The organism is Shewanella sp., from assembly GCF_013214165.1.
In the GTDB taxonomy this organism is placed as follows: Bacteria; Pseudomonadota; Gammaproteobacteria; order Enterobacterales; family Shewanellaceae; genus Shewanella.
The window spans coordinates 1-57671 of sequence record NZ_JABSSM010000028.1 but is presented as its reverse complement, the minus strand read 5'-3'; the positions used below and the strand labels follow the sequence as shown (position 1 = coordinate 57671).

46 protein-coding genes, 1 pseudogene and 1 riboswitch are annotated in these 57671 nt (G+C 47.8%); of the genes and pseudogenes, 19 read left to right on the top strand and 28 right to left on the bottom strand.

The features are described 5' to 3' along the window. Positions 1-55 precede the first annotated feature (55 nt). On the bottom strand, positions 56-514 hold the full coding sequence (locus HRU42_RS10270) for a GNAT family N-acetyltransferase (protein ID WP_295030840.1): 459 nt from the start codon (positions 512-514) through the stop codon (positions 56-58). A 1205-nt stretch (positions 515-1719) separates the two neighbouring features. Here HRU42_RS10270 and HRU42_RS10265 point away from each other — a divergent pair. Beyond that, on the top strand, positions 1720-1845 hold the full coding sequence (locus HRU42_RS10265) for a hypothetical protein (RefSeq protein ID WP_295030839.1): 126 nt from the start codon (positions 1720-1722) through the stop codon (positions 1843-1845). 168 nt (positions 1846-2013) lie between these two features. Next, a complete protein-coding gene (locus HRU42_RS10260; RefSeq protein ID WP_295030837.1) occupies positions 2014-3741 on the top strand; it encodes an RluA family pseudouridine synthase in 1728 nt (575 codons plus the stop codon). Positions 3742-3848: 107 nt separating this feature from the next. On the opposite strand, the gene gndA is transcribed toward HRU42_RS10260, so the two are convergent. Further along, a complete protein-coding gene (gndA, locus tag HRU42_RS10255; protein WP_295030836.1) occupies positions 3849-5402 on the bottom strand; it encodes an NADP-dependent phosphogluconate dehydrogenase in 1554 nt (517 codons plus the stop codon). A 778-nt stretch (positions 5403-6180) separates the two neighbouring features. Between gndA and HRU42_RS10250 the strand changes: the two genes are divergently transcribed. From HRU42_RS10250 to HRU42_RS10215, 8 genes are all read left to right on the top strand, one after another. Further along, positions 6181-6582, top strand: coding sequence for a MerR family DNA-binding transcriptional regulator (locus HRU42_RS10250; RefSeq protein ID WP_295030834.1), 402 nt, complete (start codon positions 6181-6183; stop codon positions 6580-6582). 124 nt (positions 6583-6706) lie between these two features. Then, on the top strand, positions 6707-7876 hold the full coding sequence (locus tag HRU42_RS10245; protein WP_295030833.1) for an isovaleryl-CoA dehydrogenase: 1170 nt from the start codon (positions 6707-6709) through the stop codon (positions 7874-7876). A gap of 80 nt (positions 7877-7956) precedes the next feature. Then, entirely contained in the window at positions 7957-9564 is a 1608-nt protein-coding gene (locus tag HRU42_RS10240; protein WP_295030831.1) for a carboxyl transferase domain-containing protein, read from the top strand. A 57-nt stretch (positions 9565-9621) separates the two neighbouring features. Further along, positions 9622-10461, top strand: coding sequence for an enoyl-CoA hydratase-related protein (locus tag HRU42_RS10235; protein WP_295030830.1), 840 nt, complete (start codon positions 9622-9624; stop codon positions 10459-10461). After that, positions 10461-12575, top strand: a complete 2115-nt coding sequence (locus tag HRU42_RS10230; RefSeq protein WP_295030828.1) for an acetyl/propionyl/methylcrotonyl-CoA carboxylase subunit alpha — start codon at positions 10461-10463, stop codon at positions 12573-12575. Before HRU42_RS10235 ends, HRU42_RS10230 begins: the two co-directional genes overlap by 1 nt. A 43-nt stretch (positions 12576-12618) precedes the next feature. Further along, on the top strand, positions 12619-13512 hold the full coding sequence (locus HRU42_RS10225) for a hydroxymethylglutaryl-CoA lyase (protein ID WP_295030826.1): 894 nt from the start codon (positions 12619-12621) through the stop codon (positions 13510-13512). A 268-nt stretch (positions 13513-13780) separates the two neighbouring features. Next, positions 13781-14500, top strand: a complete 720-nt coding sequence (locus HRU42_RS10220; RefSeq protein ID WP_295030824.1) for a CoA transferase subunit A — start codon at positions 13781-13783, stop codon at positions 14498-14500. Between the two features lie 16 nt (positions 14501-14516). After that, positions 14517-15173 carry a 3-oxoacid CoA-transferase subunit B gene (locus tag HRU42_RS10215; protein WP_295030822.1) on the top strand — a complete coding sequence of 219 codons (657 nt, stop codon included), beginning with the start codon at positions 14517-14519 and terminating at the stop codon, positions 15171-15173. Between the two features lie 345 nt (positions 15174-15518). On the opposite strand, the gene HRU42_RS10210 is transcribed toward HRU42_RS10215, so the two are convergent. The 4 genes from HRU42_RS10210 to HRU42_RS10195 form a co-directional block, all read right to left on the bottom strand. Then, complete coding sequence (locus HRU42_RS10210; RefSeq protein WP_295030820.1) at positions 15519-16097, bottom strand: thymidine kinase; 579 nt, start codon at positions 16095-16097, stop codon at positions 15519-15521. A gap of 208 nt (positions 16098-16305) precedes the next feature. After that, the gene (locus HRU42_RS10205) at positions 16306-17874 is read right to left on the bottom strand and encodes a Na+/H+ antiporter NhaC family protein (protein ID WP_295030819.1); all 1569 of its coding nucleotides are present in this window, start codon (positions 17872-17874) and stop codon (positions 16306-16308) included. Positions 17875-17952: 78 nt separating this feature from the next. Beyond that, positions 17953-18171: riboswitch (Lysine riboswitch) on the bottom strand. A 202-nt stretch (positions 18172-18373) separates the two neighbouring features. After that, the gene (locus HRU42_RS10200) at positions 18374-19297 is read right to left on the bottom strand and encodes an FAD-binding protein (RefSeq protein ID WP_295030817.1); all 924 of its coding nucleotides are present in this window, start codon (positions 19295-19297) and stop codon (positions 18374-18376) included. After that, the gene (locus HRU42_RS10195) at positions 19297-20046 is read right to left on the bottom strand and encodes an electron transfer flavoprotein subunit beta/FixA family protein (protein ID WP_295030815.1); all 750 of its coding nucleotides are present in this window, start codon (positions 20044-20046) and stop codon (positions 19297-19299) included. The genes HRU42_RS10200 and HRU42_RS10195 overlap by 1 nt, the downstream gene beginning before the upstream one ends. Before the next feature lie 307 nt (positions 20047-20353). On the opposite strand from HRU42_RS10195, the gene HRU42_RS10190 reads away from it, so the two are divergent. The 6 genes and pseudogenes from HRU42_RS10190 to HRU42_RS10165 all read left to right on the top strand — a co-directional run. Continuing rightward, entirely contained in the window at positions 20354-20746 is a 393-nt protein-coding gene (locus HRU42_RS10190; protein ID WP_295030808.1) for an H-NS family nucleoid-associated regulatory protein, read from the top strand. Positions 20747-20912: 166 nt separating this feature from the next. After that, the gene (locus HRU42_RS10185) at positions 20913-23987 is read left to right on the top strand and encodes an amidohydrolase family protein (protein WP_295030852.1); all 3075 of its coding nucleotides are present in this window, start codon (positions 20913-20915) and stop codon (positions 23985-23987) included. 77 nt (positions 23988-24064) lie between these two features. Then, complete coding sequence (locus tag HRU42_RS10180; RefSeq protein WP_295030850.1) at positions 24065-25348, top strand: amidohydrolase family protein; 1284 nt, start codon at positions 24065-24067, stop codon at positions 25346-25348. Positions 25349-25516: 168 nt separating this feature from the next. After that, positions 25517-25903 (top strand): Rcs stress response system protein RcsF, encoded by a 387-nt coding sequence (gene rcsF, locus HRU42_RS10175; RefSeq protein ID WP_295030806.1) that lies wholly within the window; start codon positions 25517-25519, stop codon positions 25901-25903. Positions 25904-25941: 38 nt separating this feature from the next. Next, a complete protein-coding gene (gene tsaA, locus HRU42_RS10170) occupies positions 25942-26700 on the top strand; it encodes a tRNA (N6-threonylcarbamoyladenosine(37)-N6)-methyltransferase TrmO (RefSeq protein WP_295030804.1) in 759 nt (252 codons plus the stop codon). A gap of 109 nt (positions 26701-26809) precedes the next feature. Continuing rightward, a pseudogene (locus HRU42_RS10165) lies at positions 26810-26937 on the top strand (acyltransferase); the annotation flags it as partial. Positions 26938-26986: 49 nt separating this feature from the next. Here HRU42_RS10165 and HRU42_RS10160 read toward each other — a convergent pair. Beyond that, positions 26987-27916, bottom strand: a complete 930-nt coding sequence (locus tag HRU42_RS10160; protein ID WP_295030802.1) for a DMT family transporter — start codon at positions 27914-27916, stop codon at positions 26987-26989. Between the two features lie 443 nt (positions 27917-28359). Continuing rightward, the gene (locus HRU42_RS10155; protein ID WP_295030801.1) at positions 28360-28662 is read right to left on the bottom strand and encodes an STAS/SEC14 domain-containing protein; all 303 of its coding nucleotides are present in this window, start codon (positions 28660-28662) and stop codon (positions 28360-28362) included. 548 nt (positions 28663-29210) lie between these two features. Between HRU42_RS10155 and HRU42_RS10150 the strand changes: the two genes are divergently transcribed. Further along, positions 29211-30920: a proline--tRNA ligase gene (locus tag HRU42_RS10150; protein ID WP_295030799.1), complete on the top strand. Its 1710-nt coding sequence runs from the start codon at positions 29211-29213 to the stop codon at positions 30918-30920. 191 nt (positions 30921-31111) lie between these two features. Then, on the top strand, positions 31112-32239 hold the full coding sequence (locus HRU42_RS10145; protein WP_295030798.1) for a patatin-like phospholipase family protein: 1128 nt from the start codon (positions 31112-31114) through the stop codon (positions 32237-32239). 122 nt (positions 32240-32361) lie between these two features. Here HRU42_RS10145 and HRU42_RS10140 read toward each other — a convergent pair whose 3' ends face one another. The 3 genes from HRU42_RS10140 to HRU42_RS10130 form a co-directional block, all read right to left on the bottom strand. After that, positions 32362-33279 carry an SGNH/GDSL hydrolase family protein gene (locus HRU42_RS10140; RefSeq protein ID WP_295030796.1) on the bottom strand — a complete coding sequence of 306 codons (918 nt, stop codon included), beginning with the start codon at positions 33277-33279 and terminating at the stop codon, positions 32362-32364. A gap of 98 nt (positions 33280-33377) precedes the next feature. Continuing rightward, a complete protein-coding gene (locus HRU42_RS10135) occupies positions 33378-35198 on the bottom strand; it encodes a DUF885 family protein (RefSeq protein ID WP_295030795.1) in 1821 nt (606 codons plus the stop codon). Between the two features lie 139 nt (positions 35199-35337). Continuing rightward, complete coding sequence (locus HRU42_RS10130) at positions 35338-37287, bottom strand: monovalent cation:proton antiporter-2 (CPA2) family protein (RefSeq protein ID WP_295030793.1); 1950 nt, start codon at positions 37285-37287, stop codon at positions 35338-35340. Positions 37288-37470: 183 nt separating this feature from the next. Here HRU42_RS10130 and HRU42_RS10125 point away from each other — a divergent pair, with 183 nt between their 5' ends. Beyond that, entirely contained in the window at positions 37471-38352 is an 882-nt protein-coding gene (locus HRU42_RS10125) for a GGDEF domain-containing protein (RefSeq protein WP_295030791.1), read from the top strand. A 70-nt stretch (positions 38353-38422) separates the two neighbouring features. Here HRU42_RS10125 and tilS read toward each other — a convergent pair whose 3' ends face one another. The 17 genes from tilS to HRU42_RS10040 all read right to left on the bottom strand — a co-directional run. After that, positions 38423-39832, bottom strand: coding sequence for a tRNA lysidine(34) synthetase TilS (tilS, locus tag HRU42_RS10120; protein WP_295030789.1), 1410 nt, complete (start codon positions 39830-39832; stop codon positions 38423-38425). A gap of 1 nt (position 39833) precedes the next feature. Continuing rightward, positions 39834-43307 carry a DNA polymerase III subunit alpha gene (gene dnaE / locus HRU42_RS10115; protein WP_295030787.1) on the bottom strand — a complete coding sequence of 1158 codons (3474 nt, stop codon included), beginning with the start codon at positions 43305-43307 and terminating at the stop codon, positions 39834-39836. 119 nt (positions 43308-43426) lie between these two features. Continuing rightward, a complete protein-coding gene (gene rnhB, locus HRU42_RS10110; RefSeq protein ID WP_295030786.1) occupies positions 43427-44083 on the bottom strand; it encodes a ribonuclease HII in 657 nt (218 codons plus the stop codon). Between the two features lie 42 nt (positions 44084-44125). Next, complete coding sequence (gene lpxB / locus HRU42_RS10105) at positions 44126-45271, bottom strand: lipid-A-disaccharide synthase (protein WP_295030785.1); 1146 nt, start codon at positions 45269-45271, stop codon at positions 44126-44128. 74 nt (positions 45272-45345) lie between these two features. After that, positions 45346-46113 (bottom strand): acyl-ACP--UDP-N-acetylglucosamine O-acyltransferase, encoded by a 768-nt coding sequence (lpxA, locus tag HRU42_RS10100; RefSeq protein ID WP_295030783.1) that lies wholly within the window; start codon positions 46111-46113, stop codon positions 45346-45348. After that, positions 46110-46568: a 3-hydroxyacyl-ACP dehydratase FabZ gene (gene fabZ, locus HRU42_RS10095; RefSeq protein WP_295030781.1), complete on the bottom strand. Its 459-nt coding sequence runs from the start codon at positions 46566-46568 to the stop codon at positions 46110-46112. The genes lpxA and fabZ overlap by 4 nt, the downstream gene beginning before the upstream one ends. Positions 46569-46596: 28 nt before the next feature. Next, the gene (lpxD, locus tag HRU42_RS10090) at positions 46597-47622 is read right to left on the bottom strand and encodes a UDP-3-O-(3-hydroxymyristoyl)glucosamine N-acyltransferase (RefSeq protein WP_295030779.1); all 1026 of its coding nucleotides are present in this window, start codon (positions 47620-47622) and stop codon (positions 46597-46599) included. Between the two features lie 19 nt (positions 47623-47641). Further along, positions 47642-48136: an OmpH family outer membrane protein gene (locus HRU42_RS10085; protein ID WP_295030849.1), complete on the bottom strand. Its 495-nt coding sequence runs from the start codon at positions 48134-48136 to the stop codon at positions 47642-47644. An 81-nt stretch (positions 48137-48217) separates the two neighbouring features. Beyond that, on the bottom strand, positions 48218-50701 hold the full coding sequence (bamA, locus tag HRU42_RS10080; protein ID WP_295030777.1) for an outer membrane protein assembly factor BamA: 2484 nt from the start codon (positions 50699-50701) through the stop codon (positions 48218-48220). Between the two features lie 31 nt (positions 50702-50732). Next, positions 50733-52100 carry a sigma E protease regulator RseP gene (gene rseP, locus HRU42_RS10075; protein ID WP_295030775.1) on the bottom strand — a complete coding sequence of 456 codons (1368 nt, stop codon included), beginning with the start codon at positions 52098-52100 and terminating at the stop codon, positions 50733-50735. 18 nt (positions 52101-52118) lie between these two features. Further along, positions 52119-53306 (bottom strand): 1-deoxy-D-xylulose-5-phosphate reductoisomerase, encoded by a 1188-nt coding sequence (gene ispC, locus HRU42_RS10070; RefSeq protein WP_295030773.1) that lies wholly within the window; start codon positions 53304-53306, stop codon positions 52119-52121. 4 nt (positions 53307-53310) lie between these two features. Continuing rightward, positions 53311-54168 carry a phosphatidate cytidylyltransferase gene (locus HRU42_RS10065; RefSeq protein ID WP_295030771.1) on the bottom strand — a complete coding sequence of 286 codons (858 nt, stop codon included), beginning with the start codon at positions 54166-54168 and terminating at the stop codon, positions 53311-53313. A gap of 20 nt (positions 54169-54188) precedes the next feature. Then, a complete protein-coding gene (gene uppS, locus HRU42_RS10060) occupies positions 54189-54983 on the bottom strand; it encodes a polyprenyl diphosphate synthase (protein WP_295030770.1) in 795 nt (264 codons plus the stop codon). A 79-nt stretch (positions 54984-55062) separates the two neighbouring features. After that, positions 55063-55620, bottom strand: a complete 558-nt coding sequence (frr, locus tag HRU42_RS10055) for a ribosome recycling factor (protein WP_295030769.1) — start codon at positions 55618-55620, stop codon at positions 55063-55065. 98 nt (positions 55621-55718) lie between these two features. Continuing rightward, entirely contained in the window at positions 55719-56459 is a 741-nt protein-coding gene (pyrH, locus tag HRU42_RS10050; RefSeq protein WP_295030768.1) for a UMP kinase, read from the bottom strand. A gap of 89 nt (positions 56460-56548) precedes the next feature. Continuing rightward, positions 56549-57397: a translation elongation factor Ts gene (gene tsf, locus HRU42_RS10045; protein WP_295030766.1), complete on the bottom strand. Its 849-nt coding sequence runs from the start codon at positions 57395-57397 to the stop codon at positions 56549-56551. Between the two features lie 116 nt (positions 57398-57513). Further along, a partial coding sequence (locus HRU42_RS10040; RefSeq protein WP_295030848.1) for a 30S ribosomal protein S2 occupies positions 57514-57671 on the bottom strand: 158 nt, incomplete at its 5' end.

The window sequence follows — 57671 nt, the reverse complement described above, 5'->3', positions numbered from 1 at the left end:
CGAACAAAAAGCCAACTGTAATTTGTCCGACTTGAAAAACTTTGTTAGGTACACTTTACACAATACTTTTTGTCATAAACATACTATATGGATCTTCTTTATAATTACCAAAAGGTTCGCACTCTTCAAAACCGAATTGTTGATAAAGCCTCTGTGCTGGTAGAAAAGCATCCATAGTACCCGTTTCCAAGCTCAGTTTTTTATACGAACGAATATTCGCTTGATTAATAATATGTTCCAATAGCTTACGAGCAATACCTTTACGTAAGTGGTTAGTTGATGTGCGCATTGATTTTATTTCTCCATGCCCTTTCTCTAGCTCTTTTAAGGCACCAATGCCAGCTAATTCCTGATTTACCCAGAAACTCCAAAAAGTTACATCTGGTGATTCTAGGGCACTTAAATCTAATGCATGAACACTTTCAGGTGGAGAGTGTGAAAGCATATCCTCATGATGCTCTTTTAACAGAGTTATAACTTCTTCATTTCTTAATTCACCAATACGAATTTCCATTTAACACCTAAACTTGATTGTGTACATAACATTATAATATACGGCATGCGGGTTTCGCCAATGCCCTTTGGAAAAACGCGCGCTGAAATCAGACTTAAAAATGCATTAAAAACAACTCAATACCCTATGCAGTCGATAAGTTGTATCCAATACACTTTCAGCCAAAACGCGCATGCACGCTTTGCCTGTCCTATTATCTAATCCATTGAAGCGCGAACACTTGTACGTTACTGAATTTACACGATTATCTTACACACCACAATAGCAAAGTGTGCATCGGTTTAGGCACCCTCACTTGTTTTTTTATCAATACCGAATAATACTGTATATAAACACAGCTTTCTAGGTTGAGGAAAATGACAAATTCGAGCCCTTTTTTAGAGTCTGTCAGGCAAGATATTCGTTTGCGAGGTTATAGCCTGCGAACGGAGAAGGCCTATCTGTATTGAATTTATCGAGCCACCCATCATAAAAATGAAGCCATTGACCACATACCAGTGCTGACATTGTGAGTACTAAATGGCATGTAAGGCGATAATTTATTTTAACTTAAAGTATCAAGGCGATGATTTGGATGCACAATGATAAGGGCAATGATAAGTGGACACCCATAAGATTTTTGATACTTAAATTCCCCCAATTTCAACGTAGAGGATACATGGTGCGAGCCATGATTAAGCCTCTCAAATTAGCAATAACACACACTCTAAAATCGAGAGACCCCATTCTTGTAGAACAGCTAGGTGTAGATGCGGCTGCGAGCTTCGATTTCAGGGCGAGGCTTCACTCAGTGGAGCTCTTCGAGCGAGAGGCTGGGTGAATATGGCATAGCCATGAGCCTATGAACGAGAAGCATGGTGAATATGGTAAAGCCATGAGCCTATGAACGAGAAGCATGGATGCTGAACTGGCCTTTTTATAGGGACATAATTGGCTGAACTGGCCTTTTTATAGGGACATATTTTGCCGAACTGGCAGTTAAACAAGTACGTTATTGGAAATCGCAGAGCGTATAGGGATGACTCTTATAAAATCAAAAGCCGGCGCCTCGTAGAACCGTCTCAAAATAAAGAGTGCACGTAAGGTCGCTCTTAGGCATCTGACCTATAGGGATATAGGAAATGTCATTATGATGTCTGGAACATCTCTGACCATGTGATCACGACATTGGTGCATCTGACCTATAGGGAGACAGGAAATGTCTAATGTATGTCTGGAACATACAAGACCCGGCACCGCTGCAGGCGATAGATAACCATCAAGGGTCGACCTTCAAAATACTGGCCAACACCGAGCCAGCCGAACAAAACACCCAAACCAAGCAAATTTAAAAACAGCAATTTTTACAATTGCAAGATGATCTCTCGCTTATAAAAGGTTAAAATCCCTGCCACTTTTTATCGACATTTATCGTCAGATGAACGCATTGAGTCCTGATGAGACTTGCGATTCAGGCGCTAAACGTTCATGGCTAACCGTTTACTAAAAAAGACCCGCAGATGCATTCCCCAGAACATTGTTTTACCTCATTTAACGCGTCGACATCAGAATATTTTCTTCCAGAGCGGTTCACCTTTCCATTTTATTATGAGCCTCATCCTCTGTGTCTGTTGGCCGTCAGTGAATTACAGCAACATCTCGACACCCAGACTGACTGGCAACATGACTTTGGTTTACCTGCAGCTAAAAGCTCTGCTTTACCTGAAGTTAACGGCGCTAGTCTCAATGTCGATGGGAGTGATGCTTTAGGCAAGATGTTCGGTGTGCTGCTGGTGAAAAACCAGCAAGGTGAGCTAGGGTACCTGTCGGCGTTTTCCGGCAAGATTGCCGATCAAAACCTGCTGCCACACTTCGTTCCTCCCGTATTTGATATGTTGGCGAAAGACGGCTTCTTTATTCCCGAGCAAGACAAGATAAACTTGATAAACGCTGAGATCACAGCACTAAAACACGATCCAGAACTGGCGCGGTTACACGCTAGGCTAGCCGATGAAACTCGACTCGCCCAACAACAGATAGCCGCTCACCGCGTAACCATGATTGAGAATCGTAAACACAGAAAGGCCCAGCGTCTGGCGGGTGAGAGCCTAGATGCAGACGCCCATAAACTGCTCGGTATTCAGATGAGCCGGGAGAGCGTGCAAGATAAGCACCGCTTAAAAGAGCTAACCCTCTATTGGGATGAGCGACTAGCGAGTGCCAAGCAAGCCTATGAACAAGTGAATGGACACCTTTCAAGCTTAAAGCTTCAACGTAAAAACCTGTCCGGCGCCCTGCAACAGCGTCTGTTTGATGAGTATAGATTCTTAAACATTGAGGGTGAGCACAGAAGCTTAGGTGATATATTTACAGACACCATACACAAGGTTCCACCAGCAGGCTCAGGCGAGTGCGCCGCGCCGAAACTGTTGCATTTCGCCTTTAAGCATGGATTGATCCCAATCGCCATGGCCGAGTTTTGGTGGGGGGCAGCGCCAAAGTCTGAAATAAGGCAACATAAGAACTTCTATGGCGCCTGTCAGGGAAAGTGTCAGCCCATCTTGGGCCATATGCTTGAGGGCCTAGCCATCGATGAAAACCCACTACTGACCAATCCTGCCGAGGGTAAACAGCTCGAAATCATCTATCAAGATGACGACATGTTAGTGATCAACAAGCCCGCCGAGTTCTTGTCTGTTCCGGGTCGAAACATAGATGATTCTGTGTATTCACGAATTAAACAGCTTTACCCTGAAGCTACTGGCCCGCTTATCGTCCATAGACTCGACATGTCCACCTCAGGTTTGATGGTAATAGCCCTCAACAAGGCGGCCAATAAGAGCTTGCAGAAGCAATTTATCACTCGCACCGTTAACAAGCGTTATGTCGCTCTGCTAACCGGAGAACTCAGCCAAGATGAGGGCATCATCAGCTTACCGCTTCGCGGCGATTTCGATGATAGACCTAGGCAATTGGTATGTTTCGAACATGGCAAGCCAGCTGAAACTAGATGGCAGGTCATTTCTCGAATAAATGGACGCACTAAAGTGCACCTATATCCCAAAACAGGGCGCACCCATCAACTTAGGGTTCATAGCGCCCACCCCCAAGGCCTTAACATGCCAATAGTCGGTGACGACCTGTATGGCAAAAAGAGCCAACGATTACACTTACATGCCGAGCTATTGGAGCTCAATCACCCTAGGACACGTGAAGCTATGAGCTTTAGCGTCGAGGCAGATTTTTAATCGTATAGTTAGTTGCTTACGCGCACAAAAAAGGCTTCCCATGGAAGCCTTTTTTACGCTTTGCTATAACGAGCAAGCAGATATAATGCCGGTTGGTAAAAGAAGTATTAGACCTTAATCAAGTCTCTGGCAGCCTGACTCCAGTTGAGGTGATACTTCTCCCCCGCGGGCTTATCGGTGCGCTCAAACGTATGGGCACCGAAGAAGTCTCTCTGTCCCTGTAGCAGACTTGCTGGCAAGGTTTCACAGCGATAGCTATCATAATAGGCCAGCGCCGAGCTGATACAAGGCACGGGAATCCCCTTGAGTACCGCCGCCGATACTGCTTTACGCCAATCCAGTTGTTTGTCAGACAAGGCAATGCTGAAATCATCGGCCATCAACAAGTTAACCAACTCAGTGCCATCATTAGCGGCAGCCTGATAGGCTTGAGTGATAGATTGCAGGAACTTGGCGCGGATAATGCAGCCCGCACGCCATATTTTGGCAATCTCGGCGAAATTTAACGTCCAACCTCTGTCTTTCGACGCCATGGCCATCAGCTGGAAGCCTTGGGCATAACAGGCAATCTTGGCGCAATAGAGGGCATTTTCAAGCTGGTCAATAAAAGCATCACGCTCATCAGCTGTTGGTTTTTCAGCCACAGGACCTTTTAGCAGTTGACTCAATACCTGTCGCTGCATTTTTTGGGTACTAACGGCACGGGCATAGACGGCTTCGGCAATCGTTGGGGCCGGGCAACCTATCTGCAGACTGCTGACCGCAGTCCAGAGTCCTGTGCCCTTTTGCCCAGCCTTATCGAGGATCATCGAAACCAGTGGTTTACCCGTGATAGGATCGGCCTGCCTCAGTACTTGGGCACTGATCTCCATCAAATAGCTATTCAGGCTACCTTGGTTCCATTTATCAAATAGATCGGCAATCTCAGTCGTCGTCATGGCAAAGCCATCACTGAGTAACTGATAGGCTTCACAGATAAGCTGCATATCAGCATATTCGATGCCGTTATGTACCATCTTCACATAATGACCAGAACCTGCTGGGCCAATATAGGTCGTACATGGCTCGCCTTCTGTCACCGGATTACCCGGCTCCTGACGCTCTATGGGTAAGCCAGTGTCGGCATCGACCTTAGCCGCAATCGCTTCCCAGATAGGCTTAATTCTATCCCAGGCCTTGATGTCACCGCTCGGCATCAATGATGGGCCGAAACGCGCGCCCATCTCACCGCCGGATACGGCGCAGCTGAAGAAGACAAATTGCTTCGAGTAACGCGCTTCACGCTCGACCGTGTCGGTCCATAAGCTATTGCCCGTATCGATAACGATATCATCGGACTCGATACCCGCGTCGATGAGTGCATTACACACGCCATCGACTGGGGAGCCCGCTGGCACTGATAGCACCAATATACGTGGTTTTTCGAGGCTAGATAACATTTCAGAAAGATTATTACAGCCATTAATACGCAAGGGAACTTGGGTTTTCTGGCTGGCGGCGCGCTCAGATTTCTCTTGTTGCACAACACCTTGCACCTTGTTCGAATCGAGGTCAAACGCGGCGACCCTGTATTGGTTATCGGCAATGTTAAGTGCAAGATTCTTGCCCATAACACCCAGTCCGATCACGCCTATATCATGTAATTTGGTGTGGTTTTGCATTGATTAAATTCCGCAGGTCACAGAGATTATTTACCCTATCTTGTTATTGACTAAGACCATTCCAATCCAGAGGAAAGGCGAGGATATTAGCCGCTCTTTTATAAGAGGTAGCTCATCTAAGGAGCATAGACGATAGGTTATATTTTGGCGGAGATTATACAGACTTTGGTAAGTTAATTACTAGGCTTTACACTTGAATGACAAATTAGTTTCATGTTTATCTCTAATCCTGCAATGCTAGACACGTTAGCATGGCAGGATTTACCTTAAGGTTAGTAGGCTCACGCTCAAGCTGATCACACTAGGGGATCGGCGACCGTTTGACAAGCTATGGCGTCAGCAGCCACAGCGGTCTGCCAATAGCTATCTTGGCCAGCTACCATCTAGGCGCTATATTGGCTGTGGTTTAAAATGGCAGATACACAGATTCCTATTAGACCTAGAATAAGCCGATGTGAAATCAGTCGAGTTGCCGAGTTTATTTTTTAACCGCCCGATAAGAATAACGTACCGTTTGCTCGGTTTTAACGTCCGGGTTTTATAACAAGGAAACTATTCAAATATCAGACACTTAAATGTTTACCGCTTAACACTTCAGCCCTTAATCCTAGATCTTAACTCGCACCTCAAGCCTAGTCTCATAGCCGAGTGGCACATTTGCTTGACGTTCACCCGCACAAATCTGATTAAAAACTCAATGTTCAAAATGGCCATTAGCTTTACCTTTACGTAAACTTCATATATCGTTCTGGAAAAGTTAAATATTATGGTGTTTTTTATGAGTGAAAATCAGAGTCCCCAGACAACTTACTCTATTAGCGATCTCTCGAAAGAGTTTGATATTACCACACGTAGTATCCGTTTCTATGAAGATCAGGGCTTACTTAAGCCTAAGCGTCGTGGGCAAACTCGCATCTATGGGCTAAAAGATAGGGTGCGTCTTAAACTGATCCTCAGAGGGAAACGCCTGGGCTTTTCACTCGCCGAGACTCGCCGTCTATTCGAACTCTACGATGCCGATAAGAACAGCAGCTCACAACTTCAGACCATGTTAGATCTCGTCGAAGACAAGAAATCATCCCTGCAGCAGCAGATGGATGACATCAAGGTTGTCTTGATGGAGCTCAACTCTGCCGAGCAGCAATGCAGGACGGCACTGGCACTGCAAGAAGAAGAATAATCACCGGCAGCAATGACAAACCTAATTTATAAAGTTCAGTAACCAACCAAGGTTACTGAGCGAAATATCAACAATAATAAAAATCTATTCATCAAAGATTTATGAAATTGACAGGACACAAGCAATGACTCAACTCTACTCATCTCTTAATTTCGGCCTAGGCGAAGATGTCGACATGCTGCGTGATGCAGTGCAGAACTTTGCCGCCAATGAAATTGCCCCCATCGCAGCGAAGACAGATACGGACAACGCATTTCCTAATGATCTCTGGCCAGTGCTGGGTGATATGGGTCTGCTGGGTGTGACTGTATCTGAAGAATATGGCGGCGCTGAAATGGGCTATCTGGCTCACGTGGTTGCCATGGAAGAAATTTCCCGCGCCTCTGCCTCGATTGGTCTGAGCTACGGCGCTCACTCTAACCTGTGTGTTAACCAGATTAATCGCAACGGTAATGCCGAGCAAAAAGCCAAGTATTTGCCCAAATTGGTCAGCGGTGAGCACATAGGTGCTCTTGCCATGAGTGAGCCTAATGCGGGTTCGGATGTAGTATCCATGAAGTTACACGCTCGCAAAGAGGGTGACAGATACATCTTAAATGGCAACAAGATGTGGATCACCAACGGTCCCGATGCACAAACCTATGTCATCTATGCTAAGACAGATCTGGACAAGGGTGCCCACGGTATCACGGCGTTTATCGTCGACCGTGACTCTAAGGGCTTTAGCACGGCGCAGAAACTCGACAAACTCGGTATGCGTGGCTCTAACACCTGTGAGCTGGTTTTCCAGGATTGCGAAGTGCCGGCAGAAAATATACTCGGTGGCCTGAACAACGGCATCAAGGTATTGATGAGCGGCCTAGATTACGAACGTGTGGTGCTATCCGGTGGTCCCCTGGGAATAATGAACGCCTGTATGGATATCGTCATTCCTTATGTTCATGAGCGTGAGCAATTCGGTAAGTCCATCGGACAATTCCAGCTGGTACAGGGCAAGCTTGCCGACATGTATACCGGCATGAACGCGGCTAAGTCTTATGTCTACAATGTGGCCAAGTCTTGTGACCGAGGCGAAACCACACGTAAAGATGCCGCCGGTGCCATTCTCTTCTCCGCCGAGCTCGCGACTAAGATGGCACTGGATGCGATCCAGTTGCTCGGCGGTAACGGTTACGTCAACGATTATGCTACGGGTCGGCTCCTGCGTGATGCCAAGCTCTATGAAATTGGCGCCGGAACCTCGGAGATCCGCCGCATGTTAATCGGCCGCGAGCTGTTCAACGAATCTAAGTAGCTCCGCCAGACACAGAGGCGATATCAATATTCATTTGGCATCGTCATTTGACCTCAGTTTTGCTCAAAAGGATTGACACCGTGACGCAACTTAGCAGTCGTATAAATTCCCGTAGCGATGAATTCAAGGCAAAGCATGAAGACATGGCTGCCCTGGTTCAAGATCTTAAGTCCAAGCTGCAACAGATTGAACAAGGTGGCGGGATAGTTGCCCGTCAACGCCATCTATCCCGCGGTAAGATGCTGCCTAGGCAGAGGGTCGAGAAGCTGATCGATCCCGGCTCGCCGTTTCTTGAGCTTTCTCAGTTCGCCGCCTATGAATTATATGAAGATGTCATCCCTGCTGCCGGCGTTATTGCTGGAATAGGCCGTGTTAGCGGTGTCGAGTGTATGATCATCGCCAACGATGCCACGGTTAAGGGCGGCACCTACTATCCTGTCACGGTTAAGAAACACTTGCGGGCGCAGGAGATAGCCAGTCGCTGTCATCTGCCTTGTATCTATCTGGTCGATTCTGGCGGCGCCTACCTACCCCGCCAAGATGAAGTCTTCCCAGACAGAGACCATTTCGGTCGCATCTTCTACAACCAGGCACAAATGTCAGCCAAAGGCATTCCTCAAATTGCCGTGGTCATGGGCTTATGTACCGCAGGTGGCGCCTATGTGCCAGCCATGGCGGATGAATCCATTATCGTCAAAGAGCAAGGCACCATCTTCCTCGCCGGACCACCGCTGGTAAAGGCGGCAACCGGTGAAGAGGTCACGGCTGAGGAGCTTGGCGGCGCCGAGGTACACACTAAGATCTCTGGGGTCGCCGATCATTTGGCGCAAAATGATGACCATGCATTAGAGCTGGCACGGAAAGCGATTACTCGTTTGAACCATCAGAAGACGATTGCAGCCCAGCTCAGTCCGGTAAAACCGCCTAAGTTCGATATCAATGAGCTTTACGGCATAGTCGGCACAGATCTTAAGAAGCCATACGATATCAGGGAAGTGATTGCCCGTGTGGTCGATGACTCAGATTTCGATGAGTTTAAGGCCAACTACGGCAACACCTTAGTCTGTGGTTTCGCCCGTATTCACGGTTACCCAGTCGGCATCGTCGCCAACAACGGCATATTGTTTTCAGAGTCGGCCCAGAAAGGCGCCCACTTTATCGAGCTCTGTTGTCAGCGCAAGATCCCCCTCTTATTCCTGCAAAATATCACCGGCTTCATGGTGGGGAAAAAGTACGAACATGAAGGCATAGCTAAACACGGTGCCAAGATGGTTATGGCAGTGTCTTGTGCCAAGGTGCCTAAATTTACCGTCATCATAGGTGGCAGTTATGGCGCGGGTAACTACGGCATGTGTGGCCGTGCATTCGAGCCTACCATGATGTGGATGTGGCCCAACGCACGTATCTCAGTGATGGGCGGCGAGCAGGCTGCCGGTGTGTTAGCCACGGTGAAACGTGATGGTTTAGCCCGTAAGGGTGTCGAATGGTCAGATGATGAAGAGCAAAAGTTCCGCGCACCTATCGTCGAGCAATACGACAAAGAGGGTCACCCCTACCATGCCAGCGCCCGCTTGTGGGATGACGGCATTATCGACCCGGCACAAACCCGGGATGTGGTGGGTTTAGCTTTATCTGCCGCGCTCAATGCGCCGATAGAAGAGACCAAATTTGGTGTATTTCGTATGTAATGGCCTTGGCCATCCTGACCGATAAAGCGATATTGACTAAGCTGTGAGTGCTGAACCATGACGACACAATTGATAGAAAAATTTAAATACGTTTCATGCCAACTGAGTAATGGCGTGGGACAGATGATCCTCAACCGAGCCGATAAGCATAATGCCTTCGATGAGGTGATGATCACCGAGATGATCCACACCCTCGAGCATCTTGCTAGCAATGATGAATGCCAGGTACTGGTGCTCAAAGCCAATGGCAAAAACTTCAGTGCCGGCGCCGATCTCAATTGGATGCGCAAGCAGGCCAAGATGGATTTCGAGCAAAACTTGGCTGATGCCAATGAGCTTGCCAAGTTGATGTCGACCTTAGATAAATTCCCTAAACCCACGATAGCCTTAGTGCAGGGGGCCGCATTTGGTGGCGCATTAGGGCTTATCTGCTGTTGTGATATCGCCATCGCCAATGAGCGAGCCAGCTTTTGCTTGAGTGAAGTAAAACTCGGGCTCATCCCTGCGGTGATCAGCCCTTATGTGGTGCGCGCCATGGGACAACGAGCCTCGCGTCGCTACATGTTGACAGCCGAACGATTCACTGCCGAGAAGGCGCTGGAACTGCAAGTCATTCACGAGATTAATGACGATCTCGAAGCCGCCGCCGAGCCGATTATCCAAGCCCTGCTCGCTAACAGCCCGCAAGGCATGACCTGGGTGAAAACCTTGCTTTCTCGCCTCGAAGACGGCGTTATCGATGCCCAGACGCTGGATTATACCAGTGAACGTATCGCCAATATTCGGGTATCGAATGAAGGTCAGGAAGGCCTAAATGCCTTCTTCGACAAGCGCAAGCCAAACTGGAGCAGCGCTCAAAATGATGCAAAAAATATCAGCGCGCAAGGAGCCAAATAATGTTTAGCCAGTCCTTAATAAAAAAACTATTAATTGCTAACCGTGGCGAAATTGCCTGTCGTATCATCAAAACAGCCAAGGCCATGGGCGTTCGCACCGTGACTTTATACAGCGACGCCGATGTCAATGCCCGCCACGTGGCATTAGCCGATGAATCCTTCTACTTAGGCGGCAGCGCGCCGGCAGACTCTTATCTTAAAGCCGATCTGATCATCGACATCGCCAAGAAGTCCGGCGCTCAGGCCATACACCCAGGTTATGGTTTCCTGTCTGAAAATGCCGAGTTTGCCCGCAAGTGTGAGCAAGCTGGCATCATCTTCGTCGGCCCGACTGCCGATGCCATCGACTCCATGGGCAGCAAGAGCGCAGCGAAAGATATCATGGGCGCGGCAAATGTGCCCCTAGTGCCTGGTTATCATGGTGATGCCCAAGATGATGCCCTGCTCGTCAAGGAAGCCAACAAGATGGGCTTCCCCTTACTGATCAAGGCAACCTATGGCGGTGGCGGTAAGGGCATGCGTATCGTCGAGAATAGCGCCGAAGTATTGGAAAACATTCACTCTGCCAGACGTGAAGCCACCTCCTCTTTCGGTAACGACAAACTCCTGATGGAGCGTTACCTGCGCCAGCCTCGTCATGTGGAAGTACAAGTTTTCGCCGACAACTATGGCAACTGCATCTATTTGTCCGATCGTGACTGTTCAATTCAGCGTCGCCATCAAAAAGTCGTCGAAGAGGCGCCAGCCCCAGGCCTGAGTGACGCACTCAGAGTCGAGATGGGTGAAGCGGCAGTCGCGGCTGCCAAAGCCATCGACTATCGCGGCGCAGGCACCATAGAATTCCTGCTCGATACCGATAACAGCTTCTATTTCATGGAGATGAATACTCGTCTGCAGGTTGAGCATCCGGTGACTGAGATGGTTACAGGCCAAGACTTGGTAAAATGGCAGTTGATGATAGCCAGCGGTAGTCAGTTACCCCTGAAACAAGACGAAGTGCGTATTCACGGCCATTCATTCGAAGTGCGTATCTACGCCGAAGATCCGCAAAATGACTTCCTGCCCGCCAGCGGTAAGCTTAACTTCCTGCGTGAACCAGAGCAGAGTAAGTATGTACGGATCGACTCGGGCATTCGTGAAAACGATGTGATCAGTAACTTCTACGATCCTATGATCTCTAAGCTTATCGTGTGGGACGAGACTCGCCCACGAGCACTGCAACGCATGGTCCACTCCCTTGAGTCATACCAGATCAGCGGCTTGAAACACAATATCGAGTTTCTGGCTAACATCACCGCGCATAAAGCCTTCAGCGATGCCAATTTCAGCACCGACTTTATCGAGCGCTACGGCGATGAGCTTATCGGCCGTAGCCCTCTCCAGTCACAGGAGTCGGCGTCAAATGATGAGCAAAATGCCTTAGCACTGGCGGCGCTCTATCAGCTGTGCGCCCGAAAAGTGGCCGCGAAAGCATGTGCGGTGAACAGCCATGATCCCTATTCACCTTGGGGAACTGTGAGTGGATTTAGGCTCAATAGCAACAGTATCCACCAGATCTCACTGCTGGACGATAAGCATCAAGTTCAACATCTAGAAGTCAGTGAAATGATGATTGCCGGTCAGTCTGTCTATCAGGTTCAAATCGATGACAAGGCTTATGTGTTAAAGGGTGAGCTCATCGATGAGATGCTTCACGCCGAGATTGCCGTTAAAGACGAGCATGACAAAAATTCTGCCATCAAGGCATCCGGTCATAAAGTGAAAGTGCCTGTCAGCCAGGTCGAACAAGACTTCACCCTCTTTATCAATACCACCAGCTATCATTACCGTGCGATTCAGACTGAGCTAGTTGAAGAGCAAGCGTGTCTCAAAGATAATCTCAAGGCGCCGATGAACGGCACTATCGTGACTCATCTGGTCAACAAAGGTGATGCTGTGACAGCGGGTCAAGGCCTGATGGTGATGGAAGCGATGAAAATGGAATACACCATAGAGTCTCCCTTTGACGGCGTAGTAACCAGTTTCTTCTTCGAGCCAGGCGAGCTCGTCAGCGACGGCACCATATTAGTAGAAGTCGAGCCCCTAGAACCCGCTGCTACAGAAGGAAAAACATGAAGATGGCTCATGTAATAAACGCAACTGATGAGCGGAGAGCCTAATGACGTTCCCTAAACAGGTCAGCATATTTGAAGTTGGCGCCCGCGACGGCCTGCAAAATGAGCAGGCTGTCAGCACGCAAGATAAAATAGTCTTGATACAAGACTTAGCCAAAGCTGGCATTAAACGCATAGAAGCGGCGAGCTTCGTGTCACCCAAATGGGTGCCGCAGATGGCCGACTCGGGTGAAGTGTTACGCAATATTAAGCGTGAAGCCGATGTGATTTATAGCGCCCTGACCCCGAATATGAAGGGCCTGGAACTTGCGCTTGACGCAAGAGCCGATGAAGTTGCCATCTTTGGCGCGGCGTCAGAGAGCTTCTCTCAGCGTAATATTAACTGCTCAATCGAGGAGTCCATTGCACGCTTTAAGCCACTGATGGAGCGGGCTAAGGCCGAAAACATTCGGGTTAGAGGCTATGTTTCCTGCGTCCTAGGTTGCCCCTATGAAGGTGAGATTGACGTGAGTGAAGTGGCTCGCGTGTCTGAAATTTTTTACAAGATGGGCTGCTATGAGATCTCACTCGGTGACACCATAGGCGTTGGCACGCCAAATAATGCCCGTAAGATGGTGCAAGCCGTCAGCCAAGTCGTGCCGGTGGATAAACTCGCACTGCACTTTCATGATACCTATGGTCAGGCGTTGGCGAATATATTGGCCTGCCTTGAAACCGGCGTCAGTGTCGTCGACTCATCGGTAGCTGGACTCGGTGGATGCCCCTATGCCAAAGGCGCATCGGGTAACTTAGCTAGCGAAGATCTGGTTTACATGTTACATGGACTCGGAATAGACACAGGCGTAGATCTCACTCTACTTGCCCAGGCAGGTAAAAATATAAGCCAGGCCCTTGGCAGACAAACAGGCTCTAAAGTTGCCCAAGCCTTGATAAGTTAGAGCCTTCTGCGGATAAAGAGCCTTCAGCGAACAAAAAGCCTTCAGCGGATAAAGAGCTGAGCGCTTCGCTTCTCGTTCCTAGGGCGTGCTACGCACTTCGAGGACGCCAACAAGTTGGCTGCGAGAAACTATAAAATCAACAGCCAAGATGTTAGTGGTATAACCGATACAGCGTCTTAACGATGAGCTTACTAGCCTGAACTTGCTAATAACCCAGGTTCTCGGTAACGAATTAACACTCGACCCTTCTACAAGAGAGATAAGAATAATGGCAGGACTGAATAAAGTCGTACACAGTTATGAAGAAGCCTTAGCGGGCCTTTCCAATGACATGACTGTCATGGTAGGCGGATTTGGCCTTTGCGGTATCCCCGAAGGCTTGATCTCACACATGGTCAAAATCGGCGTAACAGGATTAACGGCCATCTCTAATAACGCCGGAGTCGATGATTTCGGCTTAGGCTTACTGCTCAAGAGCCGCCAAATCGATACCATGATAGCCTCCTATGTCGGTGAAAACGCGACCTTCGAGAAGCAGATGTTATCCGGTGAACTCAATGTGATCTTGACTCCCCAAGGCACACTCGCGGAAAAAATACGTGCCGGCGGTGCAGGCATCCCAGCCTTCTTCACCGCAACGGGTTACGGTACCCCCATTGCCGAAGGCAAAGAAACCCGTGAGATAGAGGGACGACATTACGTACTCGAGCCCTCACTCACCGCAGATTTCGCCCTAGTGCGCGCCTGGAAAGCCGATACCATGGGTAACCTGGTGTTTCGTAAGACCGCCGCTAACTTCAACCCCATGATGGCAACAGCCGGTAAGATTACCGTGGTCGAAGCCGAGTATATCGTTGAGCCCGGCGAACTAGATCCAGATCATATCCACACCCCGGGGATTTACGTTAATCGTGTCATCCAAGGCACATTCGAGAAACGCATCGAGCAACGTACCGTTAAGCCATCTTTAACAGCAGCATCAACATAAGCAGGAGGGAGACAATATGGCATTATCAAGAGATCAACTCGCACAACGTGTAGCGGCAGAGCTAAAAGATGGTTATTACGTCAACCTAGGCATTGGCATTCCCACCTTAGTGGCTAACTATATTCCAGAGGGAATTGATGTGATGCTGCAATCGGAAAATGGCCTGCTCGGCATGGGTGAATTCCCTACTGAAGAGACCATAGATGCCGATCTTATCAACGCCGGCAAGCAGACTGTCACCGCAGTCGATGGCGCCTCATTCTTCTCCTCGGCAGAGAGCTTTGCCATGATCCGTGGCGGTCATGTTGACCTGACCGTACTGGGCGCCTTCGAAGTTGATCAGCAAGGTTCTATCGCCTCCTGGATGATCCCAGGCAAGCTCATCAAGGGCATGGGCGGCGCTATGGACTTGGTCGCAGGCGCCGATAATATCATCGTCACCATGATGCATGCAGACAAGCGCGGTAACTCTAAACTGCTCGCCAAGTGTGAATTGCCGCTAACCGGCTTTGGCTGTATCAAGCGTGTACTGACCGATCTGGCCTTTATGGAGATTAAAGACGGTGCCTTCCACCTATTAGAGCGTGCTCCAGGCGTCTCTGTCGAAGAGATAGTTGAGAAAACAGCAGGAAAGTTAGTTGTTCCTGAGCATGTACCTGAAATGAGCTTGTAAGCTATCTTTGTTTATAAGCTAGACAATGAAATTGAGAAGATGCAGCCAACATTTCCGGAGAATAGAGAGCATATTTTCCACATAACCGCCGTCTTTAGCATGGTATTGGCGCTTGTGGGATTTAGCCACAACGTCTGGCGAATGGAGGTCACTGAATATAACTCAACGACTTAAACAAGAATGGTAGCCAGACTGGGATTCGATAGGCGATGACGAAACCAGTGTCGGCGAGGTGATAGCAAGAATTGATGATACGAGAGAGCAGGTAAGAAAGCTGCTCTCGAGATTAAACTAAAGCAAATAGATAAGGCCCTAGCACCTAGGAACTAAGACCTGATCTCTTTCTTAATCCCACAAAAACTCTCTAAAATGCTTGCGGCAAACTGATTCATAACGCTCGTTGCCACCGATGGCAACCTGCTCACCTTCACGCATAGGCTTGCCTTCATCGTCAAGTCTCACCACCATGTTCGCCTTGCGGCCGCAATGGCAGATGGTTTTGAGCTCGACCAATTTATCTGACCAGGCCAGCAGATATTGGCTACCGGTAAATAACTCTCCCTGAAAGTCTGTTTTCAGGCCATAACAGAGTACAGGTATGTCCAATATGTCGACGATATAGGTCAGCTGTTTGACCTGCTGTTTACTCAAAAATTGAGATTCATCGATAAGAATACAATGCAGTTTCTGCTCTGCATGAGCCGTGGCTATCATCTTGGCAATATCATCATCACTGGCAAAAACCTGCGCCTCGGTTTCTATGCCTAGTCGTGAAGACACCTTACCCACACCATAGCGGTCATCGATTGAGGCCGTCATCACTAAGGTGTGCATGCCACGTTCGCGATAATTATATGAGGACTGCAAGAGCGAAGTAGACTTTCCGGCATTCATCGCCGAATAATAAAAATAGAGCTGTGCCAAACCGATATCCCATATCCATGAATTCGGCTACAGCTTAACAATTTTTATCACGAAAATCATGTAGCGGTGCCATTCAAGCCAATACTCACTAATTCTGATAGACATCGATTGGATCACAGCCTAACTTTAGACAAAAAAATACCGCTCATTTGAGCGGTATTTCACTTGCTAGCTATGCCTTAGATGAGCAAAAACATTGACAGCTCGGCTAGCTGCTAGCCTGAGTAGATTTAAACTTCAAGACTAGGACACTAATTACAAATAAGATGCTACAGGTAGCCAGTCCAGCCATCAAAGACTCGGTGAATCCCAGTACTAGGTACCCACCCAAGCTGATCCCAGCCACAATTAAGGCGTAGGGCAATTGAGTGATCACATGATCGATATGATGACAGTTGGCTCCCGTGGAGGAGAGGATTGTCGTATCTGAGATTGGCGAACAATGGTCACCAAATACCGCACCAGCGAGCACAGCAGCAAGCATAGGCAACATCAGGCTGGTGTTGGTGCCCATTGCCATATCCGCAGCGATAGGTAGCATGATACCGAACGTGCCCCAGCTGGTGCCGGTTGAGAACGCTGTCAGGCCTGCAAGTACAAATAACACGGCGGGTAACATTGCAAACGGAATATTACCCGATGCCAGACTCGCCATGTACTTACCTGTCTCTAATTGACCAATCACACCGGCTATCGTCCATGCAAATAGCAAGATATAGATGGCTGGCAGCATAGAGCGAGCGCCGGCAACCAGACCTTTAATCAGGTACGACTTGTCCAATCCCTGTATCAAGACTAGGGCCAGAGTCGCAATAAAACCGACTAGGGCACCGAAGAACAGAGATGAGGCGACATCGGTATTTTCAAATGCACCGAGAATACTGAAAGGTTTTCCGTCGGCTGCTAATACGTCTCCGCCGCTGCTCACCATGAAATAGAAGGTCGCAAAGACCAGTACGATAATGGGCAGGAATAATCCCAAGATCTTACCGTTGTTGGCCTCTGGCAGATCTGAGTTAGCACCGGGTGGTAAGCCTTTAGCCTCATCATATAAGTTACCCTTCTGCGCATTGAGCTCATGCTGGCGCATTGGGCCTACATTGAGGTCCCAAAAAGCGACACAAAGCAGGAGTAACAGTGCAAAGATGGCATAGAAGTTCATCGGGATCATCTGGATGAAGACACTCAGATGTCCTGAATCGGTGAAACCATGGGCGGTGAGAATACCGCCGATCAAGGCGATGATATACGCCCCCCAACTCGACACGGGAGAGATCACGCAGATAGGCGCAGCTGTCGAGTCCAATATATAGGCGAGCTTGCTGCGGGAAATATAATATCTGTCGGTGAGAGGTCTGGCGACACTGCCAACCACTAGACTATTGAAATAATCGTCGATGAAGATCACACAACCTAAGAACATGGTCAGCAACTTGGCATCACGCTTACACTTGATGTGGTTCCTTGCCCAATCGGCAAAAGCACTCGCCGCGCCGCTCACGGTAATGAGGGCGGTGATCATCCCCAACAGTACCAGGAAGCCTAGCAGATACATATTCCAGGAATTGATGGCACCATCATCCCAGAATAAGCCAGCAACTTGCTCACCTAAATATTGGCCTGATGCTATAACAGAGAAATCGTTTATCAATACTGCGCCGAGTAATATACCCATCCCCAAAGAGAGCAATACACGACGAGTAACAATCGCCATCAGAATCGCGACCACAGGAGGCAGCAATGAAAGCGCCGAATCGGCATAACTTAAAATTGTCATTTAATTATAATCTTAGTGTTAAGTACGAATGGAGGCTGCTGAACTGGTGGGATATTGACGATATCTGAAAACACCTGTCCTATCAGTAGCGCTCCATAGTAATACCGTTAATTAAAAGGTATAAATTTTTCTTATCATCCGGATAAGAAATACTATGGCAGTGCCATATCTATTAGATACAGCCCCAGCAGTAAACCGTGATATGTATTACTGCTTCGGCATCAAAGCCTTTCATGATAGATAAGCGGTATCACCCTGGCTATCACTACTGATCTTTAATGCACCTCTACTTTTCAGGACGTTTACCATGTCATGTGATGATGAGCGCCTCAAAGGTGCCAAAATCAGTCATATATGGAAACGTAACCCTAATAAAAACACAGGCGGCTTCGAGGATTCTACCTCAAAACCGCCTGTTGTGATCAAGATCACGCTTAATGGGTGTAAATTAAAAGTGTTTCACTTTAAAATTACACTTAGGCAGCATCTAGTCGACAATTTATAGCAAATCAGTGAGTTCAGGAACCGCTTCAAACAGATCCGCTTCCAAACCATAATCGGCAATCTGGAAGATCGGCGCTTCGGGATCCTTGTTGATAGCGACGATCACTTTAGAGTCTTTCATCCCCGCAAGGTGCTGAATTGCACCCGAGATACCCACGGCGATATACAAGTCCGGTGCCACTATCTTACCGGTTTGGCCCACTTGCAGATCGTTAGACACAAAACCCGCATCGACCGCAGCACGTGAAGCACCGAGTGCACCACCTAGCTTATCCGCAAGCTTTTCTAAGATGGCGAAGTTCTCACCGCTTCCCAGACCACGACCACCCGATACCACAACAGATGCAGCACTAAGTTCGGGTCGCTCAGATTTTGATAGGCTCTGAGAAACAAATTGAGTCACAGAATCGAAAACCTTATCTAGGGCAACAACATCCGCAGCACCATCATTAGCGACCGCATCGAACGCACTCGCACGTACTGTGAGTACCTTCTTAGCATCATGGCTCTGAACCGTGGCTAATGCATTACCCGCATATATTGGACGCACGAAGGTATCGGCACTCACGACTTCTACCACTTCAGATAACTGAGCGACATCTAAAAGCGCAGATACACGTGGTAATGTGTCTTTACCTTGGCTAGTAGCTGCAGCCAAGATGTGTTCATAATCACCGGCAATATCGACGATAAGTTGCGCCACATTATCCGCAAAACCGTGAGCATATTGCGCCGACTGTGCGACTAAAACACGCCTGACACCCGTAAGTTGCTTGGCGGCATCGACCACGGCGGCGCATTCATGACCGGCAATCAAGACATCGATATCGCCGCCAATGGCTTGACCACAAGCGACAACTTTGGCGGTGTCCAGCTTCAAGCTGGCATTATCATGTTCTGCTAATACTAAAATTGCCATTAGATCACCTTCGCTTCATTCTTTAACTTATCGGCCAGTTCTGCAACACTAGCCACCATAATTCCAGCCTTACGCTCGGCAGGTGGAGTCACTTTCAATACTGTTTGATGCTGCTTCAGACTTACACCTAGATCATCGATAGAAAGGGTCTCTAATGGCTTACGCTTTGCCTTCATGATGTTAGGTAACTTAGCGTATCTAGGTTCATTTAAACGCAAATCAACCGTCACTACCGCTGGCAGCGAAACGGTGACACTCTGTAGGCCGCCATCGACTTCACGTGTCACGGCAAGAGAGTCGCCCTCGACTTTAACTTCAGAAGCAAATGTCGCCTGAGGCATATTAGCCAGTGCCGACAGCATCTGTCCGGTCTGGTTATTATCACCATCGATAGTTTGCTTGCCCAAAATAATCAGTTGTGCCTGCTCTTTTTCCTGAACGGCATTGAGCAGTTTAGCAATAGATAAAGGTACTAACGCCTCTTCAGTCTGGATATGAATACCACGATCGGCACCTAGAGCCATTGCCGTACGTAGCTGCTCCTGTGCGGCTTTAGGGCCCACGGTAACAACCACAATTTCAGAAGCCACACCGGCTTCTTTTAAGCGCACGGCTTCTTCTACGGCAATCTCACAAAAAGGGTTAATCGCCATTTTCAAGTTAGCGGTATCGACATCGGTATTGTCAGCATTCACTCTGACTTTAACATTGGCATCGACGACGCGCTTAACAGGCACCAATACTTTCATAGGGCTTCCTTCTTACGTCATTTTTAGAGGGTTGAGTATAGGTTAACACCTACACAAAGTAGAGCCACTCTACGTGCTGTTAACGTTAACGTCAACAATGGTTCAAACGACTGTTTGTATTTTTTTTGATACATAGCATATTATGGTTACTTTCAACCTACAAAAATAACAATATCTAGTAGATAAGATGCCTATATATATATATTCATCGATTAAATTCAAATAACATTTGAAACTTGTTCTAATAATTCCTATTATTAGTCTGATAATTTATTAACTCACTAAATATAATTGGACCTAAATAATTATGAGCGATTTTCTTGAAATACTAACTCATGGCCGCCGTTTTAAAGCCGCAGTAAAAGATCTATCAATCGAAGACTTAAAAGAATTCGCGGTAAAACTTGATAAAGTTATCTCGGAAAGAGACTCTCAAGCAGAAGCAGAAGCAGAAGCTACGGCAGAAAGAAACGCCAAGATAGATGAAATCCGCAAACAGATGGAAGCCGTCGGCTTATCAATTGATGACCTAGGTGCATCGGTAGTAAAACCAGCGCCTAAGAAACGCGCTCCACGTCCAGCTAAATATTCTATCGACGTGAATGGTGAAGCTGTCACTTGGACTGGTCAAGGACGTATGCCAACAGTATTTAAGACTGAGCTAGATAACGGCCGTTCTATGGACGACTTCCTCATCTAAATCACTTCTATCAAACAGAAGTAGTATATTAGACCGGCTTAGGCCGGTTTTTTTATACTTTTCATTTAACATTATCGATACGAATCATTACAATTACCACTTGGTATTTACAGTGAACTTCAGATAACATCTGCTTACGTTTCACGATTCACAGTTAATGGCTAAAATGCATCACAGAATAAAAACCATAACGATAGTCACGACATTATTTTCAATCAGTGTATTGCAGACACAGGCAAATGACCAACTCACTGATAATACTCCAAAATTAACTGCACTCACCCATGCTACCTTAATGATTGAGCCTGGAAAAAAAATAACTAATGCTAGTTTACTCATTAAAAACAATAAGATTATAAAAGTTATAAAAAATAATAAAGTGCCTGAAGATGCACTCATTATCGATCTGCATGGTTATACGATTTATCCGGGGTTTATCGATCCATTTACCGACTACGCCATCGAATTTGAATACCAAAAAAATGAAGTACTGCCTCCTATCTATGAGATACAACGAATAGGTGGAAATGCTGAAAATGGGGCAATTCACGCTGAAAAATATTGGTTTAATTATGTTCACCCTAATAAAGGTGATGCTGAGCCATGGATCAACAATGGATTTACCAGTGTTCAGAGCAGTAATTTAGATGGCATTTTTCGTGGCCGCGGGGTGACATTATCTTTGGCAGAAAAAAGTGCCAATGAAATTATATATCGAGCTCAATCCAGTCATTTTTTAGCATTCGATAAAGGCAGTTCACCCCAAGATTACCCCAGTTCCTTGATGGGTAGCATAGCGCTTATTAGACAAACGTTCGCCGATGCCAATTGGTATAAAGAAAATAAACACAAGTCGTTTTCAAGTTCTGAAACCCAATTGATTGAGTTTAATAGTGCACTCACGGCCATGGCCAACCTTGAAAATGAACACATTATTTTCGATACTAAAAATCTCAACAATCAACTCAGGGCTGCACGTTTATTAAATAAACATGAATTTAAAGCAAGTTTATTGGGTAATGGTAAAGAATACGCTCGACTAGATGAACTTCAAGCTTATGGTTATGGATTAATTCTGCCATTGAACTTCCCTGCCGCCCCCTTAGTTGGCGATGACGACAGTGAAAGAGAGATAAGCTTGGCCCAGATGCGACACTGGGAGCGAGCACCGGCTAACTTGATGGCCGTTGAAGCGTCTCAGCTGCCCTTCGCGTTAACTCAGCACGGCATCAAGGCCGAAGACTTCTGGCCTAGACTCAAGCAGGCGGTAAAATATGGCCTGAGTGAAGCGGCGGCATTGGCCGCACTCACCACTGAGGCCGCAGAAATTGTCGGCACCAGTGAATTTAGCGGTCGATTAAAGCCTGGGTTTATTGCAGATCTGGTGATCACTAAGGGCAACATCTTCGAAGATGGCGTCATTCACAGCATCTGGTTACAAGGCGATGAACACCAACTTATCGATAGGGACACTTATCTGTTGGATTTAAGCTACCAAATCCAGATAGGACAAGTCTCACTGGACCTGTCTATCTCTAAGGCCAATAAACAAGGTGACAAGATGTCAGGCACCTTGGCCAGCGGTGAGCAAGAGCTGGAACTGTCTCAGGTGACCTACCTCAATAAGCGCCTAACCTTTAATGTCGATATGACTGAGACAGGTTTCGAGGGCATCAACCGTTTCACCCTCTGGTTTGACGAACAAGGCATTCGTGGTCGCATGCTAGATAAGGATGGCGCGCTCACGCCTGTAGCCGGCGTCTTAAGAGACACCATTGAAACGCCAGATGCTGAAGAAGATGAAACACCAGTCGAGCTCATCTCTAAGTTAACTTTACCCAATGTCGCCTATGGCAGAGACAGCTTAGCTAAAACAGAGAAGCTACACATAAGTAACGCCACCATCTGGACCTCTGATGAACAAGGGCTACTTGAAAATAGCGACCTGCTCATATCGCGTGGCAAGATTGAGAAGATAGGCAAAAACTTGCAGACACCTTCGGGTTATCGCCATATCGACGCCACTGGCAAACATTTAACCGCAGGTATCATCGATGAGCATTCACATATCGCCATCAATGGCGGTACCAATGAAGGCACAGATGCCATCACCTCAGAAGTACGCATTGGCGATATCATCAATCCCAATGATATCGCTATTTACCGCGCCTTAGCCGGCGGCGTCACCACGGCGCAACTATTACACGGCAGTGCGAACCCTATCGGTGGTCAGGCCCAGGTGATCCAAATGCGCTGGGGCGAGAATGCCAACCAGCTTAAATATACTCAGGCGCCCCCCAGCATCAAGTTTGCCCTGGGCGAAAACGTAAAACAGAGTAACTGGGGTGATAATTTCGACAAGCGTTTCCCACAAAGCCGCATGGGGGTTAAATCTCTGTTCATCGAGGCGTTCAACGAAGCCAATGCCTACCAGAAATCCATTGATGACTATCGTCGCCTCAGAGGCAGTGAGAAGCGCAAACGTATCGCGCCTAAGCCCAACTATCGCTTAGCCGCTATCGCCGAAGTGCTAGAGCAAAAACGGCATATCCATATTCACTCTTATGTGCAATCTGAGATCTTGATGTTCCTGCGCCTAGCTGAAGCCTATAACTTCAAGGTCAACACCTTCACCCACATTTTGGAAGGCTATAAAGTCGCAGAAGAGCTGGCTCAACACGGCGCCTCGGCCTCAACCTTCTCTGATTGGTGGGCCTATAAATTTGAGGTCTATGATGCCATCCCGCAAAATACCTGCCTGATGCAGCGCAAGGGCGTACTCACCAGCATCAACTCAGATGACTATGAGATGCAGCGAAGATTAAATCAAGAAGCCGCCAAGTCTATGATGTATTGTGATATGTCGGCGGAAGATGCGTGGAAAATGGTCACCATCAATCCGGCGATTCAACTGGGCGTCGATGAATATATAGGCTCGATAACGAAAGGTAAGCAAGCGGATATCGTATTATGGGATCACTCGCCATTATCTGTTTACGCAAAAGTGGATGCCACCTGGATCGAAGGCAAACGCTATTTTGACCGTCAAACAGACAAAAAACTGCAAACTGATGTCGCTAAAGAGAGAGCGACACTCATTCAGAAGATACTGCTCAGTGAGTCCAAGCCCAGTGCACTTCCTCCCGGAGAGACTGTGATAGAGAGCAATGAACCAGAATGGCACTGCGACACTCAATACGATGTTTGGCATCGAGCACACAAGATGGGGGCTGCGTTATGAAGCCGGCAACTCGAGTAGCAAAAGCGCTAAATAACGCGCTGCAACATGTACAAATACAACAAATAGTGAGTAAGAAGATGTCTCTGGCTGCCAAGCGAGTGCTGCTTTATCTAGGCTTAGGCTGCATTGTCACCTTGCCCGTCCATGGCCACGATATGATCCCCGCCGAGGCACAGTCGACTGCAATATTGTTTACCAATGCCAGCTTACATACCGCCATAGATGGGCTGAAACTCAACACAGATCTCTTAATAGAAGATGGCAAGATTGTAGCCATAGGTCAAAACCTTATCGCTCCGCATGCCATACATTTAGATGCGACAGACAAGCACATCTATCCAGGGCTCATCGCCCTAGATACTAGCCTGGGCCTGGTCGAAGTGGAGATGATGCGCCCCAGTAATGACAGCTATGAAGTCGGCAAGTTCAACCCCCAACTCGAAGTCATCACGGCCTTCAATCCGGATTCGGAGATCATACCGACCATACGCGTTAATGGTATTACCCATGCCCAAATCGTGCCTCAGGGCGACAGTTTAGCCGGGCAGTCTTCATTGGTCTCTCTAGATAGCTGGACAGTGGAAGATGCGCTCGTGCCGACTCAAGCCGCTTTTCACCTCTATTGGCCCCGATTAGGTCGCCTTGCTCAAGATAAAGACAAACGCGACAAGCAGATAGATAAATATAATGCGCAAATCACCGATATCTCCCAGGCTATTTCTGACGGATATCGCTACTTTCTGGCAAGTAAGGCCAATAAAATCAACAAGGTTGATCTAAGATGGCAATCCTTGCTTCCCCTCTATGATGGAGAAGCCCAGCTGTTTGTACACGCCAACACCCAGAAACAGATAGAGGAGGCGGCATCTCTGGCCAAGCAATACCATTTCAAACTGGTTATCGTCGGGGGTTATGATGCCTGGCGCTTAGGTGTATTGCTCAACGAAATACAGGCAAAAGTGATCTATACCCGCACCTTAAGCCTGCCGATGAGAAAAGATGAGCCTATCGATCTGAGCTTTAAGATCCCCGCCCTACTCAAGCAAGCCGAGATCCCCTTCGCCTTAGGCTTCTCATCGGATTGGAACAGTCGTAACTTGCCTCTGGCAGCGGGTCAAACCGTGGCTTATGGTCTCACTAAACAAGCAGCACTGAAAAGTGTCAGTCTCGATGCCGCTAGAATACTGGGCCTAGATGATATGGGCGCGATAGCGATAGGCTATAAGGCTAACTTGGTGGTGTCTAAAGGCGACATCTTAGATCCCATGGAAGCCAAGATAGAAAAAGTCTATATCGATGGCCGCGAGATAGATCTCAATAATCGTCAACAACAGCTTTATCAAAAGTACCTAAAGCGCTAGAATTCCTATAGCTAGGGTAATAAAATATACCTTTTATTACCCTAGCTGTTTCAACTGTTTCGATTCTTAACTCTTTTAGCTAGGTGCATAAAGCCTTAGCTTATTTCAGTTAGGCGCCGAAAAGTAAATTCCAGAGTACATCAGTCACTCTACTAACAGGCCTGAATAATGAAGACCCTATTAATCTCTGCCCTAGTTTTACTGCTTAGCGCCTGCGCCGGCGAATATAAATTTAACAGTAACCTCAATGGTGAAGCCATCGACGATTATTTCAAGGCATCGGATATCACCGTCTATGATAATACTACAGCACCGAATCTTCCTTATGAGATCATAGGGTTAGTCGAAGGCGAAACATGCCAGGAGCAAGCCAATGATGCTCCGGCTGCGATCAGTGAAGCACGTACACTTGCCCGCAGAGCCGCGGCAGATAAAGGGGCTAACGGTCTAGTTATCAAGAATTGTCTGGTATTTGAAGAGCAAGATCAGGGCTGTATCAGCCGCGCCATCTGTATTGGCCAGGCAATCAAAACCCCAGTCACAGACAAGCAGTGATCTGCCTCTATTTAATCTCCACTTCAAAGTAGTCATCAATGAGTTTTAGCAGTCAAATTCAAGCCGTGGCGTACTGTCGTACGCCCTATAAACAAAAATTTGGGATCCCCAGACAACCGGGACTCGTCAAGGCCGCCCGCGGTTTTGTCGAACTCCAGGCCCCCTACAATGATATCGATACCGTCAGAGGGCTGGAACAATACTCGCATCTGTGGTTGGTATTTTGCTTCCATCAAAATCTTGCCCAGGGATGGAAAACCACGGTTCGCCCTCCCCGCCTTGGCGGCAACGAGAAGCTGGGTGTGTTCGCGACTCGCTCCACCTTCCGCCCCAACGGCTTAGGTCAGTCGGTGGTGAAACTACATAAAATCCACCAGCGCAAAGGCTACCTGGCTTTAGAGATCTCGGGAATGGATCTCCTCGATGGCACCCCCATCATAGATATCAAACCCTATATCCCCTTCTCGGACTCGGTGCCTGATGCGTTAGGCGGCATCGCCCATGAAGCGCCAAAACTGACCAAGGTAGAATTTAGTCCAGATGCTAAGCAGCAGCTGACACGCTATGAAGGATTGGAGCAATATCAACACCTCGAGGATCTCATCATAGGTGTCCTTGCCCAAGACCCGCGTCCCGCCTATAAGAAAGCTAAGGCTGACCCTAAGGTCTATCAAGTCGCCCTCTATGACTTAGATATTCTCTGGCGTGTGGTCGAAGTCGCTAATGCCAATAATACTGCAACTGATGGTAAAAACACCATCATAGTGCAAGAGATTAAGACCGGGATCAGTGTTTAATACCATTGCATATAAGTATCTGGTCAGTTCAGAGGCTCTCAGTTTTTTCAATTCAAGGCGCATTGATGAGGAAATGGTTATTCCCTTTTAATGGATGACACAAGACGCTATCGTCGATGGCGTCACCATAGGCGACTGCGCCGTGATAGCCATGAATGCCACGTCACCAAAGATGTTCCCGCTTATGTCATTGTTGCCGGAAATCCGGCAACGGTGATTGGCGATAGAACAGATAAGGGGTGGCATACACTCATTAGGTTACTTGTTGGAAAACACGTTGCCAGTATTAACGCTCAGCCTTCACCCATTTCAGCCGATGCCACAATCTCCCATCGATAGCAGACAAGCCCAGGGCAATCAGCAAGATCCCGACAAAATGAATCGCCTCCAAGGATTCATTCAAAAACAGTGAACCCAGCAAAATAGCCGAAACAGGAACCAAGAGGGTGACTAATAACACATTGGTCGCACCTGCCAGCTCCAGTATCTTGAAATAAAGGACATAGGCAATCGCAGTAGAGAGAACGGCGAGCCCTATCATTGCGGTCCAGGAGTTTAAGCTAACGCCAGCAACATCGAGTCCACCATCGACAAACAAAGTGATAGGAATCAATATGAGTGTCGACGCGGTAACTTGCCCTGCGGCAGTAATAATGGGGTTGATCCCCATAGCCTTGAACCGGCGGCCATAAACACCGGCAAAGGCGTAAGACAAGGCGGCAGCGATAATGGCCAGTTGCGCGACTAAATTGCCATTGCCACTTAAAGCGGGCAGTCCAATCATCACTGCCACACCAAGGAAACCGACCGCTACGCCCGCAAGTTTTAACGGCGTAATGCGTTCGTCAGCTAGCAAGATCCCAGCAACCACGACGGTGAAGATGGGGGTTGCTGCATTAAGCATAGATGCCAGCCCTGATGCGATTTGAGTTTGCCCCCATACAATAAGCGCAAACGGGATCACGTTATTGAGCAGCCCCATGCCTAGAAAAGCGAGCCATACCCGTAATGTCTTGGGTGGACGCAGGCCAATCATCAGAGCAATGGCCCATAACGTCATGGCAGCAATTGCCACTCTAAGCGTCACAATCGTCAAAGGAGCAAGCTCTGTCACTACCACACCGACGAAAAAAAACGAGCCTCCCCATAGCATAGAAAGCAGAATAAGCATCGCCCATACTCGTGCGTTCATAGAGGTATTAATAGTTGATGTCATACTGAGTCTCGATATGCCGTATCATGAATTTTGGACATGATATTTTGGACATGAATTTGAATAGTTTGCTAATGTAACATAGCACTATAATTACTCAAAAAAATCCTCTTAAACACGCCATATTTCGCCTATACAACATACAAGCACTCGCCTCGCCCCCAGTATTCACCGCGCAGCCCCTTGTAAAAGTAAGAGTGCACCTATGTGGTCGTGCAGGCGTTTAAATAACAAAAATAGGGTATCAGAGTTAGAGTTAGAAACGCCGTGAGCAGCATTCGGCTGGGGGGCATCTGTCAGTTTCAGCATTAAAAACTGGCGATATTGTAGGCAAATGTTGTTTATCTCATCATTGACCGTAATCGATTGAGGTTAAAGGAAATGAAAACAAAATGATTGCTGAGTAATCTTAAGCAGATAACAAAAACTTTTTTATCCCTATATCATTAGTGCTTTAGACTTCCTTGTTCCAATTTCAACCAATTTAAGGCTTCGTCACGATTAGTAAAAATTTTTAATTTCCATACTACTTTACGGGGAACCAAAGATGTTAAATATTCCGTACTGATTTTTGTAGAGCGAGTATATGACACAACGGCCATCGCATTAATCTCTTTTAATGTCGCTAAATTTACCTGTGCATCAAAATCATATGTGTAGGCATTTACTTTATTTATGAGTAGAGAAAAAGGGCTAACTAAATGTGAAAGTAGAAATTCATGGTATTGATTTACCATTGCTAACGTCATTTCCACATGCTCATTTATTATGACCTCGGCTATCGAGTCACTAAGAATGATTATTTTTGCGAATGGAAGCTCATGTAACTTGATAAGTTTCTCCCTAAACTTGATTAGTATTGCATATGTATATAATACTACTGTATAAAAAGTCAAATTTTTGCTTCTTGAGGTACTGCTAGTGATGCGTACATCTGCGCCCTTTCCCCCTTGGGATCTAAAGGAGTAATTATAGCCACTCATTACTGATCAACAACATATTCCCATGCGCACCTGTGATATTCCAGATATCACTCAGGCATTCCCCACGTCCTTGTGGGTCAGGTAGGAAATGTCTTATGTATGTCTGGAACATACAAGACCCTGCACGGCACCCACAGCAGGCGATAGATAACGATGAAGGTACGACCTTCAAAGCACTAGCCAATACCAACGCAGCCAAAAGCTAAACCACCTAAATGTGATCAGCCTTCATTCGAAGGCCCAATTACTGGGTAGACAGAAGCCGCACAGATGATAAAATGTCGGCCTATTTATTTCTGAACTGGATATCGGTAATGCGCGTAAGCAAGTACCTGCTTTCAACACAAAAAGAGACCCCTGCAGATGCAGAGGTGGTCAGTCATCAATTAATGTTACGTGCTGGCATGGTTCGCCGTAACGCTTCGGGCCTGTACAGCTGGTTACCGACGGGACTTAGAGTTCTGCGCAAGGTAGAGGCCATTGTCCGCGAAGAGATGAACAAGGCAGGTGCGGTAGAGATATTAATGCCTATGGTTCAGCCGGCAGACCTTTGGGTTGAGACCGGGCGCTGGGAGAAGTTCGGCCCCGAACTGCTGCGTTTCCAGGATCGTCATAACCGTGACTTCGTATTGGGTCCGACCCACGAAGAGGTCATCACCGACATCATACGTAAAGAGATAAACTCTTATAAGCAGCTGCCTCTGACCCTGTATCAGATCCAGACCAAGTTCCGCGATGAGGTTCGTCCTCGCTTCGGTGTGATGCGCTCTCGTGAATTCCTGATGAAAGATGCCTATTCTTTCCATCTGGATCAAGAGTCTATGGATGACACCTACGAGGCTATGTTCCAAGCTTATAACAAGATATTCGAGCGTATGGGCCTGTCTTTCCGCCCGGTTTTAGCTGATTCTGGCGCTATTGGTGGCAGCATGTCCCATGAGTTCCATGTCCTGGCCGATAGCGGTGAAGACTTGATAGCCTACTCGACCGAGAGCGATTACGCCGCCAACATAGAGAAGGCCGAAGCGCCTATGCCTACGGATCTCCGCGGGCCGGCGACCCAAGAGATGACCCTGGTCGATACGCCTAATGCCAAGACCATAGCGGAACTCGTCGAGCAACACGATATCGCCATCGAGAAGACAGTGAAGACCTTGATCGTCAAGGGCGCAACTGAAGAAGTGCCTCTAGTGGCTATCGTGGTTCGTGGCGACCATGAGCTCAACGAAGTTAAGGCTGAAAAGATTGCCGCGGTACAGGCTCCGTTTGAGTTTGCCGATGAAGCTGATATCCGCAAGGCAATTGGTGCAGGACCTGGCTCTATCGGCCCTGTCGGCCTGAACATTCCTGTGTATATCGATCACAGCGTGAATGTGATGAGCGATTTTGGCGCCGGGGCTAACCTAGACGACAAGCACTATTTCGGTATCAACTGGGCGCGCGATTTACCTCAGGCAGAAGCTTTCGATCTGCGTAACATCATCGAAGGTGAGCCTAGCCCTTGTGGTCAAGGCACCATCGCCCTGCTTCGCGGCATCGAAGTGGGTCATATTTTCCAGCTTGGAACTAACTATTCTGACGCTATGCATGCCAATGTGTTGGATAAAAACGGTAAGTCTAAGACTCTTCTTATGGGGTGTTATGGTGTGGGCGTGAGCCGCATCGTGGCTGCTGCGATTGAACAAAACCATGACGATCGCGGCATCATCTGGCCAAAAGCCATTGCGCCGTTCACCGTAGGTATCTTGCCGATGAACATGCATAAGTCTCATCGCGTTAAAGATATTGCCGAGCAGCTGTATCAAGATCTCAATGATGCGGGCATCGAAGTCCTGTTTGACGATCGTAAAGAGCGTCCGGGCGTGATGTTTGCTGACATGGAACTTGTGGGTCTGCCACATGTTGTCGTTATCGGCGATCGCAACATAGATAATGGCGTGTTTGAATATAAGAATCGTCGCACCGGTGAGAAGCTAGAGATCCCATTCGATCAATTGCTCGACTTCCTCAAGTCGGCCGAGTAATCGCCAGCGATTAAGCGACTAGCTTAACTTGTGTTGACACCAGACGCGCACTCCATCGGGGGGCGCGTTTTTTTATGGGCTATTTTTATACCAGGCTGGTGAACAATTTAAATCCATTAACTTGCTTGATTTTTTCCCTCATTAGCGGCTTTAATTAAACCAGTGACTTATGATGGATGATGGAGCAGACTTTGGCAGAAAAAACAGCAATTGTGCTCGGCGGCGGCGGTGCAAGGGCGGCATATCAGGTGGGTGTGCTCAAGGCCATCGTGCAGTTTTACCCACGCAATCACGGCATTCCCTTCAAGATAATCTGCGGCACCTCAGCTGGGGCCATCAATGGTACCTCTATCGCCACCCATGCTTCGTGCTTTCATCTGGGGGTGCGTAAACTCGAGTGGGTATGGCGTAATTTCCGCACCGAGAAGATATATAAGTCATCAATCAGGGGCATACTGGGGCACTTAAGCAAGATGTTACTCATGAGTCTGCAAGATGACATACTCAACACCCATGCAGGCAGCTTGTTTAACAGCGATCCCCTACGGGACATGCTCAATCAGCTTATCAACTTCATTCGCATCGACCGAAATATCTCCAGTGGTGCTCTCAACGCCTTGAGCATCGACGTATCTTGCTATAATACATCGAGATCGGTGACCTTCTTCCAAGGCAGCCATGATATTGCTGACTGGCATAGGGACAGGCGCAGCGGCCAACGCACTCAGCTCAACACCGACCATCTGCTCGCGAGCTCCGCAATCCCGCTAATCTTCCCCTCAATTAAACTCAATCAGGGCTATTTTGGCGATGGCTCAGTGCATCAACTCGCCCCCTTGAGCAGCCCAATTCATCTTGGGGCCAAGAAAATCTTGGTGATAAATTTAGAGAGCCCCCACAAGCAGCAGCCCCAAGAACTCACCCATCATCCAAAGACTGCGACCATTACTGGTCATCTGCTCGATACCATCTTCTCCGATACCTTAAATAGCGATCTTGAGCGTCTGGAACGAATCAACGCCACACTAGAATTAATCCCCAAGGAAAAGAGAGAATCACTGCCTCTGACAAAGATAGAAACCTTAGTCATCAAGCCCAGCGAAGACTTGAGTCAGCTGGCATCCTATTACTATAAGGAGATGCCAATAGCGGTAAAAGCCATGCTCAGGCCTATCGGCATAAAACAAGATACCGACTCGAGTATCGTGTCGTATCTACTGTTCGAGCAGGCGTACTGCAGTGCCCTTATTGACTTAGGTTATCAAGATGCCATGTGTCAGATAGATGAGCTTAGAGACTTCTTCGGCATAACTCAATAGAGAGCTAAAAAGCGATAAGCGGGTCACAGGAGCTAGTAGCTAAAGGAACTTTGCTAGGCTGTGGGCTCTTTATCAAGCTGAGGTTCCTATAACCCTGAAAACTTTGATCAGCCTGAGGGCTGTTAACGATTCAGAGGACTTTTAACTCGCTGAAGGCTCTCAATTCTCTTTTCGATGGCTGTAGCCGCCGTACCGCCCCAGAGTCGATAAATTTTTTCACTGGGATGAAAACCATCACTGGCCATATCGGATGCTATCGGCATAAGGGGGATGATGACCAGTTCACACTCACTTTCAAGCTCGATAAGCGACACTAGCTTGCGGTTAAACTCAGACGCTCTCAATCCCAGAAACCATCTCAATGGCTGGGGAAAGGCTGGGAAACAGTGCATAGGCGGCACGGCTGTCATCAAGATGTGTTTGGCGGAAAATTTTGATTTGAGTAATTTAATTAACCGCACTTGCTGGGTTATCCATTGACTCTCCCTTATCGGGCTCAAGAGATCGTTGACCCCAAGTGAGACCAAGACCACATCGATATCAGGTGCGCTGCTATTATCTAGCCAATTATCATCTGAGTTATTGCCAGCTGAACTATTATCATCTGGCTTATTATCATCTGGCTTATTATCATCTGGCTTATTGTCATCTGAACGATTATCACCTGAGTTATTGTCATCCAGCACCTTGGCTTGCAAGCGTTCCATTGATAAGGAGTCGGTTTGAAAAGGGCGCCCCTGTAATGTCTTGATAAGATCTTCCGTCGTATTACCTGATTTCGCCACCAGAGACCAATCCACGCAATATTTCTGTGCCAGCACCCGGGTTAAACAGCCACTGAGAGCATCATCTTGGGTCTCGACACCGACACCAGCCGCAGCAGAGTCACCAACCACCAGCAGAGTCAGGGGCCTGCCTTCGCCTAAGCGGCCACTGCGTCCTCCAGTAGCTTCAGCCAATATGGGGATGTTTTTACGCACTAGCCTGCCCTGGATGATCAACAAGGGTCCAAGTATCAGCAACACGAAATAGTAAAACATGGCTTCTCCTTGCCTGATAGGATTAACCCCACAATATATAACTTGGGGTCCCGTTTATCTTTCGATCTAGAAAGTTAAACGGACCCTATTAGCCTAGTCTAAATTGTTGCGACTATATAGCGATCGACGAGTCTCTCGAGTATGTCTAAGGGGACGGCGCCATTTTTCAACACTAGGTCGTGAAAGTCTCGTAAATCAAACTTATCACCCAAAGCCAGCTTAGCTTTTTCACGCAGAGATAAGATCTTCATCATGCCGATCTTATAAGAAGTTGCCTGACCAGGCATCACAATATAACGCTCAATCTCTGACACCACATCGCTGTCGGCCATGCCGGTATTGAGCTTCATATACGCTATGGCCTCCTCTCTGGTCCAACGCTTATGGTGTATGCCGGTATCCACCACCAGACGAACCCCGCGAAACAGCTCGGCTTGTAGCCTGCCAATATTATCGTAGGGATCGTCCTGAAAACCTAGCTCCCAAGCCACTTGCTCAGAGTAGAGTGCCCAACCTTCTATGTAGGCAGTAAAGGGAGCCATCTTGCGAATAAACGGCATATTTTCCAGCTCCATGGCTAGCGCGACTTGAAAATGATGTCCGGGTATTGCTTCATGATAGGCGAGGGTTCGCATGCTGTATTTAGGCGTCGCCTTAATATCATAGAGGTTGGCGAAGAAGCGGCCGGGACGGCTGCCATCGAGCGACGGCCGTTGATAATAAGCACCGGGAGCCGTTTTCTCTTTAAACTTTGGGATACGTAAGACTTCCATGCCCGCTTGAGGGCGAATTCTAAATGCATCATCCAGCCCCATATTTATCTCATCGAGGATCTGCTGATAATCGACTAAGATTTGCTCCCGACCTGCATCGCTGTCTTCATAGTAAAACTGAGGATCTGCCGCCAAGGTTTCAATCGCAGCAAAGAAGCCATCATCTACCCCATAGCCCTCAGATTGTAAGATGGCTAATATCTCAGTCTGAAGTCGAGCAACCTCTGAGAGACCCATGTTGTGGATCTCATCCGGGGTATAATCTGTGGTGGTAAAAAATTTAAGTGATAAACGATAAGCAGACTCGCCATCGGGGAGGTGCCAGATCCCGTCATCGGTTCCCGCCTTAGCCTCAAGCTTAGAAAAGTAATCGATAAACAGTCCATAAGCCGGATGAACATAATCTCGAATGCGTTGCTGCGCAGCTAGTAAGATACGCTCCTGCTCTTGAATAGGGATATCCTCCACTGCGGCTAACTTGCTCTGCAATGACGTGTAGAGAATATTTTCTTCGATAGGTGTATCGACAAACCCCTTCATCTCAGTCAGCACACGTTCGATAACGAAACGCGGTGGTATGATCCCATTGAGTTCTCTGATCCTTAATCCAAGCAGGTTTTGCTCAAATTTAAGCTTCACCTTCTGCAGGCGAGACAGGTAATGTTCGGCATCCTCAATTGAATTAACCTGATGCTGAGATTCCATGAAGCTTGGGTAGGCATTTTGCACACCGAAAAGCTGATTCACCGGGTAATTATGATAACGGAAGGCGTTCGCATCATCAGCAAAACTCAGCAAATATAGGGCAATTTCCTTAGTCAGTAGCTCATTCTCATCGAGGGAGGAATCATCATATGTCAGCAAGGTCCGCTGAATATCGTCGAGCTGAGCAAAGAGTTCATCGGCCTTCTCAGGCCTATCATCATCGAGCTCTGCATTATGGCCATTGATACCGACAGACTCGAGAAATCCTAAGGAGGTTAAGGTTTCCGGACGCTCGAAAGCTATTTTTATCAAGCTGCGGTCTAAGAAGGCTCGAAACATGACAGGTTTTTTAGCGAACCATTCGTGGGCCGCAAAAGCACCGGCTGATACCAAGATGATGACCAGGACTAGCCCGGTATATTTGAGGATCTTTTTGAACATAACATTCCCTGTTGTCTGATTATTGCCGACACAGGGTATCATTAGAGCGGGCGGGTTAACAAGATGGCAACTATAAGGCCAAACCTTGCAACATGAGTCCCTGGTACTCAGGCACTCATGTTTTCGTATCCTGTTAAATTTAGCCTTGTAATAGAAAAATTTCGGCTTTCTCGATGCGTCTGGGCTTACCCAGAATAATCAAGATATCGCCCGAATGTATGCTCCAATCCAGTGCAGGGCTTTCTACTTCAGCCCCACTGCGCCTCACTGCCCTTAGCTCGACTCTGAGTTTCTCCCAGGGAATATCGGCTAAGGTCAAGCCAACGGCGCTGGCGCCTTTAGGCAAAGCCACAGCATGGAGATGCTCCAGAGTAAAATCAGTCTCTGCGCCGGAGAAGAAGCCATGAAGATACTTGTAATGATTTCGGCGCTCATACTCTAACCGCTTCAATATACGCGTAAGTGGGACTCCGCACTGGTACAAGACCTGGGAGACCAACATTAAGCTGCCTTCTAAGGTTTCTGGGATCACCTGACTGGCCCCGGCTTTTTCGAGCTCTTCCATGCCGGTGTCGTCTCGGGTACGCACTAAAATTTTAGCCTCGGGTGCCAGTTGACGACAAAGCGGTAACACCTCTTCAAGAATACGGCTGTTACTGAAGGTTAATACAATTAACTTAGCCTCGCGGATTTTGGCCTGCTTGAGTATGCTCCGCTTACACACATCGCCGAAATACACAGGCTCACCGGCCTTTCGTGCCTCAGATACTCGGGTGGGGTCAAAATCGAGCACTAAGAAAGGCACAGCTTCTGTCTTCATAAAGCGCGCGATAGTCTGGCCAACCCGGCCATAACCTAATATCAACACCAGATCATTTTGATGCTCTATTTTGGGTTCTATCACTAAGCTTGTCTCTCCCTTAGACTTCACCCCTTGCAGCCTGCGAGCAATATCCGGACTATGACGCACCAGCCAGGGGGCAATGGCCATCGACAATACCGCCACCATCACCAACTTGGTACTGAGCTCGATATCGAGCAGCTCATAATTCACCGCCAGTGCCAGCACCACGAAACTGAACTCACCCACCTGAGCCAGGCTCAAAGCCGTTGATACCGAGATCCTAAAGGACTCTTTCGCCAGCCTGAGTAAGGCAAATACCACTAAGGCTTTGCCGACTATCACGGCGATCAGAATAATTAAAATCTGCCACCAGAACTGCAGTACCAAGGAGAAATCGATCAACATGCCGATAGAAATGAAGAATAACCCCATCAAGAGGTCCCTGAAGGGGCGAATATCCGCCTCTAATTGCCGCTTATATTGGCTTTCTCCTAGCAACATACCCGCCATAAAAGCGCCTAACGCCATAGACAAGCCAAGCCATTGGGTTATGGCGCCTGTCAGTAAGGCCACCACCAGGGTCGATAGCATAAACAGTTCATTAGAGCGGGAACGAGCCACCTCATCGAATAGCCTAGGCAAGCCCCACTTACCAAACGCCATCAGGGCGATAAAGGCGAGCACCCCCTCCACCAGAGCATAGCCTATGCTCTGTAACGATAAAGTCTCACCACCAGAGGCGAGTAAAGGCAGCAAGATGAGCAGAGGCACGACCGCGAGATCTTGAAATAACAGCACGCTGACCGAGAGTTCGCCATGGCGGCGTCTGAGCCAACCTTGCTCATTGAGTAGCTTAAGCACTATGGCGGTCGATGAGAGTGCAATTGCAGAGCCCACCACCAGTGACTCCACCAGGCTGAGGGAACTGAGCAAGGAAATACAGCCTGCCAGCAAGGTGGTCACCACCACTTGCGCACTGCCAAGTCCAAATACCGTTCGCCTCATGGCCCAGAGTCTTGGCAGTGAAAACTCTAAGCCCAGGCTAAACATCAGCAAGACAACGCCCAGCTCAGCCACCGATTGCATCTCATGCTGACTAAACCAATTGAAACCTGAAGGACCACTGATCACCCCAGTGACCAGATAGGCCAAGATTGCAGGTAAGCCTGCCCGCCTGAGTAGAGCTATTGAGATGATTGCGATGACAAGCATCGACAGCACTTGGATGAGAAAACTGTGTTCCATTCTAAATTCGAACTCCGAGTCAAAAAACTGGCATGGGTTTTATATCACTACCACTGAAAGATTAACTGAATGACAAATAAAGACAAATTTAATTAACATTATTTTAGGCACACTTTTTGCTAACAACTGTACAAGCGCGGGGAAATTGACCTCAGCAATAAAGCCATTGATGGAGCACTCGTGATGGACTCAGGACTAGCGACAAACTTTTATTCTGATGAAGCAAGATATCAACCTGAGTTACTTGCCTCTCAGGGCCAAGATCCAGATCTTGTACAGATCATTCAGCAGCTACATGAAAGTTTAGATCCCCGGACAGTTTTTGCCTGTTTCGGCAAGGTAATGGGTCAATACTTGCCTATCCTTGGCATAAAGATGAGATACAGTAAGTACCAGTTCACCTGGGGCTCACACCAAGGGCTTTCCATCGAGCAGCAACTGGTACACCAAGGCAATACGGCGCGTCTCGAATACAGCTTATCCGCTCCCTTGATGCCCTCACAAGCACAACAATTGCAGTTACTGCAAACCTTAGTCATACAGCCGTTATTTAATGCCACTCAATTTCAAGAGATGTCACAACAAGCCATGTATGACTCACTCACTCGACTAGGAAATCGTCATTACTATATCGAGAGTCTTAAGCAGGCCATCGCGACATCGACTCGATACGATAATGCCTTGTCGATTGTGATCTTAGATCTGGATAATTTTAAGACGCTAAATGATGTACATGGACACCAATTTGGCGACACTGTGCTTGCAGACTTTGGTCGCTTGCTCACCAAATCAATCAGAAATACGGATCAGGCATTTCGTGTGGGAGGTGATGAGTTTGTTGTCGTGGTCCGCGGTGATCTGGCTGCTGCCGAGATCTTATGTAGGCGGGTATTACACGCTATGTGCGGATTGCCACGGTTTGATAAGCATCAGGTGCAAACCAGCTTGGGCATCGCACAATGGAAGAGGGATGAAACAGCCTGTTCATTGTATGACAGAGCCGACAAGGCGCTATATCGAGCTAAAGCCGCGGGTCGCAGATGTTATAGAGCCGACTTGAGTTAATTCAATAGGGCTCCTAATATTAAGCCAATAGAGAAACTAGACAGATCTAATGCCCTTGGCACTGGATGTGTTAGATCTTATGTAAGCCGAACACTAGCCCGCGTTCATCCTGTTGACACAAAAAACCGCTTTCTATCCAATAACCCACGGCGCACACCAGTCGCTCGCCGTAGAAAATACAGGGCACTCTTGCTCTTTCCCATGGCGCAATGCCGTACTCCTGCCATAATTTTTTCAGCTCCCTGGCTTTATCTCTATTAGCAGGATGACATCGGGTACTTCCCTTCACCGAAAAGCGAATGCTAACCTGCTGTGAGCCATCGGGTAATCGCACTCTCTCTGAGAAACTGACTTTAGTGATCGACAGCCTGTTACGCTTGGATAGTGAGATACTCACCTGTGCATCTTTATCCAATAAGCTGCTGCTGTCGACCTGGATACACCTCTGCAAGGGTGACTCATTGTTTTCATCTGTTACCGAGCCCAGAAAAGCACGCTGCTGGTAACGTCTGATCAAGAGATCCCCAAGCCTAATCTCGACCTTAGCATCACGCCTTGCCGTCAATAATTGAGATAGAGCTTGAGCTAATTGACTCTGGGATAGTGGCGCAAAACCTGACTCCTCGATAAACCCTCTGAAGAGCAATGACTGCCAGTTAGCGTTCTGCGCCGCGAGCAGACCTAAGTCGAGAGAATATCCCTTTTCTCTGGGTGAGATAAGCGCGGGTAAACGCTCACTCACCTCAGCATCAATAACCGCTTGTTGCTGAGCGCATAACAAGGCGCTACGACTCGCCGTAGTCGCTATGGCCCCCCAACGGGCTTTGAGCCTGGGGATGATGTCTAAGCGTAAAAAGTTTCGGTCATATTTATCATCACTATTACTCTCATCGGTAATGTGAATGAGTCCAAGCGCCTTGGCTTTCGCCTCAATTAACTCACGGCTGATAGATAAAAGCGGTCGAATGAGATGCTTATCGCCATCGAACACTTGCGTGCTGCCCATGGCCGACAACCCCTTGGGACCTAGGCCTCGTTTTAATGCCAACAGCACAGTCTCAAGCTGGTCATCCAGGTGATGTCCTGTCAATAAGAGATCACCGGGCGCCATCAAAGATTTAATCGCATCATAGCGTGCATTTCTCGCCTCGGCCTCTAGGCTCTTACGCGGACCTGTGTCCACCACCACCCGTTCGATACTCATGGGTAAGCCATACACATAGGCCCTAGACTCACAATGGCTGACCCAGGCATCGGCATTATCACTCAGGCCATGATGAACATGAACCAGCAGGTAACGATACTCGTGGTGCTCACGGGCAAACTCAGACAAGCCTAGCGCCAATAACTCGGAATCCACGCCGCCACTGTAAGCGAGGACTAACTTAGCACCAGCAGTGCCTCCAGCTTGGGCGACAAGCTCACCAATCAAATCGCTTGGATTAAATCCACTGACTGCTGAGTCATCCATAAAAGACATATTAAAACAAGATCCTCACCTTGCCGGCTCCGGTCAAGGTTTCCAGCGCCAGCATGAGTTCGTCTGTCGGGTTCACTCGCCAGTCATCACCCAGCTTAAACTGAGCCTTAGTCTGTGGTTGAGCATAATTGACAATTATGGGCACTGCGCCACCTTTCCAGGGTTCAACGGCTTGCTTGAAGCTATCTAGCCAAGTTTCATCGACCGAGTCACTGGTGATATCCACCTCTAAAGCACTGGCAAAATGGTTTCGCGCCTCCCCCATGTCTATGATGCTTCTGGCTGTCATACGGTTGCCACCGGAGAAATCATCGAAACTCACCTCACCTTCGATGATCAAGATGCGATCTTTCTCCAGCAGATGGTTAAACTTCTCGAACGCCTCGGTAAATAGCATCACCTCCAGGCGGCCACTCTTATCATCCAGAGTCACCAGTCCCATCTTGGAGCCTCGCTTGGTCAGCACCACCCGCGTCGCAATGACCAGACCGGCGGCTTTCGCGGTCTTGCCGCGCTCGGTAGGATGCACATCCTTGAGTCGACCCGAGGTGTAATGCTTCAGCTCTTTTAAGTACTGATTGATCGGGTGACCAGTCAGGTAAAGGCCTAAGGTGTCGCGCTCACCTTCGAGCCAGACCTTATCCGGCCAGGGGGTACACTGAACAAAATTCTGCTTATTGTCTTCGGGATCGCTATTGAGCAAACCAAACATATCATGCTGGCCAATCGCTTCGGCCTTGGCATTTTGATCCGCGGCGCGTATGGCCTCGGGTAAGGTAGCCATCATAGCGGCGCGATGAGGCCCAAGGCTATCCAAGGCACCGGCGCAGATGAGTTTTTCCATGATGCGCTTGTTTAACTTTTTAAGATCGACCCGGGCACAGAAATCGAATAGGTCTTTGAATGGACCATCCTTACGCGCTGCCAGTATCGACTCCACGGGTCCATCACCGATCCCCTTGATGGCGCCAATACCATAGACTATGCTGCCCTCGTCATCGACATTGAATTTAAGCAAGCCCTTGTTAACATCTGGTGGCAGCAGAGACTGTTTCATGCGTTCACACTCATCCACCAGGATGACTATCTTGTCGGTATTATCCATATCGGCAGACATTACCGCCGCCATAAACTCGGCCGGATAATGGGTCTTGAGCCAGAGTGTCTGATAAGACACCAGCGCATAGGCGGCAGAGTGAGACTTGTTAAATCCGTAACCGGCAAATTTCTCCACCAGATCGAAAATTTGCATCGACAGATGACCATCGATACCGTTGTTGATGGCACCCTCTTTGAACGTACCACGCTGCTTGGCCATCTCTTCGGGTTTCTTCTTACCCATGGCTCGACGTAGCATATCCGCGCCACCGAGAGAATAACCGGCGAGCACCTGAGCTATCTGCATCACCTGCTCTTGATAGAGAATAATGCCATAGGTAGGTTCGAGTACCCATTTCAGCGAGTCATGTTGATACTCGGCATCTGGGTACGAGACCAGCTCTCGACCGTGCTTACGTTCGATAAAGTTATCGACCATGCCCGATTGCAGCGGACCCGGACGGAACAGGGCCACTAAGGCGATCATATCCTCGAAGCTATCCGGCTGCAGACGCTTGATCAAGTCTTTCATGCCGCGAGATTCCAGCTGGAATACCGCCGTGGTCTCATAACGCTGCAACAGTTTAAAACACTTAGGATCATCGAGGGGGATAGACTCGATTCGCACAGGATCTTTACCCAACTTCTTGCGTTTCGGGTTAATCATCTGCAGTGCCCAGTCGATGATCGTCAAGGTTCTCAGCCCCAGGAAGTCAAACTTGACCAGCCCCGCGGTCTCGACATCATTCTTATCGAATTGGGTAACCGGATTCTTCCCTTCCGAGTCACAGTAGATGGGTGCGAAATCAGTAATTGTGGTCGGGGATATCACCACGCCACCGGCATGCTTACCCGCGTTACGCGTCACACCTTCCAAGATCCGGCACATGTCGATAAGATCTTTGACCTCTTCATCGGCATCGTAAGATTCCTGCAGCGCAGGTTCTACCTCGAATGCCTTTGCCAGCGTCATGCCGGGCTCGGCTGGTACCATCTTAGAGAGACGTTCGACGAAACCATAGGGATGGCCTAATACCCGGCCCACGTCTCGAATAACAGCCTTAGCCGCCATGGTACCGAAGGTGATGATCTGCGAGACCGCATCACGACCATAGAGCTCGGCCACATGATCGATAACCTCATCGCGTCTGTCCATACAGAAATCGATATCGAAATCCGGCATGGAAACACGTTCTGGGTTGAGGAAACGTTCGAACAGTAAGTCATATTCCAGCGGGTCGAGATCGGTAATTTTAAGGGCATAGGCCACTAAGGACCCAGCTCCAGAGCCACGACCCGGACCAATGGGAATATCTTGATCCTTGCCCCACTGAATAAATTCCATCACGATAAGAAAGTAGCCGGGGAAACCCATCTGGTTGATCACCTTGAGTTCAATATCCAGACGTTCATCGTATGCCGGACGCTTCTGAGCCCTGATCTCAGGATCGGCAAATAGAAATTCTAAGCGGTTCTCCAAGCCCTCTTCTGACACCTTAACCAGGAAGTCTTCGATGCTGAGATCACCCGTAGGAAAATTAGGCAGGAAATACTCACCCAGGCGCACAGTGACATTACAGCGCTTGGCTATCTCTACTGTGTTGGCAATGGCCTCGGGGATGTCTTCGAACAGCTCACACATCTCCTCGCTGCTCTTCAAATACTGTTGTTCACTGTATTTTTTCGGTCGACGAGGATCCCCTAAGGTGAAACCGTCTGAGATGGCGACACGGATCTCGTGGGCGTCGAAGAATTCTGGGCTATTAAACACCACCTGGTTGGTGGCCACCACAGGCAAGCCTTTCTCTTGTGCCAGCGCCACAGCCAGATGCAGGTAATTCTCCTCATCGGGTCGGCCGGTACGTAACAGCTCCAGATAATAACGATCGGGGAAATGCGTCTGATAAAACTCAACCAGTGAATCGACTTGAACCTGGTTGCCCTTTATCAGCGCCCTGCCTACATCGCCATGACGTCCACCCGAGAGGAGTAATAACCCCTTGTTATACTTAGCCAACCACTCTTGATCGATAACGGCCCTATCGTTTATGTGTCCTCTCAGATAGGCATCACTGATCAACAAGGTTAAATTCAGATATCCTTCATTATCCATGGCCAGCACAGTCACAGAACACAGCTCTTTATCAAAACCTGGGACTCTGACCCACAGATCGGCACCTATGATGGGCTTGACCCCCGCAGCATGACAGGCACCATAAAATTTAACTAAACCACACAGGTTAGTCTGATCGGTTAACGCGATAGCCGGCATGCCAAGCTCACACACCTTAGCTAAAATAGGCTTCACTTTGGCCAGGCCATCGGACATGGAATAATCGCTGTGGACGCGCAGATGCACAAAACTGGGATCAGACATATTTTTGAGTACTTAAATTAATAAAAATGAGTAAAAAAGGGACGGCGAGAACCTGATGAAGATTAACAGAGTCAGCCAGAGCAAGCCAGAAGGGTCAATTAAAGGAACAAAATGTATGCCTAGCTTCTGGCTTCAAGATCCTTGGCTAATCTTTCTCTTACCGGGCGAAAGCTCTTCCTATGTTCAACCAGCACACCATGTTGCTCTAGGGCATGAAAATGAGCCTTGGTCGGATAGCCTTTATGTTTAGCGAAACCATATTGAGGATGCGCCATATCGAGCAGTTCCATCTCTCGGTCACGGATAACCTTAGCTATGATTGAAGCTGCGCTGATGCCGGCAATCAAGCCATCGCCCTTCACTATGGCATGAGCCTCGAGGGCAAGTTCTGTGTTGTCGCCATGATGAAAAATAGGCGTCCGATTTCCATCGACTAACACTTTCACCGGTTTAATCTCTAACCCGGCAACGGCCCTCTGCATGGCTAACATGGTGGCATGTAAAATATTGAGCTCATCTATCTCTTCAGGCGTGGCATGACCGACGCTGATGGACAGGGCTTTTTCATGGATCTCGGTGAACAGGGCCTCACGTTTCTTCTCGGTCAGCTTCTTAGAATCATTGAGCCCAAGAATTGGATTTTTGGGATCCAAAATTACCGCCGCCGTGACCACGTTGCCAACCAAGGGGCCGCGGCCGACTTCGTCGACGCCGGCGTATAACCCCACACTCAAGCTGTCTACCTGCTGGGGAGTAATGCCTTTAAATATTGCCATGCCTAATACCTGTTAACTGAGGGCTAAAACTGAAAATGTACACTAGTGAGAGATGAGCTTAACTACGGCCTCGGCGGCACGAGCACTGGCGTTACATCTCAACTGACTATGGAGTTCGGCAAACTTACTCTCGAGTGCGGTGAAGTCACCGTCGAGCTGCATAGAGACTGCCGTTGCAATCTTCTCTGGTGTGCAGTCCTCCTGAATGAGTTCGGTCACCAAATTCTCCCCCGCGAGTAGATTGGGCAGAGAATACTTGTCAATCAGCATCAAGGACTTGGCGATGCGATACGTGATTGGGCTAACGCGATAGGCGACGACCATGGGCCGCTTGACTAGCATAGCCTCCAGAGTCGCGGTGCCCGAAGCCAACAAGATGCAATCACTGGCGGCCATCACCTCTCTCGAGTGACCTTCTATGATATTAATTTCAAGATCTGGGGCATACGTTTTGAGGGCGGCTTCTAACTGAGCACGGCGCTGAGCATTCACCACCGGCGTCACGAAACGAATATCTGGATATTGCTGCTTGATTAGCATAGCCGCACGCACGAAAGGCTCGGCTAGCAGCTTAAGTTCACCGCCACGTGAACCGGGTAACACAGCGAGATACTCGGCGTGAAGCGCTAAACCCAAGGCCCTACGTGCCTCCAGCTTATCACTGATAAGCGGAATATCATCCGCCAAGGTATGACCCACAAATGTACATGGCACTTTATGTTCATCGTAAAACGCTTTTTCAAAAGGCAGCAATGACAACACCATATCTGTCGCCTTAGCAATTTTGAAAATGCGTTTCGGTCGCCAAGCCCATACCGAAGGACTGACATAATGCACCGTCTTGATCCCCCGCTGTTTAAGCTTGAGCTCGAGGCCAATATTGAAGTCCGGCGCATCGATACCGATAAAACAATCGGGCTTAATGGCGCTAATCTCCGCGATCAAGGTCTTACGCACCTTCAATAATCGGGGCAGACGAGACAAGACCTCCACTATGCCCATCACGGCAAGCTCTTCATAAGAAAACAGAGATTCAAAACCTAAGGCTTCCATACGGGGGCCGCCAATACCGATAAATCGGGCATTGGGATAGCATTCGTGCAGCGCCTCGATTAAGCCTGCGCCTAAAATATCACCGGAGATCTCTCCGGCAACCATAGCAAATATCATCTGTCTGTTTTCGCTCATAGGATACGAGTCTTAAAATAGTAACCAAGGGAGAATAGAGAGCCTGTCTTAGCACAGGCTCAGGTAAGGATAATCTAGCGGATGATGCCACGATTGGAATTAGAGATAAAATCAATCATAAACGTAACTTGCTCATCATCTGACTCTGCTGATAATTCAGCGATAGCCTCATCGATTGTTAAGCCTTTACGGTAGAGTGTCTTATAGGCCCGTCTAACCGCTATCTGACTCTCTTTGGAGAAACCGCGGCGCTTCATGCCTTCGCTGTTCAATCCACGCGGAATACCAGGTTGCCCCGATGCCATCACGAAAGGTGGCACGTCTTGCAAGATCAATGAATAACCGGCGGTAAACGCATGGGCACCAATATGCACAAACTGATGCACACCTGTGAGTCCACCTAAAATGGCCCAATCTCCTACATGCACATGACCGGCTATAGAAGCATTGTTAGACATGATCACATTATCACCCACCACACAATCATGGGCGATATGTACATAAGCCATAAACAAGTTATTTGACCCTATGCGAGTTTCACCCTGATCTTGAGTGGTTCCCCTATGAATGGTCACAGATTCACGCACGATATTATTATCGCCCATGATGAGTCGCGTCGCTTCACCCGCATACTTCTTGTCTTGGCAATCTTCACCGACGGAGGCGAATTGAAAGATCTTATTGCCTTTGCCGATAACCGTTGGGCCTTTGACAACAACATGAGAGCTTAGCCAACAATCGTCACCAATCTCCACATCGGCGCCAATATAGGTCCAAGGACCTATGGTCACATTGTTACCAATTTTGGCATCGGGATGAATATACGCTAATTTATCGATCACTTTTTAATCTCTCTACGAGCACACATGATTTGTGCCGAGCATACTAGCTCACCATCAACTCGGACTTCACCGGTGAACACTCCAATCCCGCGGCGCTCTTTAATTAACTTAACCACAAAGTGTAGTTGGTCACCAGGCTCAACCACACGCTTAAAACGCGCCTTATCTATGCCGGCGAAGTAATAGAGAGACTCCTCTGCCGCAGCTTGCATAGATTTATAAGCCAACAAGCCAGTTGCTTGGGCCATGGCTTCTAGAATTAGCACACCTGGCATCACAGGTTGAACCGGGAAGTGTCCCTGAAAGAAAGGTTCATTGATTGTGACGTTCTTTATCGCGTGCAGAGACTCACCCGGAGTGTAATCCAAGACCCGATCGATCAATAAAAAAGGATATCTATGGGGAAGAGAATTCATGATCTCTTTGATATCCATCGTATTTAATTCATTTGACACACATTTTCCTTAGGCTGCCGCTCGGCAGTTAATTTCCTGTTTGATTCGATTTTTCAAGCTTTTTAACGCGTTGAAAAAGATCATCTAACTGTCTAAATCTTACCGTGTTCCTGCGCCATAACTTGTTATCCATGGCGACAGTTGTGGATGTATACACCCCAGGTTTACGAATAATACTGGTGACATTGGTGCCACCTGAGATATGCGTGCCATCGGCGATACTGATATGGCCAGCAACGGCACTGTTACCCCCTATGATGCAGTATTTACCAATCTGTGTGCTACCCGCAATCGTCGAGTTACCGGCAATGGCGGTGTTTTCACCTATGATATCGTTATGGGCTATCTGTACCTGATTATCCAGTATCACACCATCATGTATCTGGGTATGCTCGATAGCACCGCGATCCACCGTAGTGCTGGCACCGATCTCGACGCGATTGCCGATACGAACGCCACCGGTTTGAGGGATCTTGACCCATGCCCCACGCTCATTGGCGTAACCGAAGCCGTCCGAGCCAATCACAGCAGCCGAATGTATGATGCAGTCTTGCCCCAGATGTACATCATGATACAGGGTGACATTCGCCCACAGACGAGTACCTGAACCTAAGATGCAATCCTGGCCAATAACACAACCAGGGCCGACTTGAACGTTTTCAGAAAGGATAACGTTTTCACCAATCACCGCATTAGCGCCAATTGCAACACCTTCGGCTAACTTAACCGAAGGATGGATCACCGCAGAATCATGTATGCCAATGGCTGATTTTGGGGTGGTATCCAGCAGTTGAGCAACACGAGCGAAGCCTACATAAGGATCGTTTAATACCAGAGCATTACCGGTAAAACCTTCGACATCTTGAGCCGAAATGAGCACAGCGCTCGCCTGAGTGTTCTGCAGCTGAGCGCGATATTTAGCATTAGCTAAAAAAGAGAGCTGACCTTGAGTCGCATGCTCCAGGGTCGCGACACTGGATATCTCCAATGCCTCATCACCTCGAATCTCTGCGCCTAATATACTAGCCAGCTCTTTTAGGGTGTAGCTTTTCATTGATGGTTAGCCTTTACCATTAACCTTTACTGAGTGCTTCAACAACTTTATTGCTGATATCTGATGTTGGTTTAACATAGATCACCGCACCGCGCTGTAGCACCATGTCATAGCTTTCTTTCTCTGCGATAGCATTGATTGCCTGCTGAACTTTAACCAGTAACTTGTTCTGCTCTTCACCCTGACGACGACGCATATCTTCGTCCAGTGCCTTGCCCTTAAGTTGCAGTTCAGATTTCATCGACTCCATCTTGCGTACCATGTCAGTTTTCTGAGACTCGCTCATCAAAGCGCCATCTCTTTGTTGCTTCTCGAGCATGCCACGCAGCTCTTCTTGCATATTCTGCACGGCGGCGACACGATCACCAAATTCAGCCTTGAGTGTCTTACTCACCTGCTCGCGCTGAGGTAACTGCTCGAAAACGGCCTGCATATCGACCACAGCAATCTTCTCTGCCTGCGCCAGAGTCGGTGCACTAAGAAGAACCAATACCATCATCGCGCGATTAAATATCTTTTTCACAATAAACTCCTTTTTCAGCAAAACTTGCCGATTATTCTGTATGTAAACTATTTCATTTTTCAACGTATTAGTTTAGAAAGTTTTACCAATGTTGAACGAGAAGATTTCAGTTTCATCATCTTCGTATTCTTTAACAGGCCACGCCAAGCTGAACACCATAGGTCCCATTGGAGATAGCCACTGCACACTCATGCCCGCCGAAGCGCGAATTCTACCTGAATCAGAATAATCTGAAAGTTTATCAAATTCATGAACCGGAAGGTATCGATATGAATCATAATCAAACTCGGTATCCCACACGTTACCCGCATCGAAGAAGAAACTGGTACGCACCGAGTTAGAGTAGGCCTCATCCAAGAAGGGGGTCGGCACAATCACTTCAAAACTGGCAGTTGCAATCGCATTACCACCGATAGAGTTACCATCACTCACCTGGATCTTGTTTGGATCACCCGGTAGATAACACCCATCTCCCGAAACATCCGGAGAACAAGCTTCTAGATCACGACTCAAATAGAATGAACGTGGACCAACCGAGTTAGATTTAAAACCACGCAGCGAGGTGCTACCACCTGAATAGTAGTTTTCCCAGAAAGGTAAGATTTGGTCGTTATCGTTGAATTTCCCATAACCATTACCATAGCCGACACGTGCTTTGGCTAATAATACCCACTTATGACTGCGACTGAGTGGGAAATAGAAACTGGTATCGAAATCTGCCTTAAAATACTGCAGATCAGAACCTGGTATTGTCATCTTAGTACTCAAACGCTGAGATGAACCGGCCGACGGGAAGGTACCTCGGTTCAAGTTACTGCGAGACCAACCTAGATTAGCTTCGAAGTTATTGAAAGCCAGATCGGCATTAGGATCTGCGTCATCGCGGTAGATGTTGTAGAACCTGAGCGCCTGCTCATAAGCCGAAATTTCAGAGATGGTGTTATGGCGGTAGCCTATGCCACCATTAATACGGTTATATTCATTGATCGGAAATCCCGAGTTGAGTGCGATACCATAAGAGCTGTTCTTGTATCGCTCAAGGTTAGCCTCGTGGGCATCGAACTCATTCCAATAGATGCTGCCGCCTAAGCTGACACCATCTTTAGTAAAGTAAGGATCGGTGAAAGACAAGTTCACATTCTTAGAGTACTTGTTGGTATTGAGGTTCACACCAGCCTGGTTACCCGTGCCTAAGAAGTTACTCTGCTGCACACCAAACTGTAGGCTCATGCCTGACTCGGTACCATAACCCACACCGGCATTGAATGAACCCGAAGGCTGCTCTTTCACACTGAAATCAATGTCGACCAGATCGTCAGTACCGGGCACCTGTACCGTTTGGGTATCTACAGTCTCAAAATAGCCAAGGCGGTTAAGGTTAGACTTAGACAGCTCAACTTTCGCCGAGTTTAACCAGGCGCCTTCCATCTGACGTAATTGACGTCGTAAGACTTCGTCTTTAGTCACCTGATTACCGGAAAAATTAATGCTACGTACATAGACACGTTTACCCGGATTAATATTGACATTGAGGCTCACCTCTTTTGTCTCATCATTAATTTCAGGGTAGGTCTTAACTTCTGGGTAGGCGTAACCGAAACGACCTAGATACTTGCCGTACATTTCTTCGGCAAAGGTCACGTCGGCACCATTATACGTGTCGCCAACCTTGATAGGCAGAATGGCCTTCATCACCTTCTCGCGTCCCATCAGATCGCCGGTAAGGTTAACTTCGGTCACTGTGTACTGTTCACCCTCATCGACATTGATGGTGATATACAAACCTTTGCGATCTGGGGTCATGGCAACCTGAGTCGAGGTCACATCGAAACGAATATAGCCGCGGTTATGATAGAAGCTCTTGACGGTCTCAAGATCGGCTTGAAGCTTCTGCTTCTGATAACGGCGCTCACCGAACAAGTCCCACCAGGCGACATAATCTTTAAGTTCCAGCATGCCAATCAACTCGGCATCGGTGAAAACTTCGTTACCGACTATATTGATCTGTTTGATTTCGGCGGCCAAACCTTCGGTAAAGTTAAATTGCAATTCGACGCGATTACGCGGCAAATTAACCACTTCGGCTTCCACTTTAGCGCCGTATTTACCGACACCATAATAGAAATCTTGTAGGCTCTTTTCGATACCGGCCAGCATGGTTCTGTCAAGCGACTCACCCACCTTGACGCCTGAACCGTCTAAGCTCTCTTGCAGCTGCTCATCCTTGATGTCCTTGTTACCTTCGAAAGTAACCGAACTTATGGTCGGGCGCTCCTTGACGGTGACAATCAGCACGCCGCCATCTCGACTGACTTCGATATGTTCGAAGTTTGTCGAGGCATATAAGCTTTTAATCGCTTGTTGAAGTTTAAGTTCATCGACAGTATCCCCCACCTTGACTGGAATGGTCAGTAAGGCAGCACCAAGCGCTACGCGTTGTAGTCCTTGAACCTGAATATCTGTGACTTCAAATGGCTGGAATGTTTCTGCCCAACCGTTCCCTGATAAAGACGCACCGACGAATACCATCGAGGCAAAAAGTTTATTCAATCTCATAAAGTACTTCTAATTATATGTGTGTCCTTGCTCAGAGTCGGGAGAAATCGTTGAAAAGCGCGACGCTCATCAACATCAGCAGCATGACTGCCCCAAATCTGAATCCAATTTCCTGTACCTTCTCAGGCACAGGCCTCCCTGTGATCACTTCTATGAAGTAATACATCAAGTGTCCCCCATCTAGCACTGGCAAAGGCAGTAAATTGATAATACCTAAGTTAACGCTAATTAATGCGAGGAAACCTAAAAAGTAAACCAAGCCATAACTCGCACTGCTGCCTGCACCTTGTGCTATGGATATGGGTCCACTTAAATTTTTAACAGACAAATCGCCTGTGATCAGCTTGCCAATCATCTTAAAGCTGACAGAAATAAGTTGCCACGTTTTATCTGCTGCCACGCCAAATGAATCGATGAAACCGTACTCAAGCTGTAACTGCATATTTTCCGGCCAATCGGCCTGTGTCGGCGCAACACCGATAACACCTTCGATTTGACCTTGTGGCCCCTTACGCTCACTAGGGACCACTTTTAGCTTAAATTGCTCACCGGCACGTCTGACTGTAATAAACACAGTTTGATTAGCCGATGCTTTTATCTTACTGACAAAATCGTCCCATTCACCGTAGGGGATACCATCGACGGCAACTAGGGTATCTCCGACCTCAATGCCAGCTGCAGCCGCGGCGCCATCGGGACTCACTAATCCTAAGACAGGGGTTATTTCAGGTCTATAGAAATTGAGTCCTAATGAAGCGATTGGCGACTCTTTATCCGGATCGAACTGCCAAAACTCTGTGTTTAATCTATATTTAGTGCCTAGGCTCTCATCGGTACTGAATTTCAAAGGCGTTAAGGTGATATCGATATGTGGCTCACCAATCTCACTCACCAAGGCATAGGTCACCTCTTCCCAATTGTGAACCCGTTTACCTTCGACCGAAGTTATCAGCATAGGCTCATGAATTTGAATCTGCGCCGCTGGGCTATCCAGACGCGTAGCATCGATGACAGGCTTGAGTGCCGGTACGCCAATGAGATACATAAAATAGAGTGCAACAATGGCAAACATGAAGTTAGCCATGGGTCCTGCAGCCACAATCGCGATACGCTGCCACACTGTTTTTCGGTTAAACGCTTGATCTTTTAGTTCTTCCGGGACGTCATCCACACGCTCATCGAGCATCTTGACATAACCACCAAGGGGGATCATGGCTAAGACATATTCGGTGCCATCCTTACCGACTCTGCGCCATATCGCCTTACCGAAGCCGATAGAAAAACGCTCTACTTTTACCCCACAACGTCTGGCGACCCAAAAGTGACCATATTCATGTACAGTAATTAAGATGCCTAATGCAATAACGAAGGAACCTAGGTTCCATAAAAAATCGATCATTCCCTTCCTTTAAGCGAGTTAAACTTTCGCTACCAACTCTAAAGCATATCTACGTGTTTGGGTATCTAAGGCTACAATATCATCTAAACTTTTTAACAAGCTCGTCGACACCTTACTTAAACACGCCTCGGTAATTTTAGCTATATCAGTAAACGTTAATTTATTTTCCAAAAAAGCAGCAACCGATATTTCATTGGCTGCATTTAACACTGTCGTCGCTTCCTGACCTTGCTTACATGCCTCTATGGCAAGAGAAAGACAGGGGAATCGTTCATAATCCGGTTCAAGAAAGCTTAACTGTCCGACTTTGAAAAAGTCCAAAGGTTCAACTCCGGAGCTAATTCTTTGGGGATAAGACATACAATGAGCTATGGGTGTACGCATATCTGGGTTGCCCAACTGAGCTAAAACCGAGCCATCCCGATACTGAACCATTGAGTGGATCACGCTCTGAGGATGAATCACCACCTTGAGTTGCTCGGCAGTGGCATTAAACAACCAACGCGCCTCAATATATTCGAGACCCTTGTTCATCATGCTGGCCGAATCGACGGATATCTTTCGCCCCATGGACCAATTGGGATGTTTACACGCCTGGGCCGGTGTCATGGCGCTCAGGGAGTCCAGAGGAGAAGTAAGGAAAGGGCCACCAGAGCCGGTCAATAAAATATGCGATATTCCCCCACCTTCTAGATCACAATAACCAATATTGCGCTGAATCGACTCGGGTAAGGCTTGAAAAATCGCATTATGCTCACTGTCTACCGGCAGCACTTGCGCGCCAGAGGCCTGCATCGCTTCGATAAACAGCCTGCCAGACATCACCAGCGACTCTTTGTTAGCCAGTAGCACTCGTTTACCCGCTTTCACGGCGGCTAGAGTCGGCAGCAGGCCCGCGGCGCCAACAATCGCAGCCATGACGGTATCGACACAAGGTGCGCTGACAAGATCATCGAGTTCAGTCGCCCCCGTAGTCACTTCTACACTTGAGTCTGCAGGTAAACGCTGGCGTAAGAGCCTAGCGGCATCGCCATCTACCATATGAGCAATCGATGGCTGGTGCGCTATGCACAGGGCTAACATCTTATCCACATTGGTATTCGCCACCAAGGCATATATGCAATATGCCTCAGGGTTGTTGCCAATGACACTTAAGGTGCTAGCGCCTATCGATCCAGTTGCGCCAAGTATGACCATTTTTTGCATTGAGTTACATCCAAAATGCGATATAAAGAAGAGTAAATATCGGTAACGCAGCCGTCAGACTGTCTATTCGGTCGAGTATGCCACCATGCCCAGGCAAGAGGGTACCCGAATCTTTGATGTCAGCCACCCGCTTAAACATACTCTCAGACAAGTCTCCCACCGCCGAGACTAGGGCGATAAATAAGGTCACTGCAATGACCAAGCCTAGCTCCTGCTCTGGTGAAACCAGCATCACGCCTACCACAATAACCATGCTGGTAATCAAACCGCCAACCAGTCCTTCGATAGTCTTGGCCGGGCTCACGTTAGGCATCAATTTAGTACGCCCAAGGGCTTTGCCCGCAAAATAGGCTCCGCTATCGGTCGCCCACACCACCAGCATAACCAGGAAGACTAAGATCCCACCGTAATAAGGGTCGGCCTCAGAACTTAGCCCCTTGAGCGCAATCAAGGCTGCAAAACAAGGAATAAGGGTCAGCTGTCCAAACATAGACTTAAACATATGGCTCTTTTGCCACAGCGCCGAGCTCTTAGGAAAAGACAGCACCAATAACAGTGAGATAGCCCACCACAAGGCGCCAATCAAGATGATAGCCAGATAGACCGGATGCAGATGACCTTTAAACCAAAGTTCATCGCTAGGAACAAACAGGTTGAGTGCGATTAATAGCGCACCTATGGTGATGGTAAAGCTCCACTGGGTTATTTGACAGCGTTTATCGATGATCTGTCCCCACTCCTTGGCAGCAATCAAAAATACCGGCACTAATACCCAGGCAAAGAATGCTGTCGGGAGGAAAAAAACCGCTCCCAAAACCAAGGGAATTAACCAAGCTGCTGTTATTATTCGTTGTTTTAGCAAAAAAAAACCCTCAAAAAAAATTATAACTCGGACTGCATCGTCTCTATTTGGCAACCCGTCAGACCGAATCTTCGTTGACGAGATGCAAAAGTTGCAACTGCCTGTTTAAACGCATTTTCATCAAAATCAGGCCATAGCGTGTCAGTAAAAACCAACTCGGCATAGGCTGCCTGCCATAATATGAAATTACTGATACGATAGTCCCCACCCGTGCGTATCATTAAATCAACTTCGGCTTGGTTTTGCATGCATAAATGCTGACTTAGGGCCTCTTCGGTGAACTGACTGCTGTTAATTTCACCGGACTCGACTTTTTTAGCCAGTGCCTGTGCCGCCTGCATGATGTCCCAACGACCGCCATAGTTAGCCGCCACATTGAGTATCAGCTCGGTATTGCCAGCAGTTTTTGCTTCTGCAGCGGCAATTTGTTTCTGTAAACGTTCAGAAAAGCGACTGATGTCGCCGATAATATTGAGCCTGACCCCGTTTTTATGCAGCAGCTTTATTTCTCGTTGCAGTACAGTAAAGAAGAGTTCCATCAAGAGGGAAACTTCTTTATCGGGGCGGCGCCAGTTTTCACTGGAAAATGCAAATAAGGTTAACGAGCCGATCCCCATCTCTCTGGCGGTACTGACTGCTCGTCTGACGGTTTTTACACCCGCCTTGTGCCCCATTACCCTGGGTTTCCCCTGCGCCTGTGCCCAACGTCCGTTACCATCCATGATGATGGCGACGTGTTTAGGCTTGGACTGTTTAACAAGTTCTGCTATTTCCTCGGGAGAGAACTCAGAACCCGACTGGGAATCGATTGACATCTATTACAACCCTTAAAAAAGCAAACGCCGTGTAGTATACCGCTACACGGCGTCTGAACTCTAGTTTCTTAGCCCTAGATTAGACTGCCATCAACTCTGTTTCTTTTGCAGACAAAAGATCATCAATCTGCTTAATATGAGCATTAGTGAATTTTTGAATCTCATCTTCGGTGCGGTGTACGTCATCTTCGGTACACTCTTTCTCTTTCTCTAACGCTTTCACATCAGAGTTAGCATCACGACGCACGTTACGTACCGAAATCCGGCTATTTTCGGCTTCGGCGCGAACAACCTTAATAAGGTCTTTACGACGCTCTTCTGTCAATGCAGGCAATGGAATGCGTATAACTGCGCCGGCTGACATAGGGTTCAGACCAAGATCTGAGCTCATGATCGCTTTCTCTACCGCTTTGATCATAGACGCATCGAACACAGAAACTGCCAGAGTACGTGAATCTTCGATGGTAACGTTACCCACTTGCTTAAGGGGGGTCATTGAACCGTAATAAGAGACCTTAATCGAATCTAAAAGGCTAGGATGAGCACGACCCGTACGGACCTTAGCCATCTGAGTCTTAGTGGCTTCTATACATTTAGCCATACGTGTTTGAGCATCTGCTTTAATTTCGTTTATCACGTTAAATATCCTTTAAATGAGTCACTAAATTATTAGTCATAGAACTAGCCAGTCACACTAAGTCGATAACTTTTTGCTGACTGGACATTACAATAATTTTAGTTCTTTGTTGTCATTGATTTGATCATGGTACCTTCGCGCTCACCCATAATGACTCGACGTAGGGCACCAGGCTTATTCATGTTAAATACCAATATAGGCATGTTGTGATCTCTCGCCATGGTAAATGCGGCAAGATCCATCACTTTTAATTCTTTCTCCAGAATTTCATCGTAACCCATTTCATCATACATTACTGCATCAGGGTTCTTCACTGGATCATCTGAGTAGACGCCATCTACCTTAGTGCCCTTGATCACGACTTCGGCTTCGATTTCGATACCGCGCAGGCAAGCTGCTGAGTCGGTGGTGCAGAAAGGGTTGCCCGTACCGGCAGCAAAAATGACCACTCGACCGGACTTTAGCAAACTGATGGCTTCGGCCCAATTATAATCATCACACACACCCTTGAGCGGGATAGCAGACATCAAACGAGCATTGACATAAGCACGATGTAGGGCATCACGCATCGCCAAGCCATTCATGACTGTGGCTAGCATGCCCATATGGTCGCCAACGACGCGGTTCATGCCCGCTTGTGCAAGCCCTTCACCACGGAATAAGTTACCGCCACCAATAACGACGCCTACCTGAAGGCCGAGCTCAACCAGTTCTTTAATCTCTTGAGCCATACGGTCCAAGACTTTAGGGTCTATGCCAAAGCCTTCATCGCCCATTAAAGCTTCACCACTGAGTTTGAGAAGAATACGTCGAAATGCAGGTTTAGGATTCGTGCTCATTTTTATAGTCCCGATTGATGCCGATAGGTAAAATAATACAATAAGACCGCAGCAAGTGCCGCGGTCTTAGGAGTGCTTACAACAGGAGATTAAGCCTTAGTAGCGGCTATGGTAGCAGCAACTTCAGCAGCAAAATCTTCTTCTTTCTTCGCGATACCTTCGCCAACTTCTAAACGAATGAAGCCTGATACAGTAGCGCCTTTCTCTTTAAGAATTGCACCAACAGTTTTCTTAGGTTCCATGATGTAAGCTTGACCAGTAAGAGAGATCTCACCGGTGAACTTCTTCATTCTACCAAAAACCATTTTCTCTGCAATCTCTGCAGGCTTGCCTTCGTTCATCGCGATTTCGATCTGCAGTGCTTTTTCTTTTGCAACTAGATCCGCTGGAACATCTTCAGGGTTAACGAATTCAGGCTTGGAAGCCGCAACGTGCATTGCTACGTGCTTTAGCGTTTCTTCGTCAGCTTCACCGGCTACAACAACACCGATACGCTCACCGTGACGGTAAGTAGCAAGGGTTGCACCATCGATGTACTCAACGCGACGAACGTTGATGTTTTCACCGATTTTAGTCACTAGTGAAACACGAGTGTCTTCGAACTGAGCTTTCAACTCTTCGATAGTGACTTTAGATGCAGCAGCAACGTCTAATACCGAATTAGCGAATGCTAGGAAGCTGGCGTCTTTTGCCACGAAGTCTGTTTGACAGTTAACTTCTAAAAGCGCAGCGAAACCTTCGCCATTCTTAATAAGGATAGTACCTTCAGCAGCTATGTTACCCGCTTTTTTAGCAGCCTTTGCAGCACCGCTCTTACGCATGTTATCAATCGCTAGTTCGATGTCACCATCGGTTTCAACCAACGCTTTCTTACAATCCATCATGCCTGCGCCAGTGCGCTGACGAAGTTCTTTAACTTGGGCAGCAGTAATTGCCATTGTTAAATCCTCTATAGATAAGTCTACAAATTCACTAGATATAAAACAGGGGCCTTAAGGCCCCTGTTCACCAATCATGTATCTTGGTTAATAAGGGATGAAAATCATCGACCCTATTATTCGGCTTCTACGAAACCGTCTTGCTCCGCTTGAACAGCAAGATCTTGACCACGGCCAGCTTTAGCGGCAGAAGCAACAGACTCAGTGTACAAACGAATAGAACGCATAGCGTCATCATTACCAGGAATGATGTAGTTGATGCCGTCTGGTGAAG

Bases quoted from the DNA above. Each gene is read 5' to 3' on its own strand.
- HRU42_RS10200 (WP_295030817.1), bottom strand. From the start codon at position 19,297: ATGGCAATTTTAGTATTAGCAGAACATGATAATGCCAGCTTGAAGCTG.
- tsaA (WP_295030804.1), top strand. From the start codon at position 25,942: ATGAGTTTTAGCAGTCAAATTCAAGCCGTGGCGTACTGTCGTACGCCC.
- HRU42_RS10225 (WP_295030826.1), top strand. From the start codon at position 12,619: ATGACGTTCCCTAAACAGGTCAGCATATTTGAAGTTGGCGCCCGCGAC.
- HRU42_RS10230 (WP_295030828.1), top strand. From the start codon at position 10,461: ATGTTTAGCCAGTCCTTAATAAAAAAACTATTAATTGCTAACCGTGGC.
- tilS (WP_295030789.1), bottom strand. From the start codon at position 39,832: ATGTCTTTTATGGATGACTCAGCAGTCAGTGGATTTAATCCAAGCGAT.
- pyrH (WP_295030768.1), bottom strand. From the start codon at position 56,459: ATGAGCACGAATCCTAAACCTGCATTTCGACGTATTCTTCTCAAACTC.
- HRU42_RS10215 (WP_295030822.1), top strand. From the start codon at position 14,517: ATGGCATTATCAAGAGATCAACTCGCACAACGTGTAGCGGCAGAGCTA.
- gndA (WP_295030836.1), bottom strand. From the start codon at position 5,402: ATGCAAAACCACACCAAATTACATGATATAGGCGTGATCGGACTGGGT.
- HRU42_RS10150 (WP_295030799.1), top strand. From the start codon at position 29,211: ATGCGCGTAAGCAAGTACCTGCTTTCAACACAAAAAGAGACCCCTGCA.
- HRU42_RS10180 (WP_295030850.1), top strand. From the start codon at position 24,065: ATGTCTCTGGCTGCCAAGCGAGTGCTGCTTTATCTAGGCTTAGGCTGC.
- uppS (WP_295030770.1), bottom strand. From the start codon at position 54,983: ATGTCAATCGATTCCCAGTCGGGTTCTGAGTTCTCTCCCGAGGAAATA.
- HRU42_RS10250 (WP_295030834.1), top strand. From the start codon at position 6,181: ATGAGTGAAAATCAGAGTCCCCAGACAACTTACTCTATTAGCGATCTC.
- rseP (WP_295030775.1), bottom strand. From the start codon at position 52,100: ATGATCGATTTTTTATGGAACCTAGGTTCCTTCGTTATTGCATTAGGC.
- HRU42_RS10125 (WP_295030791.1), top strand. From the start codon at position 37,471: ATGGACTCAGGACTAGCGACAAACTTTTATTCTGATGAAGCAAGATAT.
- HRU42_RS10205 (WP_295030819.1), bottom strand. From the start codon at position 17,874: ATGACAATTTTAAGTTATGCCGATTCGGCGCTTTCATTGCTGCCTCCT.
- HRU42_RS10140 (WP_295030796.1), bottom strand. From the start codon at position 33,279: ATGTTTTACTATTTCGTGTTGCTGATACTTGGACCCTTGTTGATCATC.
- lpxD (WP_295030779.1), bottom strand. From the start codon at position 47,622: ATGAAAAGCTACACCCTAAAAGAGCTGGCTAGTATATTAGGCGCAGAG.
- HRU42_RS10245 (WP_295030833.1), top strand. From the start codon at position 6,707: ATGACTCAACTCTACTCATCTCTTAATTTCGGCCTAGGCGAAGATGTC.
- HRU42_RS10265 (WP_295030839.1), top strand. From the start codon at position 1,720: ATGTATGTCTGGAACATACAAGACCCGGCACCGCTGCAGGCGATAGAT.
- dnaE (WP_295030787.1), bottom strand. From the start codon at position 43,307: ATGTCTGATCCCAGTTTTGTGCATCTGCGCGTCCACAGCGATTATTCC.
- HRU42_RS10195 (WP_295030815.1), bottom strand. From the start codon at position 20,046: ATGAAAGTATTGGTGCCTGTTAAGCGCGTCGTCGATGCCAATGTTAAA.
- HRU42_RS10270 (WP_295030840.1), bottom strand. From the start codon at position 514: ATGGAAATTCGTATTGGTGAATTAAGAAATGAAGAAGTTATAACTCTG.
- HRU42_RS10220 (WP_295030824.1), top strand. From the start codon at position 13,781: ATGGCAGGACTGAATAAAGTCGTACACAGTTATGAAGAAGCCTTAGCG.
- HRU42_RS10185 (WP_295030852.1), top strand. From the start codon at position 20,913: ATGCATCACAGAATAAAAACCATAACGATAGTCACGACATTATTTTCA.
- rcsF (WP_295030806.1), top strand. From the start codon at position 25,517: ATGAAGACCCTATTAATCTCTGCCCTAGTTTTACTGCTTAGCGCCTGC.
- HRU42_RS10160 (WP_295030802.1), bottom strand. From the start codon at position 27,916: ATGACATCAACTATTAATACCTCTATGAACGCACGAGTATGGGCGATG.
- rnhB (WP_295030786.1), bottom strand. From the start codon at position 44,083: ATGGCAATATTTAAAGGCATTACTCCCCAGCAGGTAGACAGCTTGAGT.
- HRU42_RS10190 (WP_295030808.1), top strand. From the start codon at position 20,354: ATGAGCGATTTTCTTGAAATACTAACTCATGGCCGCCGTTTTAAAGCC.
- HRU42_RS10155 (WP_295030801.1), bottom strand. From the start codon at position 28,662: ATGACGTTAGCAATGGTAAATCAATACCATGAATTTCTACTTTCACAT.
- bamA (WP_295030777.1), bottom strand. From the start codon at position 50,701: ATGAGATTGAATAAACTTTTTGCCTCGATGGTATTCGTCGGTGCGTCT.
- tsf (WP_295030766.1), bottom strand. From the start codon at position 57,397: ATGGCAATTACTGCTGCCCAAGTTAAAGAACTTCGTCAGCGCACTGGC.
- HRU42_RS10235 (WP_295030830.1), top strand. From the start codon at position 9,622: ATGACGACACAATTGATAGAAAAATTTAAATACGTTTCATGCCAACTG.
- ispC (WP_295030773.1), bottom strand. From the start codon at position 53,306: ATGCAAAAAATGGTCATACTTGGCGCAACTGGATCGATAGGCGCTAGC.
- lpxB (WP_295030785.1), bottom strand. From the start codon at position 45,271: ATGAGCGAAAACAGACAGATGATATTTGCTATGGTTGCCGGAGAGATC.
- HRU42_RS10130 (WP_295030793.1), bottom strand. From the start codon at position 37,287: ATGGAACACAGTTTTCTCATCCAAGTGCTGTCGATGCTTGTCATCGCA.
- HRU42_RS10135 (WP_295030795.1), bottom strand. From the start codon at position 35,198: ATGTTCAAAAAGATCCTCAAATATACCGGGCTAGTCCTGGTCATCATC.
- HRU42_RS10260 (WP_295030837.1), top strand. From the start codon at position 2,014: ATGCATTCCCCAGAACATTGTTTTACCTCATTTAACGCGTCGACATCA.